General features: G+C 62.1%; 48 protein-coding genes (1 of these 48 running past the window's edge). 15 read left to right on the top strand and 33 right to left on the bottom strand.

Going from position 1 to position 47,770, the window contains the following annotated elements:
* Positions 1-311: 311 nt before the first annotated feature.
* Genes BFW87_RS20730 through BFW87_RS20715 form a run of 4 tightly spaced genes read right to left on the bottom strand, consistent with a single transcriptional unit; the run spans position 312 to position 9,051 of the window.
* The gene (locus BFW87_RS20730; RefSeq protein WP_078741577.1) at positions 312-1,721 is read right to left on the bottom strand and encodes an efflux transporter outer membrane subunit; all 1,410 of its coding nucleotides are present in this window, start codon (positions 1,719-1,721) and stop codon (positions 312-314) included.
* Positions 1,718-4,843: an efflux RND transporter permease subunit gene (locus BFW87_RS20725; protein ID WP_078741576.1), complete on the bottom strand. Its 3,126-nt coding sequence runs from the start codon at positions 4,841-4,843 to the stop codon at positions 1,718-1,720. Before BFW87_RS20725 ends, BFW87_RS20730 begins: the two co-directional genes overlap by 4 nt.
* Before the next feature lie 4 nt (positions 4,844-4,847).
* Positions 4,848-7,910, bottom strand: a complete 3,063-nt coding sequence (locus tag BFW87_RS20720; protein WP_078741574.1) for an efflux RND transporter permease subunit — start codon at positions 7,908-7,910, stop codon at positions 4,848-4,850.
* Between the two features lie 13 nt (positions 7,911-7,923).
* Positions 7,924-9,051, bottom strand: a complete 1,128-nt coding sequence (locus BFW87_RS20715) for an efflux RND transporter periplasmic adaptor subunit (protein WP_078741573.1) — start codon at positions 9,049-9,051, stop codon at positions 7,924-7,926.
* 240 nt (positions 9,052-9,291) lie between these two features.
* Here BFW87_RS20715 and BFW87_RS20710 point away from each other — a divergent pair, with 240 nt between their 5' ends.
* Positions 9,292-9,897, top strand: a complete 606-nt coding sequence (locus BFW87_RS20710) for a TetR/AcrR family transcriptional regulator (RefSeq protein ID WP_078741572.1) — start codon at positions 9,292-9,294, stop codon at positions 9,895-9,897.
* A gap of 166 nt (positions 9,898-10,063) precedes the next feature.
* Positions 10,064-10,522, top strand: a complete 459-nt coding sequence (locus BFW87_RS20705; protein WP_078741570.1) for an REP-associated tyrosine transposase — start codon at positions 10,064-10,066, stop codon at positions 10,520-10,522.
* A 126-nt stretch (positions 10,523-10,648) separates the two neighbouring features.
* Here the strand turns inward: BFW87_RS20705 and BFW87_RS20700 are convergent, their stop codons facing one another.
* Entirely contained in the window at positions 10,649-11,089 is a 441-nt protein-coding gene (locus BFW87_RS20700; protein ID WP_078741569.1) for a GlcG/HbpS family heme-binding protein, read from the bottom strand.
* Positions 11,090-11,345: 256 nt separating this feature from the next.
* Here BFW87_RS20700 and gcl point away from each other — a divergent pair, with 256 nt between their 5' ends.
* The 8 genes from gcl to BFW87_RS20660 all read left to right on the top strand — a co-directional run bounded on the left by gcl (position 11,346) and on the right by BFW87_RS20660 (position 20,793).
* Positions 11,346-13,121 (top strand): glyoxylate carboligase, encoded by a 1,776-nt coding sequence (gene gcl, locus BFW87_RS20695; RefSeq protein WP_078741568.1) that lies wholly within the window; start codon positions 11,346-11,348, stop codon positions 13,119-13,121.
* Positions 13,122-13,131: 10 nt separating this feature from the next.
* Complete coding sequence (hyi, locus tag BFW87_RS20690; RefSeq protein WP_078741566.1) at positions 13,132-13,914, top strand: hydroxypyruvate isomerase; 783 nt, start codon at positions 13,132-13,134, stop codon at positions 13,912-13,914.
* Between the two features lie 173 nt (positions 13,915-14,087).
* A complete protein-coding gene (locus BFW87_RS20685; RefSeq protein WP_078741565.1) occupies positions 14,088-14,978 on the top strand; it encodes a 2-hydroxy-3-oxopropionate reductase in 891 nt (296 codons plus the stop codon).
* Between the two features lie 169 nt (positions 14,979-15,147).
* Positions 15,148-16,428, top strand: a complete 1,281-nt coding sequence (locus tag BFW87_RS20680; RefSeq protein ID WP_078741564.1) for a glycerate kinase type-2 family protein — start codon at positions 15,148-15,150, stop codon at positions 16,426-16,428.
* Positions 16,418-17,833 (top strand): pyruvate kinase, encoded by a 1,416-nt coding sequence (gene pyk / locus BFW87_RS20675; RefSeq protein WP_078741563.1) that lies wholly within the window; start codon positions 16,418-16,420, stop codon positions 17,831-17,833. The genes BFW87_RS20680 and pyk overlap by 11 nt, the downstream gene beginning before the upstream one ends.
* Positions 17,834-17,954: 121 nt before the next feature.
* Complete coding sequence (locus BFW87_RS20670; RefSeq protein ID WP_078741562.1) at positions 17,955-18,827, top strand: urea transporter; 873 nt, start codon at positions 17,955-17,957, stop codon at positions 18,825-18,827.
* Between the two features lie 31 nt (positions 18,828-18,858).
* Positions 18,859-19,683: an ion transporter gene (locus BFW87_RS20665; RefSeq protein ID WP_078741561.1), complete on the top strand. Its 825-nt coding sequence runs from the start codon at positions 18,859-18,861 to the stop codon at positions 19,681-19,683.
* 105 nt (positions 19,684-19,788) lie between these two features.
* A complete protein-coding gene (locus tag BFW87_RS20660; RefSeq protein ID WP_078741560.1) occupies positions 19,789-20,793 on the top strand; it encodes a sulfate ABC transporter substrate-binding protein in 1,005 nt (334 codons plus the stop codon).
* A 130-nt stretch (positions 20,794-20,923) separates the two neighbouring features.
* On the opposite strand, the gene BFW87_RS20655 is transcribed toward BFW87_RS20660, so the two are convergent.
* Complete coding sequence (locus BFW87_RS20655) at positions 20,924-21,538, bottom strand: DUF5666 domain-containing protein (protein ID WP_078741559.1); 615 nt, start codon at positions 21,536-21,538, stop codon at positions 20,924-20,926.
* A 178-nt stretch (positions 21,539-21,716) separates the two neighbouring features.
* Here BFW87_RS20655 and BFW87_RS20650 point away from each other — a divergent pair, with 178 nt between their 5' ends.
* Entirely contained in the window at positions 21,717-22,913 is a 1,197-nt protein-coding gene (locus BFW87_RS20650) for an MFS transporter (protein ID WP_078741557.1), read from the top strand.
* A gap of 123 nt (positions 22,914-23,036) precedes the next feature.
* Here BFW87_RS20650 and BFW87_RS20645 read toward each other — a convergent pair whose 3' ends face one another.
* The 15 genes from BFW87_RS20645 to phnC form a co-directional block, all read right to left on the bottom strand.
* Positions 23,037-23,441 carry a type II toxin-antitoxin system HicB family antitoxin gene (locus BFW87_RS20645; protein ID WP_078741553.1) on the bottom strand — a complete coding sequence of 135 codons (405 nt, stop codon included), beginning with the start codon at positions 23,439-23,441 and terminating at the stop codon, positions 23,037-23,039.
* 11 nt (positions 23,442-23,452) lie between these two features.
* Positions 23,453-23,641, bottom strand: coding sequence for a type II toxin-antitoxin system HicA family toxin (locus tag BFW87_RS20640; protein ID WP_078741552.1), 189 nt, complete (start codon positions 23,639-23,641; stop codon positions 23,453-23,455).
* Positions 23,642-23,893: 252 nt separating this feature from the next.
* The gene (gene phnP, locus BFW87_RS20635) at positions 23,894-24,643 is read right to left on the bottom strand and encodes a phosphonate metabolism protein PhnP (protein WP_078741551.1); all 750 of its coding nucleotides are present in this window, start codon (positions 24,641-24,643) and stop codon (positions 23,894-23,896) included.
* A complete protein-coding gene (gene phnN / locus BFW87_RS20630) occupies positions 24,634-25,206 on the bottom strand; it encodes a phosphonate metabolism protein/1,5-bisphosphokinase (PRPP-forming) PhnN (protein ID WP_078741549.1) in 573 nt (190 codons plus the stop codon). The genes phnP and phnN overlap by 10 nt, the downstream gene beginning before the upstream one ends.
* Complete coding sequence (locus tag BFW87_RS20625; protein ID WP_078741548.1) at positions 25,206-26,351, bottom strand: alpha-D-ribose 1-methylphosphonate 5-triphosphate diphosphatase; 1,146 nt, start codon at positions 26,349-26,351, stop codon at positions 25,206-25,208. The genes phnN and BFW87_RS20625 overlap by 1 nt, the downstream gene beginning before the upstream one ends.
* A complete protein-coding gene (gene phnL, locus BFW87_RS20620; protein ID WP_078741547.1) occupies positions 26,341-27,063 on the bottom strand; it encodes a phosphonate C-P lyase system protein PhnL in 723 nt (240 codons plus the stop codon). The genes BFW87_RS20625 and phnL overlap by 11 nt, the downstream gene beginning before the upstream one ends.
* Positions 27,060-27,869: a phosphonate C-P lyase system protein PhnK gene (phnK, locus tag BFW87_RS20615; RefSeq protein ID WP_176159794.1), complete on the bottom strand. Its 810-nt coding sequence runs from the start codon at positions 27,867-27,869 to the stop codon at positions 27,060-27,062. Before phnK ends, phnL begins: the two co-directional genes overlap by 4 nt.
* On the bottom strand, positions 27,830-28,696 hold the full coding sequence (locus BFW87_RS20610; RefSeq protein ID WP_078741545.1) for an alpha-D-ribose 1-methylphosphonate 5-phosphate C-P-lyase PhnJ: 867 nt from the start codon (positions 28,694-28,696) through the stop codon (positions 27,830-27,832). Before BFW87_RS20610 ends, phnK begins: the two co-directional genes overlap by 40 nt.
* The gene (locus BFW87_RS20605; RefSeq protein ID WP_078741544.1) at positions 28,689-29,765 is read right to left on the bottom strand and encodes a carbon-phosphorus lyase complex subunit PhnI; all 1,077 of its coding nucleotides are present in this window, start codon (positions 29,763-29,765) and stop codon (positions 28,689-28,691) included. The genes BFW87_RS20610 and BFW87_RS20605 overlap by 8 nt, the downstream gene beginning before the upstream one ends.
* Positions 29,765-30,355, bottom strand: coding sequence for a phosphonate C-P lyase system protein PhnH (gene phnH / locus BFW87_RS20600; protein WP_078741543.1), 591 nt, complete (start codon positions 30,353-30,355; stop codon positions 29,765-29,767). Before phnH ends, BFW87_RS20605 begins: the two co-directional genes overlap by 1 nt.
* Positions 30,355-30,792 (bottom strand): phosphonate C-P lyase system protein PhnG, encoded by a 438-nt coding sequence (phnG, locus tag BFW87_RS20595; protein ID WP_078741542.1) that lies wholly within the window; start codon positions 30,790-30,792, stop codon positions 30,355-30,357. The genes phnH and phnG overlap by 1 nt, the downstream gene beginning before the upstream one ends.
* Before the next feature lie 12 nt (positions 30,793-30,804).
* Positions 30,805-31,509: a phosphonate metabolism transcriptional regulator PhnF gene (gene phnF, locus BFW87_RS20590; protein WP_176159790.1), complete on the bottom strand. Its 705-nt coding sequence runs from the start codon at positions 31,507-31,509 to the stop codon at positions 30,805-30,807.
* A gap of 36 nt (positions 31,510-31,545) precedes the next feature.
* On the bottom strand, positions 31,546-32,328 hold the full coding sequence (gene phnE, locus BFW87_RS20585) for a phosphonate ABC transporter, permease protein PhnE (RefSeq protein ID WP_078741540.1): 783 nt from the start codon (positions 32,326-32,328) through the stop codon (positions 31,546-31,548).
* Positions 32,329-32,475: 147 nt separating this feature from the next.
* A complete protein-coding gene (gene phnD, locus BFW87_RS20580; protein ID WP_078741539.1) occupies positions 32,476-33,477 on the bottom strand; it encodes a phosphonate ABC transporter substrate-binding protein in 1,002 nt (333 codons plus the stop codon).
* A gap of 32 nt (positions 33,478-33,509) precedes the next feature.
* On the bottom strand, positions 33,510-34,343 hold the full coding sequence (gene phnC, locus BFW87_RS20575) for a phosphonate ABC transporter ATP-binding protein (protein WP_078741538.1): 834 nt from the start codon (positions 34,341-34,343) through the stop codon (positions 33,510-33,512).
* A 244-nt stretch (positions 34,344-34,587) separates the two neighbouring features.
* Between phnC and BFW87_RS20570 the strand changes: the two genes are divergently transcribed.
* Positions 34,588-35,271 (top strand): DUF695 domain-containing protein, encoded by a 684-nt coding sequence (locus BFW87_RS20570; protein WP_254865919.1) that lies wholly within the window; start codon positions 34,588-34,590, stop codon positions 35,269-35,271.
* 197 nt (positions 35,272-35,468) lie between these two features.
* Here BFW87_RS20570 and BFW87_RS20565 read toward each other — a convergent pair whose 3' ends face one another.
* Complete coding sequence (locus BFW87_RS20565; protein WP_078741537.1) at positions 35,469-36,050, bottom strand: histidine phosphatase family protein; 582 nt, start codon at positions 36,048-36,050, stop codon at positions 35,469-35,471.
* 498 nt (positions 36,051-36,548) lie between these two features.
* Between BFW87_RS20565 and BFW87_RS20560 the strand changes: the two genes are divergently transcribed.
* On the top strand, positions 36,549-36,824 hold the full coding sequence (locus BFW87_RS20560; protein ID WP_078741536.1) for a DUF6124 family protein: 276 nt from the start codon (positions 36,549-36,551) through the stop codon (positions 36,822-36,824).
* A 415-nt stretch (positions 36,825-37,239) separates the two neighbouring features.
* On the opposite strand, the gene BFW87_RS20555 is transcribed toward BFW87_RS20560, so the two are convergent.
* The 10 genes from BFW87_RS20555 to ccmA form a co-directional block, all read right to left on the bottom strand.
* Positions 37,240-37,632 (bottom strand): hypothetical protein, encoded by a 393-nt coding sequence (locus tag BFW87_RS20555; protein WP_078741535.1) that lies wholly within the window; start codon positions 37,630-37,632, stop codon positions 37,240-37,242.
* 16 nt (positions 37,633-37,648) lie between these two features.
* Positions 37,649-38,836, bottom strand: coding sequence for a c-type cytochrome biogenesis protein CcmI (gene ccmI / locus BFW87_RS20550; RefSeq protein ID WP_078741534.1), 1,188 nt, complete (start codon positions 38,834-38,836; stop codon positions 37,649-37,651).
* Complete coding sequence (locus BFW87_RS20545; RefSeq protein ID WP_056857146.1) at positions 38,829-39,302, bottom strand: cytochrome c-type biogenesis protein; 474 nt, start codon at positions 39,300-39,302, stop codon at positions 38,829-38,831. The genes ccmI and BFW87_RS20545 overlap by 8 nt, the downstream gene beginning before the upstream one ends.
* Positions 39,299-39,835, bottom strand: a complete 537-nt coding sequence (locus tag BFW87_RS20540; protein WP_078741533.1) for a DsbE family thiol:disulfide interchange protein — start codon at positions 39,833-39,835, stop codon at positions 39,299-39,301. The genes BFW87_RS20545 and BFW87_RS20540 overlap by 4 nt, the downstream gene beginning before the upstream one ends.
* Positions 39,832-41,820, bottom strand: a complete 1,989-nt coding sequence (locus BFW87_RS20535) for a heme lyase CcmF/NrfE family subunit (protein ID WP_078741532.1) — start codon at positions 41,818-41,820, stop codon at positions 39,832-39,834. Before BFW87_RS20535 ends, BFW87_RS20540 begins: the two co-directional genes overlap by 4 nt.
* A gap of 3 nt (positions 41,821-41,823) precedes the next feature.
* Positions 41,824-42,279: a cytochrome c maturation protein CcmE gene (ccmE, locus tag BFW87_RS20530; RefSeq protein WP_078741531.1), complete on the bottom strand. Its 456-nt coding sequence runs from the start codon at positions 42,277-42,279 to the stop codon at positions 41,824-41,826.
* Positions 42,276-42,452 (bottom strand): heme exporter protein CcmD, encoded by a 177-nt coding sequence (ccmD, locus tag BFW87_RS20525; RefSeq protein WP_078741530.1) that lies wholly within the window; start codon positions 42,450-42,452, stop codon positions 42,276-42,278. The genes ccmE and ccmD overlap by 4 nt, the downstream gene beginning before the upstream one ends.
* Entirely contained in the window at positions 42,449-43,204 is a 756-nt protein-coding gene (locus tag BFW87_RS20520) for a heme ABC transporter permease (protein ID WP_078741529.1), read from the bottom strand. The genes ccmD and BFW87_RS20520 overlap by 4 nt, the downstream gene beginning before the upstream one ends.
* Positions 43,205-43,292: 88 nt before the next feature.
* Complete coding sequence (gene ccmB / locus BFW87_RS20515; protein ID WP_078741591.1) at positions 43,293-43,961, bottom strand: heme exporter protein CcmB; 669 nt, start codon at positions 43,959-43,961, stop codon at positions 43,293-43,295.
* On the bottom strand, positions 43,958-44,593 hold the full coding sequence (ccmA, locus tag BFW87_RS20510) for a cytochrome c biogenesis heme-transporting ATPase CcmA (RefSeq protein ID WP_078741528.1): 636 nt from the start codon (positions 44,591-44,593) through the stop codon (positions 43,958-43,960). The genes ccmB and ccmA overlap by 4 nt, the downstream gene beginning before the upstream one ends.
* A 200-nt stretch (positions 44,594-44,793) precedes the next feature.
* Between ccmA and fliK the strand changes: the two genes are divergently transcribed.
* Both fliK and BFW87_RS20500 read left to right on the top strand, forming a co-directional pair.
* Positions 44,794-46,371 (top strand): flagellar hook-length control protein FliK, encoded by a 1,578-nt coding sequence (gene fliK, locus BFW87_RS20505; protein WP_078741527.1) that lies wholly within the window; start codon positions 44,794-44,796, stop codon positions 46,369-46,371.
* Positions 46,368-46,697, top strand: a complete 330-nt coding sequence (locus BFW87_RS20500; protein WP_078741526.1) for an EscU/YscU/HrcU family type III secretion system export apparatus switch protein — start codon at positions 46,368-46,370, stop codon at positions 46,695-46,697. Before fliK ends, BFW87_RS20500 begins: the two co-directional genes overlap by 4 nt.
* A gap of 137 nt (positions 46,698-46,834) precedes the next feature.
* Here BFW87_RS20500 and BFW87_RS20495 read toward each other — a convergent pair whose 3' ends face one another.
* On the bottom strand, positions 46,835-47,770 hold the 3' portion of the coding sequence (locus BFW87_RS20495) for a molybdopterin molybdotransferase MoeA (protein ID WP_078741590.1). 252 nt of this gene lie beyond the right edge of the window; 936 of the gene's 1,188 nt are visible here — the last part of the coding sequence; its start codon lies beyond the right edge, outside the window; its stop codon occupies positions 46,835-46,837.

The following is a 47,770-nucleotide window of genomic DNA, read 5'->3' as shown; positions in this document are numbered from 1 at the left end:
TCCGTGGGCCGCCGCAATGGGCCATCCTTGGCCCAGTGCGGCTAACCCGGCGTCCTGCCGGGTTGCCCACGGATTCAAGCCTGCGTGCGGGCACACCGAGCGTGAGCGAGGTGCCGAGTGGTGGGGCGAAGCGTTTTTGGTTACTTTTGGCGCTCTTCCAAAAGTGACCCGCTGTAAGAGCGGAACCAATACCAGCCGTTACCGCAGCAATGGATATGTACTCCGAACAAATACCCCAGCCAACTGACACACCGCCATCGCAGGCAAGCCAGCTCCCACATTTGAATCCCAGGGGGCATCATTGAAGCCCGTCAGGGCTTCCAGCCGCCGCCCAGGCTCTGAACCAACGCCACACTCCCCTGACTCAACTGCCCCTGCGTATCCCGCAAATTCTGCTCAGCTTGCAACAACACCAACTGCTGCGTCAGCACCGCCTCCCGACTCACCGTGCCCGCACGCAACTGCGCCTCCTGGCTGCCAAACAACTGCTGATTACGCGCAAACACCTGCCCAAACGCATCAGCCTGCGTCTGCAGATGATTGATCGCCGACAAGTTGTCCTCCACATTCTGCAACGCACCGAGCACCGTGCCGCGATAGTTGGCCGCAATCTGGTCATAGCTGGCCTCAGCCTGCTTGACCGCCGCTTCCCGCGCGCCACCATCAAAAATCGTCTCAGCCAGCGCAGGCCCAAGGGTCCAGATCCGATTGGGCAACGAAAACAACCCACCCAACGCACTGCCTCGATAACCCGCCGACGCCGTAAGATCCAGCGTCGGAAAAAACGCCGCCTGCGCCACACCGATTTTGGCATTCGCCGCCGCCGCCGAACGCTCAGCCGCCACCACATCCGGCCGCCGTTGCAGCAACGTAGACGGCAACGACAACGGCGGACGCGGCACCACGAACGCAAAGTCAGTGCGTGGCGCCACACTGAATTCACTCGGCGCCACCCCCACCAGCACCGCCAGCGCATGCTCATACTGCTCGCGGTCACGCAGCGACGTCTGCAAGTCAGCAATCGAGGTGGTCAGTTGGTCCTGCGCCACCAGCAACTGGTCATTGGTCGCAACGCCTTGAGTGAACTGCGCCTGAATCATGTCGAGCAATTGCTGATTGATCGTCTGCTGCTGTTGCAACAACCGCACGTCGATATCCATCTGCCGCAGCGCCAGGTAATTACTCGCCACACTGGAACTGATCGACAAACGCACCCCGGCCAGCAACGCATCCGATTGCTGCGCCGAGGCCTGGCTCGACTCTATCCCCCGGCGCACCAGCCCCCATAAATCCGGCTCCCAACTGGCCGTCAGGGTCGCGCTCACGCTGTTCTTCACACCAGTCGACGCCGTGGTGACGGAACTGCTGCTGCCATCACCACCCTCCCCCCGCGAACCCGACAACCCCACGCCCACCGTCGGCCACAACCCGGCACGGCTTGACGCCACCTGCGCCTGCGCCAAGCGATACGCCGCCTCGGCGGCAATGATCGACTGGTTGGCCCTGGCTGAACGCGCCACCAAATCGTTCAACACCGGGTCCTGATAGGCCAGCCACCACTGGCTGTCGAGCGCACCCTGAGGGTTGGACGCCGCACGCTGCCACTGCGCGCCTTCCTTGAACGACTGCGGCAGTTCCATGGCGGGCTTTTGATAATCCGGCCCGACCATGCAACCGCCGAGCATCAGGCTGACCACCAGCACGCTAACTCTGAATTTCATGACCTTGCTTCCTTGTGCCGGCCCAGGCGTTGCGACGCCCGGTCGAGCCAGAGGTAAATCACCGGGGTGGTGTAAAGCGTCAGCACCTGGCTGAGCAGCAACCCGCCAATAATCGAAATGCCCAACGGTCGGCGCAGTTCCGAGCCATAGCCCGTGCCGAGCACCAGCGGCAACGCGCCGAGGATCGCCGCCAGCGTGGTCATCATGATCGGCCGGAAGCGGATCAGGCACGCGCGGCGGATCGCTTCCTTGGCCGTGAGGCCAAACTCGCGGCGCTCAGTGATCGCGAAGTCGATCATCATGATCGCGTTCTTCTTCACGATACCGATCAACAGAATCACCCCCACCAGCGCGATGATCGACAGCTCGGTGCCAGTCAGCAGCAAGGCGATCAGGGCGCCGACACCCGCCGAAGGCAAGGTGGACAGGATCGTCAGCGGGTGCATCAGGTTTTCATAAAGAATGCCCAACACGATGTACACCGAGAGCAACGCGGCAACAATCAGCAACGGCTCGCTGGCCACTGAAGACTGGAACACCTGCGCCGTCCCGGCAAACTGCCCGGTGACGCTGGCCGGCATGCGCAACTGCTTCACCGCGTCATCCACCAGCTCCGTCGCCTGGCCGATGGACGTGCCGGGCGCGAGGTTGAACGAGACGGTCACCGCCGGAAACGTGCTTTGGTGGCTGATGGAAATAGCCGTGCGCGCCACCGCGTTATCCGCCAGCGCAGACAACGGCACCAACGGCGCCGGGCTGGCCAGATTCGGCACGGCGGTGGTGCCTCTGGCCGACACCGCCTGGCTGCCGCTCGGCACATAAATGCCCTTGAGCGCCGACGGGTCAGTCCAGTATTCGGGGGCGATTTCCATCACCACGTGGTACTGGTTGGCGGCGCGATACAGCGTCGACACCTGGCGCTGGCCAAAGGCGTCGTAAAGCGTCTGGTCCACCGCCGACATGCCCACACCGAGCCGCGCCGCCGTGTCGCGGTTGATGTGCACATTGGCCAGCAGGCTGTTGTCTTGCTGGTCGGTATTCAGGTCGGTCAATTGCGGCAGCTTGTGCAGCACGGCCACCACCTTCGGCACCCATTCATCCAATGACGATTGGTCGTCGGCAGTCAGGGTGTACTGGTACTGCGCGCCACTTTGCCGGCCGCCCACGGTGATGTCCTGAGCCGATTGCAGGAACAACTTGGTCCCCGGCAAATCGCCAAGTGTGCGGCGAATCTGCGCGATCACTTCGGTGGCGCCGTCCTTGCGCTCGCCCAAAGGCTTGAGCAGCACAAACATCTGCGCACTGTTGACCGCCCCGCCACCACCGCCCCCGCCGCCGACAAACCCCGCAGCCGTTTCCACGTTGGGGTTTTTCATGACTTTGCGATTGATCTCGGTGAAGTCCTTTTGCATCGCACCGTAAGAAATACTTTGCGCCGCAATGATGCTGCCCTGCAGGCGCCCGGTGTCTTCCTGCGGGAAAAACCCCTTGGGCACCAGCACGTACAACACCCCCGCCAGCACGATCACCAGCACTGTCACCAGGCCCATCAGAATCGAGTGATCAATGACCCAGCCCAACGTACGGTCATAGAAGCGATGAAAGCGCGAATCCGGGTGTTCGTTGCCTTCGTGGGTCTCCTTTGGCGCACGCAATAACACGCTGGCAAGCATCGGCGTGACGGTCAGCGAGATCACCATCGAGATCACGATGGCCACTGACAACGACACCGAAAACTCGCGAAACAGCCGCCCGACAATCCCGCCCATCAGCAGCAACGGAATGAACACCGCCACCAGCGACACGCTGATGGTCATGACCGTGAACCCGACTTCCTGCGCCCCGGCCATCGCGGCTTCAATCCGCGTCTTGCCGCGCTCCAGGTGACGCATGATGTTTTCCACCACCACGATGGCGTCGTCCACCACAAAGCCGGTGGAAATGGTCAGCGCCATCAGCGACAGATTGTTCAGGCTGTAGCCGAGGAAATACATCGCGCCAAAGGTGCCGAGCAACGACAACGGCACCACGATGGCTGGTACCAGCGTGCTGCGCCAGTCGCGGAAGAAACCGAAGGTCACCAGCGTCACCAGCAGGATCGACGCCAGCAACGTCACTTCCACGTCGTGCAACGACGCGCGGATGGTGGTGGTGCGGTCCATCAGCAGGTCCAGCTTGATCGACGCGGGAATCGAGCTTTGCAGGAACGGCAGCGAGGCTTTGACCGCGTCCACCGTGTCGATCACATTGGCGCCGGGCTGCTTGAACACCACCAGCAGCACCGCCGGCTTGCCGTTGGACAGGCCGAAGTTGCGCAGGTCCTGCACGTCTTCGCGCACGTAGCCGAGGTCGGAAATATGGATCAGGTCGCCGTTATGCGCCTTGACCACCAGCGGCCCGTACTCGTGGCTGTCGAGCAGTTGGTCATTGGCGCCGATGCCGTACGAGCGGTCGCCCACCGCCACGTTGCCCTTGGGCAGGTTGGCGTTGGAGGCGCCGATCACCTGGCGCACCTGTTCCAGGCTGACGCCGTATTGATTTAGCCGGTCCGGGTTCAGTTCTATACGAACGGCTGGCAGCGCGCCGCCGCCCACGGTCACGTCGCCGACGCCGGTGGTTTGCAGCAACCGCTGCTCGAGCACCGTCGAGGCCGCGTCGTACATCTGGCCCGGCGTGGCACTGTCGGAGGTCAGGCTGATGATCAGGATTGGCGAGTCGGCCGGGTTGACCTTGCGGTACGTCGGGTTGCCGGACAGGTCGCTGGGCAAGTTGCTGCGCGCGGCGTTGATCGCCGCCTGCACGTCCCGCGCGGCGCCGTCGATGTCGCGGCTCAAATCGAACTGCATGGTGATGCGCGTCGAGCCGAGGCTGCTGGCGGAGGTCATTTGCGTGACCCCGGCGATCTGCCCGAACTGGCGCTCCAGCGGCGTGGCCACGGAGCTGGCGACGGTGGTCGGGTCGGCGCCGGGTAAAGACGCGCTGACGCTGATGGTCGGGAAATCCACTTCCGGCAGCGGCGCCACCGGCAACAGGTTGAACGCCAGCACGCCAAACAGGGCCAGCCCGGCCGCCAGCAGCGTGGTGGCAATGGGGCGGCGGATAAACGGCGCGCTGAGGTTCATCGCATCAATCCACGGCAACCAGGCGACGGCTGAAACGCTCGCCAAGGCCGTGCATGGCGAGGAAGATCACCGGCGTGGAAAACAGCGTGAGCAACTGGCTCAGCAACAGCCCGCCAATGATCGCGATGCCCAGCGGGTGGCGCAGCTCCGAGCCGATGCCCGTGCCCAGCGCCAACGGCACTGCACCGAACAGCGAGGCCATACTCGTCATCAAAATCGGCCGGAAGCGCAGCTCTGCGGCTTGGCGAATCGCCTCAACCGGGCTCAAGCCGCCTTCGCGTAATAGCTCAAGGGCAAAGTCGACCATCATGATGCCGTTTTTCATGACGATGCCGATCAGCAGCACAATGCCGATCAAGCCGATGATGTCGAACTGCGTACCTGTGACCAGCAAGGCCAGCAACGCGCCGAGGGCCGCCGACAACAGCGTCGAGAGGATCGTCACCGGGTGCACGAAGCTCTCGTACAGAATCCCCAGCATCAGGTACACCACCACAATCGCCGCCAGCACCAGAAACACCTGGTTCGACAACGACGCCTGGAAGGTCGCCGCCGCGCCTTCGAGGTTGGCCTGCACCGACAGCGGCAGGCCGACTTTGGCTTCAATATCCTGCAGACGGGTCACTGCGGCGCCAAGGGTCTGGCCGGGCGCGAGGTTGAATGACACATCGGCGTAGGGAAATTGCCCCAAGCGGTTGATAGTCACCGGCGCGCGCACCACTTCCATCGTCGCCATGCTCGACAACGGCGCCACGCCGCCGCCGGGAATGTCCACGTACAAACCGGTGAGCAAATCCGGCAAGTTGCGCGGCGGGTGGTCGGTGGCGATCACCACGTGGTACTGGTTCAGCTGGGTGTAAATGGTCGAGACCTGACGCTGGCCGAAGGCGTCGTAGAGCACGTCGTCGATGGCCTGCGGGGTGATCCCCAAGCGCGAGGCCGTAGCACGGTCAAAGGTCAGTTTGATCTGGTTGCCGAACTGCATGGCCTGGCTTTGCACGTCGGTGAACATCGGGTCTTTCTTGATCGCGGCGAGCAGTTTGGTGGTCCATTGCTCCAGCTCGTCCGGGTCGGTGGCTTGCAGGCCGAGGCGGTAGCTGGTGGTGGATACGGTGGCGTCCAGCGTCAGGTCCTGAACTGAATGCAGGTACAGGCGGATGCCGGCGTCGTCGGCATTCGCGTCGGCCAGGCGGCGGATCACTTCGGTGCTGCTGTCACGTTCGCCACGCGGCTTGAGGTTGATCAGCAAATTGCCCTGGTTGATGGTCGGGTTGGTCTGGTCGATACCGACAAACGACGACAGGCTCTGCACCGCCGGGTCCTTGAGAATGCGCGCCGCCAGGCGCTGTTGCTCGACCTGCATCTGCTGGAACGAGACGGTTGGCGAGGCCTGGGAAATACCCTGAATCAGGCCGGTGTCCTGATCCGGGAAAAAGCCCTTGGGCATGATCACCAGCGTGAACAAGGTCAGCGCGGCGGTGAGCACCACCGAGATCAACGTGAGGGTGCGGTGTGCCAACACCCAATCCAGGCCACGCACGTAATGACCATTGATACGGTCGAAGAAATCCGCGCGGCGCTCCTCGTGTTTGGACTTGAGCATGCGCGCGCACATCATCGGCGTCAGCGTTAGAGATATCACCGCCGAAATCACGATGGTCACCGCCACGGTCATGGCAAATTCGCGGAACAGCCGCCCGACCACATCGCCCATGAACAGCAGCGGGATCATCACCGCGATCAGCGCGATGGACAGCGAAATAATCGTGAAACCGATCTGCTCCGCACCCTTGAGCGCGGCTTGCAACGGCGTGTCACCCGCCTCCAGGTAACGGGTGATGTTTTCGATCATGACGATGGCGTCATCCACCACAAAACCGATGGCGATGGTCAGCGCCATCAGCGTCAGGTTGTTCAGGGAAAAGCCCAGCGCATAGGCGACGGCCAGGGTGCCGATCAGCGTCAGCGGAATGGTCACCGCCGGAATAATCGTGGCGGGCACGTTGCGCAGGAAGGCGAAAATCACGATCACCACCAGCAGGATCGCCAAGCCCAGTTCGTACTGCACATCGGTGACCGAGGCGCGGATGGTCTGGGTGCGGTCGGTCAGCACCGCCACCTTCAGGGTGCCCGGCAAACTGGCGCGCAATTTGGGCAGCAGTTGCTGCACGCGGTCGACCACTTCGATCACGTTGGCGCCGGGTTGGCGCTGGATATTCAGCACGATCGACGGTGTGTCATTGGTCCATGCGGCTTGCCGTGGATTTTCCGGGCCCTGGGTCGACGTGGCGATTTGCGACAGGCGAATCGGCGCGCCATTTTTATAGGCGATCACCAGGTCGCGGTATTCCTCGGCCGACTGCAGTTGGTCGTTGGCGCCGATGGAATACGCCTGGAACTTGCCGTCGATATTGCCCTTGGCCTGGTTGACGTTGGCGGTGCCCAAGGACGTGCGCAGGTCATCCAGGGAAAGACCGAGGTTGTTCAATGCCGAAGCGTTGGCCTCGACCCGCACCGCCGGGCGCTGGCCGCCGCTGATGGTCACCAGACCAACGCCGGTAATTTGCGAAATTTTCTGCGCCAGCCGTGTGTCCGCCAGGTCTTCAACCTTGGTCAGCGGCAGCACGTCGGAGGTCAGCGACAGGGTCAGCACCGGCGCATCCGCCGGGTTGACCTTGCTGTACACCGGCGGGTACGGCAGGTTCGCCGGCAGGAACGTGCCCGCCGCGTTGATCGCCGCCTGCACTTCCTGTTCGGCCACGTCCAGGGACAGCGACAGGTCAAATTGCAGGGTCACCACCGAGGCGCCGTCGGAGCTGGTGGAGTTCATCGACTTGAGCCCCGGCATCTCGCCGAGCTGGCGTTCCAGCGGTGCGGTGATCGAGGAACTGACCACGTCCGGGCTGGCGCCGGGGTACTGGGTGAATACCTGGATGGTCGGGTAGTCCACCTCGGGCAGCGCCGACACCGACAGCAAGTGATACCCCAGCAAACCGAGCAACAGCACCGCGACCATCATCAGCGTGGTGGCAACGGGGCGTTCGATAAAGGGCCGCGAAATATTCATGCTCGGCAGCCCCTCACTCGGCGATAACCTTCACGGGCGAGCCATCGTCCAGTTTGTCGGCGCCCTCGGTAATCACTTGCTCACGGGCCTTGAGCCCATTGTCGAGCACCGCCGAGACATCCCCGGTGGACGGGCCGGTGTTGATCGTGCGCAGGCTGGCCTTGCTGCCGTTGACCACGAACACAAAGTCACCCTTGCTGCCGTGCTGGATCGCGCGGGTGGGCACCACGGCGACCTGGCTCAAGGTGTCGGCCTTCAAGCGCGCGTTGACGAACTGGTTGGGGAACAGCGCGTTGCCCGAATCATCGAACTGCGCCTTGACCTTGATGGTGCCGGTGCTGGTGTCCACCTGATTGTCCAGAGCCAGCAGGCTGCCGGTGGCCAGCAGGGATTTCTTGTTGCGGTCGTAAGCCAGCACGGTGACGGTGCCACGGGCCAGGGCCTGATTGATTGCGCCGAGGTCATCCTCAGGCACCGCAAACACCACGGTGGCCGGGTTCATCTGGGTGATCACCACAATCCCGGTGGTGCTGGCCGTGGTGACGTAATTGCCAGGGTCGACCAGGCGCAAACCAACCACGCCATCCACCGGCGAGGTGATGGTGCAGTAGCTCAGCTGTACTTCGAGGTTTTGCACATTGCCTTGGTCGGCGGCGACGGTACCCTGTTGTTGCTGGACGACGGAGGCTTGTGTGTCGAGCGTTTGCTGGCTGGTGGAGCCAGCCTTGACCAAGTCGCGGTAGCGGGCCAAGTCACGCTGGGCGTTGCTCAACACCGCCTGATCGTGAGCGAGTGTGCCTTTGGCAACCGCCAGTTGCGCCTTGAGCGCACGGTCATCGATGCGGGCGATGACCTGGCCTTTGCTGACGTGCTGGCCTTCCTTGAACTCCACGCTGCTGAGAATGCCATCGACCTGGCTCACCACCGTCACGCTGCGAGTCGGAGTGACCGTGCCGAGGGCATCGATGTACACCGGCACATCCTGCAAGGCCACCGGGACCACGGCCACCGGCTCGCCGAGAGAAGGAGGCCGGCCCTTGTGGGCGCCGCTGTAAAAGAAGTGCATGCCCAAAACAATCACCAGCGCCAGCAACAACAGGCCAACGACCCAGGCGAACGTACGTCGTCTGCTTTTCTCCACGGTTTCTCACTCGAACGCCGAATACAGGACAAAACGACCGGCGTTATCACCGTGCCGCTGACCTGAACTCTAGCAGCGCGCCCCGTGCAAGCCTGTACAACTGTGAATGCATTCAGCATCAAGACAGAAAATGTCAGTGTAACGCCCGTGATACAAGGGCTGCGCCCGTATTCTTGAGCGCTGCGTCAAGCCGGTGCTACCATGCCCGACCGCCAGTCTTGGCAAGGAAGTTCCTGGTTTATGAGCACCATTCGCGAGCGCAACAAACAAATGATCCTGCGGGCGGCCAGCGAGGAGTTTGCCGACAAGGGCTTCGCCGCGACCAAAACCAGCGACATCGCCGCCAAGGCCGGGCTGCCCAAGCCCAATGTTTATTACTACTTCAAGTCCAAGGACAACCTCTACCGCGAGGTGCTCGAAAGCATAATCGAGCCGATCCTGGCCGCTTCCACGCCGTTCAACCCGGATGGCGAGCCATCGGTCGTCTTGAGCAATTACATCCGCTCGAAAATCCGCATCTCCCGCGACCTGCCGTTTGCCTCCAAAGTGTTCGCCAGCGAAATCATGCACGGCGCGCCGCACCTCAGCGCAGAGCAGGTTGAGCAGCTGAATGCCCAGGCCAAGCACAACATCGATTGCATCCAAAGCTGGGTGGATCGCGGGTTGATCGCGGCCATTGACCCCAATCATTTGATGTTCAGCATCTGGGCGGCGACGCAGACGTACGCGGATTTTGACTGGCAGATTTCCGCGGTGACCGGGAAGGCGAAGCTGGATGAGGCGGATTATGAAGCGGCGGCGGTGACGATTATTCGGTTGGTGTTGAAGGGGTGTGAGCCGGACTGATAGACCGGGGTGCCAGACACACATTGTATGAACACCGCAGAACCCATGTGGGAGCGGGCTTGCTCGCGAAAGCGCCCTCCCAGACACATCCTGCCAAAAGCCTGCCGATCAGCATCAGCCACAGAGATCTAGCCTCTCAGAACCCCATCTGAACAGAGGCCATGGAATGCCTGATTTAGCCACATCACACAGCCTGCGCATCGGGCGATTCAGTGAGCCGAGCCGCACCTACCTGATCACCACCAACACCCATGAACGTGTACCGATATTCAGTGATTTTCATCTGGGCCGCCTGGTGGTCTGGCAATTCAGACTTGCCCAGTATCAGGGGCGGGCTAACTCACTGGCCTGGGTAGTGATGCCTGACCATTTCCACTGGCTGATCGAACTGCAAAAGGGTTCGCTGGGTGATTTGATGTGTCAGGTGAAATCCAAGAGCACTCGAACTGTGAATGGCGCGACTGGTCGCAAGGGCCGGTTATGGCAAACCAGTTTTCATGATCGTGCGCTGCGCAAAGAGGATGATCTGGTGAAAATGGCCAGGTATGTGGTGGCCAATCCACTGCGCGCCAAGCTGGTCGAGCGGATTGGCGACTATCCGTTGTGGGATGCGATTTGGGTTTAGAGCTGAAACCGAGTTGCCGCCTTCGCGAGCAAGCCCGCTCCCACATTTGACCGCGTTTCAACTTTGGAATGCAGTCAAATGTGGGAGCGGGCTTGCTCGCGAAGAGGCCAGTACGATCACCTCACATCAAGCCGACCCCCCCGCATCCGCCAACAACCCCACCCCCTCAATCGCCGTAATCGCGCACTGCTCATCAATATCCGACGTGTCCCCGCTGATCCCGATCGCCCCGAGCACCACACCCTCTCCATTGCGAATCAACACACCGCCCGGTGCCGGCACCACGCTGCCCTGCCCCAGGCTGTTCAATGCGGCGATAAACGCCGGGCGCTGTTGCGCGTCCAGCGCGAGCAAACGTGAACCCTTGCCCAGTGCAATCGCGCCCCAGGCCTTGCCGATGGCGATTTGCGGGCGCAGCAGGCTGGCGCCGTCTTCCCGCTGCAAGGTGATCAGGTGGCCGCCGCTGTCGAGCACGGCGATGGTCAGCGGCGCGGCCGAAATCGTGCGCCCTGCGCTGAGGGCCTGGCTGGCCAGTTGGGTGGCGAGTTTCAAGGTTAAAGCGCTCATGGTGCCGTCCTTATCTTGTTATGGGTAAAGCGGTTGAGGTCTGCAGGATCAGATGCTCGATCAAACAAATAGAACACAATGACATTTGTTTTTGTATACAATATTTTCGCACAAAGGCTCCACACGTCGAAAAAAGCGCTTCCGACGAACGTAAAGGCAGGTTTATAAAATCCGTTGACCTGCGCCGCTCGCCGTGAATACACTTTGACCAGACACCACTTGTATACAATTACAAAACGCAAGAGGCACCAAAACCATGAGCAAAATGAGAGCAATCGAAGCCGCAGTCCTGGTGATGCGCCGTGAAGGGGTCGACACCGCCTTCGGTATCCCGGGCGCCGCGATCAACCCGCTGTATTCGGCCTTGCAGAAGGTCGGTGGCATCGATCACGTCCTTGCTCGCCACGTTGAAGGCGCCTCGCACATGGCCGAGGGCTATACCCGCACCAAGGCCGGCAACATCGGCGTGTGCATCGGTACTTCCGGCCCGGCGGGCACCGACATGGTCACCGGCCTGTACAGCGCCTGGGCCGACTCGATCCCGATCCTGTGCATCACCGGCCAGGCACCACGGGCCCGGATGCACAAGGAAGACTTCCAGGCCGTGGACATCACCAGCATCGTCAAGCCGGTGACCAAGTGGGCGACCATGGTGATGGAGCCCGGCCAAGTGCCGTATGCGTTCCAGAAAGCCTTTTATGAAATGCGCTCCGGCCGCCCTGGCCCGGTGCTGATCGACCTGCCGTTCGACGTGCAAATGGCCGAGATCGAATTCGACATCGACGCCTACCAGCCGCTGCCGCTGGCCAAGCCTTTGGCCACGCGCATCCAGGTTGAAAAAGCCCTGGCCCTGCTGGACCAGGCTGAACGCCCGCTGCTGGTGAGCGGTGGTGGCGTAATCAACGCCGATGCCAGCGAGCTGCTGGTGGAATTTGCTGAACTGACCGGTATTCCGGTGATCCCGACCCTGATGGGCTGGGGCACCATCCCCGACGATCACCCGCAAATGGTCGGCATGGTCGGCCTGCAAACCTCCCACCGTTATGGCAACGCGACGCTGCTCAAGTCGGACGTGGTGCTGGGCATCGGTAACCGCTGGGCCAACCGCCACACCGGTTCGGTGGACGTGTACACCGAAGGCCGCAAGTTCATCCACGTCGACATCGAGCCGACGCAGATTGGCCGCGTGTTCACCCCGGACCTGGGCATCGTGTCCGACGCCGGCTCCGCACTGACGATGTTCATTGAAGTGGCCCGCGAGTGGAAAGCCGCCGGCAAGCTCAAGGACCGCAGCGCCTGGCTCAATGACTGCCAGCAGCGCAAGGCGACCCTGCACCGCAAGACCCACTTCGACAACGTACCGGTCAAGCCGCAGCGCGTGTACGAAGAGATGAACCAGGTGTTTGGCAAAGACACCTGCTACGTCAGCACCATCGGCCTGTCGCAGATTGCCGGCGCACAGTTCCTGCATGTGTACAAGCCACGTCACTGGATCAACTGCGGCCAGGCAGGCCCCTTGGGCTGGACCATTCCGGCAGCACTCGGCGTGGTCAAGGCCGACCCGACGCGCAAAGTGGTGGCGCTGTCCGGCGACTACGACTTCCAGTTCATGATCGAAGAGCTGGCCGTGGGCGCGCAATTCAAGCTGCCGTACATCCACGTCGTGGTGAACAACTCCTACCTGGGCTTGATCCGCCAGGCCCAGCGCGGGTTTGAGATGGATTACTGCGTGCAGCTGTCTTTCGACAACCTCAATGCGCCGGAACTCAACGGCTATGGCGTGGACCACGTCGCCGTCGCCGAAGGCCTGGGTTGCAAGGCCCTGCGTGTGTTCGAGCCAAGCCAGATCGCACCCGCCCTGCGTCGCGCCGAGGAATTGATCGAAGAATTCAAGGTTCCGGTGATCGTTGAGATTATTCTGGAGCGCGTGACCAATATTTCCATGGGCACCGAGATCAACGCCGTCAACGAATTCGAAGATCTGGCACTGGTCGGCAACGATGCGCCGACCGCCATTTCCCTGCTCGATTAAGGAGAACCCTATGCCGCGCTTTGCTGCCAACCTGTCCATGCTGTTTACCGAGCAGGACTTTCTCGCCCGTTTCAAAGCGGCCGCCGATGCGGGCTTTCAAGGCGTGGAATACCTGTTCCCATACGAATTCAGCTCCGCCGACATCAGGGCGCATCTGGACGCCAACGGCCTGACTCAAGTGCTGTTCAACCTGCCGGCCGGTGACTGGGCCAAGGGCGAGCGCGGCCTGGCTTGCCACCCGGACCGGGTTGAGGAATTCCGCGCCGGGGTCAAGCTGGCCATCGCTTACGCCGAGGTGCTGGGCAACACCCAGATCAACTGCCTGGCGGGGATTCGTCCCGCCGGTGTGGATGACGAAACAGTGGAAAAAACCTTCGTCGCCAACCTCAAGTACGCCGCCGAGAAGTTGCAGGCGGCGGGCATCAAGCTGGTGATGGAGATGATCAACACCCGCGACATCCCGGGCTTCTACCTGAACAACACCGCGCAAGCTTTGTCGATTCGCGAGCAGGTGGGCAGCGCCAACCTGTTCCTGCAATACGACATCTACCACATGCAAATCATGGAAGGCGACCTGGCCCGCACCATGGCTGCGCACCTGGGTGAGATCAATCACATCCAGCTGGCGGACAATCCGGGGCGCAATGAGCCGGGCACTGGCGAGATTAACTATCGGTTCCTGTTCGAGCATCTGGACCGCATTGGTTATAAGGGTTGGGTCGGCTGTGAGTACAAGCCGTTGACCACCACTGAAGCGGGCTTGGGTTGGCTCAAAACCCATAACGCGATCTAACAGACACAACACAAAACCCAATGTGGGAGGGGGCTTGCTCCCGATGGTCTGTCATTCAACATCTGTGTCGACTGATACACCACTATCGGGAGCAAGCCCCTCCCACATTTGGATCTCCTGTGTCTTGGCGGGCCTCGCCAGGCTTGCACACCTAATAACAAGAGGAATTTCTCATGGCTAAAATCGGCTTTATCGGCACCGGCATCATGGGCGAACCCATGGCCGCGAACCTGCAGAAAGCAGGTCACCAACTGTTTCTCTCCGAACACCACGGCAAGGCTCCACAAGCCCTGATCGACGCGGGCGCAGTGGCCCTGGCCAACCCGCAGCAAGTGGCGCAGGAAGCTGAATTCATCATCGTGATGGTGCCGGACACTCCGCAGGTCGAGGACGTGCTGTTCCGCAAGGACGGCGTAGCCGCTGGCCTGTCGCCGAACAAAGTAGTGATCGACATGAGCTCGATCTCGCCCACCGCCACCAAGGCGTTCGCGGCGAAGATCAACGAAACCGGCGCGCAGTACCTCGACGCGCCGGTGTCCGGCGGTGAAGTCGGTGCCAAGGCCGGCACCTTGAGCATCATGATCGGTGGCGAGCCGCAGACCTTTGAACGCGCCCTGCCGCTGTTCCAGAGCATGGGCAAGAACATCACCCTGGTCGGCGGCAATGGCGATGGCCAAACCGCCAAGGTCGCCAACCAGATCATCGTCGCGCTGAACATCCAGGCGGTGGCCGAAGCGCTGTTGTTCGCCTCGAAAAACGGCGCCGACCCGGCCAAGGTGCGTGAAGCGCTGATGGGCGGTTTTGCGTCGTCGAAGATCCTGGAAGTGCACGGCGAACGCATGATCAAGGGCACCTTTGATCCGGGCTTCCGCATCAACCTGCACCAGAAGGATTTGAACCTGGCGCTGGCCGGGGCCAAGGAGCTGGGGATCAACCTGCCGAACACCGCCGGTACCCAGCAAGTGTTCAGCACCTGCACCGCGCTTGGCGGCGGCAACTGGGACCACTCGGCGCTGATCAAGGGCCTTGAGCATATGGCGAATTTTTCGATTCGCGATAAGTAACCCCTATTTGAAATGCAGGCCCGTGTGGGAGCTGGCTTGCCTGCGATAGCAATCTTTCAGTTAAACATTCATTGCCTGATACACCGCTATCGCAGGCAAGCCAGCTCCCACAGGTTGGCCCCTATTCCAAGTCTCAACTCTAATAACAAGAACCCCCGGGAGCCCGCTTATGTCGGTCGATCCGCAACACCTGCTTCGCGAGCTGTTTGCCACAGCCATCGACGCCGCCCACCCCCGGCTCGTCCTTGAACCCTACCTGCCCGCCGACCGCAGCGGCCGCGTGATCGTGATCGGCGCCGGCAAAGCCGCGGCCGCCATGGCCCTCGTCGTGGAAAACTGCTGGCAAGGCGAAGTCAGCGGCCTGGTCGTGACCCGCTACGGCCACGGCGCACCCTGCAAAAAAATCGAAGTGGTCGAAGCTGCCCACCCGGTGCCCGATGCCGCCGGCCTCGCTGTAGCCAAACGCGTACTTGAGCTGATCAGCAACCTGGGCGAAGACGACCGCGTGATCTTCCTGCTCTCCGGCGGTGGCTCCGCCTTGCTGGCCCTGCCCGCTGAAGGCATCACCCTGGCCGACAAGCAGACCATCAATAAAGCCCTGCTCAAATCCGGCGCAACCATTGGCGAGATGAACTGCGTGCGCAAGCACCTCTCGGCCATCAAGGGCGGCCGCCTGGCGAAAGCGGCGTGGCCAGCGACCGTCTACACCTACGCGATTTCCGATGTGCCGGGCGACCAGGCCACGGTGATTGCCTCCGGCCCCACCGTCGGCGACCCGAGCACGTCGCAACAAGCGCTGGCGATCCTCAAGCGCTACAACATCGACGCCCCCGCCTCGGTGCGCAGCTGGTTGCAGAACCCGGCCTCGGAAACCGTCAAGCCCGGCGACCCGATCCTGTCTCGCAGCCACTTCCAATTGATCGCTCGCCCGCAGCAATCCCTCGAAGCCGTGGCGGTGAAAGTGCGTCAGGCCGGGTTCAGCCCGCTGATCCTCGGTGACCTTGAAGGCGAAGCGCGGGACGTGGCCAAGGTGCACGCCGGTATCGCGCGGCAAATCGTGCAACACGGCCAGCCACTGGCGGCGCCGTGCGTGATCCTCTCCGGCGGCGAAACCACCGTGACCGTGCGCGGCAATGGCCGTGGCGGGCGCAACGCCGAGTTCCTGCTGAGCCTCACCGACAGCCTCAAGGGCCTGCCCGGCGTGTACGCGCTGGCCGGTGACACCGACGGCATCGACGGCTCTGAAGACAATGCTGGCGCGATCATGACCCCGTGCAGTTATTCGCGCGCCGAAGCCCTCGGCCTGTCGGCCAGCGACGAGCTGGACAACAACAATGGTTACGGCTACTTCGCCGCCCTCGACGGGCTGATCGTCACCGAGCCGACGCGCACCAACGTCAACGACTTCCGCGCCATCCTGATCCTTGAGAGCTCCGCACATGACGCCTGACAAGAAAGTCAAAATACTCGCCACGCTAGGCCCGGCCACCGACGGCATTGATGACATCCGCGAACTGGTAGAAGCCGGGGTGAACATCTTCCGCCTCAACTTCAGCCACGGTGACCACGCCGATCACGCCCAGCGTTATCAGTGGATCCGCCAGGTCGAGCGCCAGCTGAATTACCCGCTGGGCATCCTCATGGACCTGCAAGGGCCGAAGCTGCGCGTCGGCACATTTGCCGAGGGCAAAGTGCAACTGGTGCGCGGCCAAGCGTTGCGCCTGGACCTCGACCCCACGCCGGGCGACCAGTGCCGCGTCAACCTGCCCCACCCGGAAATCATCGCGGCGCTCGAGCCGGGCATGGACCTGCTGCTGGACGACGGCAAACTGCGCCTGCGCGTGATCACCAAGCACGCCAATGCCATCGACACCACCGTACTGAATGGCGGCGAATTATCCGACCGCAAAGGTGTGAACGTCCCACAAGCCTTGTTGGAACTCAGCCCTTTGACCGCCAAGGATCGCCGCGACCTGAGCTTCGGCCTGGAGCTGGGCGTGGACTGGGTGGCGCTGTCCTTTGTGCAGCGTCCGGAAGACATCCGCGAAGCCCGCGAGCTGATCGGCGACAAGGCGTTTTTGATGGCCAAGATTGAAAAGCCGTCTGCCGTGCAGCGCCTGCAAGAAATCGCCGAGTTGAGTGACGCCATCATGGTGGCCAGAGGGGATCTGGGGGTGGAAGTGCCGGCCGAGAGCGTGCCGCAAATCCAGAAAGACATCATCAGCACCTGTCGTCAGCTGGGTAAGCCGGTGGTGGTTGCCACGCAGATGCTCGAATCCATGCGTTTCTCTCCGGCGCCGACCCGCGCCGAAGTCACGGATGTGGCCAACGCAGTCGCCGAAGGTGCGGATGCGGTAATGCTGTCCGCCGAAACCGCCTCGGGCGAGTACCCGCTGGAAGCCGTGCAGATGATGAGCAAGATCATCCGCCAAGTGGAAAACGGCCCGGATTACCAGACGCAACTGGACGTCAGCCGGCCCAAAGCGGATGCCACCGTGTCGGACGCCATCAGCTGCGCGATCCGCCGCATCAGCAGCATCCTGCCGGTGGCGGTGCTGGTGAACTACAGCGAGTCGGGCAGCTCCAGCCTGCGCGCGGCGCGAGAGCGGCCGGTGGCGCCGATCCTCAACCTCACGCCAAACCTGTCCACGGCGCGGCGCTTGAGCGTGGCGTGGGGTGTGCATTCGGTGGTCAATGACCGACTGCGGCAGGTGGATGAGGTGTGTTCCACGGCGCTGGAGATTGCCCAGGCTCAGGGCATGGCGCAGCGCGGGGATACGTTGGTGATTACCGCGGGGGTGCCGTTTGGGCAGCCGGGGTCCACGAACTCGTTGCGTATTGAGACGTTGATTTAGCGCCTGCTCGGGCCTCATCGCGGGCAAGCCCGCTCCCACATTTTGATGTGTGAATACATTTAAGTGTGGGAGCTGGCTTGCCTGCGATTGGGGGCAACTCGGTATCACTGACTCACACAAAATGAACAACCAGACCTGCCCCGACTGGGCCGAAGCCCTGCTCAACGGCTTCAGCCAGATCTTCCTCCAGCGCCATCCTCTGTGTGGCCTGCTGTGCCTGCTGGCCATCCTGATCGGCGCCCCGGCATTGCTCGGCGGCGCGCTGCTGGGCGGCGTCGCCGGTTTGCTCACGGCCCAGCGCCGGGGTTATCCCAAAGCCGAGCGCCAGTCCGGGCTTTACAGCTATAACGGCGTACTGCTGGGTTTGTTGATCAGCCAGCATTTCGCCTGGTCGGCCCTGTTACCGCCGCTGATTCTCGCGTGCGGCGGCCTGAGCGCGATCCTCACGCGCCAATGGCTGAAACACGCCACCCAGCCCGATGACTTGCCCGCCTACACCGCGCCTTTTGTCGGCCTCGGCTGGTTGCTGATGGGAACTGTGCCCGAGAGCACCTTTGCCCTGACTGAGCCCGATACGCTGTCCGTACTCGTTGCACCTTTTACCGGCCTTGCGCAGATCATGCTGCTGGACCAGCCGGTGGCGGGCGCCTTGATTGCGCTGGGCCTGTCGATCGCCAACCGTCGCGCCGCCTTATGGGCATTGATCGGCGCCAGCGCGGGCGTGCTGATTGCCCTGCTGCTGGACGAGCCCGCCAGCGCCCTGCTCGGCCTGCACAGTTACAACCCGGCACTCGCCGCGTTGGCGCTGAGCCAGGCGCGCCGTCAACCCTGGTTGCCGCTGCTCGGCATCCTGTTGGCGATCATCCTCACCCCCGGTTTTGCCGCGCTGCACCTGCCCGCGCTGACGGCGCCGTTTATCCTCGCCTGCTGGCTGGTGCGCGCCAGCGGGCGCATGTTCAAAGCCCGCGTGGACAGCCGGTTCGAATCCCCCTAGGCTCTCTCGATATTCGATTCGGGCGGGCTTTATGGACAGCAACAACGACTGGCGTCAGCGGCTCTACGTCATGGTTTTTCAGAGTGACACGGTCGCCGGGCGGCGCTTTGACGGCATCCTGTTGCTGATCATCCTCGCCAGCCTTGTGATCGTGATGCTCGACAGCATCGACCAGATCCACCAGAACTACGCCGATGTGCTGGCCTATATCGAGTGGGGCTTCACCCTCATTTTCCTGATTGAATACGGGCTGCGGCTGTACTGCTCGCCCAAGCCGTTGCGTTATGCCTTCAGCTTTTATGGGCTGGTGGACTTGCTCGCGATCGTGCCCGGCATCCTCGCCCTGTATTACAGCGACGCGCAGTACTTGCTGATCATCCGCATCATCCGCATGCTGCGGATTTTCCGCGTGCTCAAGCTCAGCCCGTACCTCAAGCAGGCCAACTACCTGATGGCCGCGCTGCGCGGCAGCAAGCAGAAGATCGTGGTGTTCCTGGTCAGCGTGTGCACGCTGGTGACGGTGTTCGGCACCTTGATGTACGTGATCGAAGGCCCGGAACACGGTTTTACCAGCATTCCCAAGGGCATCTATTGGGCCATCGTGACCCTGACCACCGTGGGCTTCGGCGATATCGTGCCGAAGACGCCGCTGGGCCAAGTGATTTCGTCGCTGGTGATGATCACCGGTTACTCGATCATCGCCGTGCCCACCGGGATTTTCACCGCCGAACTGGCGACGGCCATGCGCGGTGAGCAACTGCAGCACGACTGCCCAGTGTGCAAGAAAGACAGCCATGAGCCGAACGCGGCGTTTTGCTCGCGGTGTGGCAATAACCTTTTCCGTAAACTGGAATAAGCACAGAGCGTTTTAATCTTTAAACGTCTATGCGGTGCCCGTTATAGTCGATGGCAAATTGCCCCCACTCAACCGTTAAACTTCTCGAACAACAAGGAATGAGCAGTGAAAAAACTCGTTAGCGCCTCTCTTCTGGCCGCCGGCCTTGCCCTGGCGGGCGCCGTACAGGCTGCCCCCGTCACACTGCTCAACGTCTCCTACGACGTGATGCGCGATTTCTACAAGGACTACAACGCCGCCTTCCAGAAGCACTGGGAAGCCGAGCACCCGAACGACAAGCTGACCTTGCAGATGTCTTTCGGCGGTTCCAGCAAACAAGCGCGTTCGGTGATCGACGGCCTGCCGGCTGACGTGATCACCATGAACATGGCCACCGACATCAACGCCCTGGCGGACAACGGCAAACTGGTGCCGGACAACTGGGTCACCCGCCTGCCAAACAACAGTGCGCCGTTCACCTCCGCCACGGTGTTTATCGTGCGCAAGGGCAACCCCAAGGCCCTGAAAGACTGGCCGGACCTGCTCAAAGACGGCGTGCAAGTGATCGTGCCCAACCCTAAAACCTCGGGCAACGGCCGTTACACCTACCTGTCGGCCTGGGGCTATGTACTGAAAAACGGCGGCGATGAAGACAAGGCGAAGAAATTCGTCGGTGAGCTGTTCAAACACGCACCCGTGCTGGACACCGGCGGCCGTGCTGCCACCACCACGTTCATGACCAACCAGATCGGCGACGTACTGGTGACCTTTGAAAACGAAGCGGAAATGATCGCCCGTGAATTCGGCCGTGATCAGTTCGAATTGATTTACCCAAGCGTCTCGGCTGAAGCTGAGCCGCCGGTGTCGGTGGTCGACAAGGTGGTCGAGAAGAAAGGCACCCGTGTGGCTGCCGAGGATTACCTGAAGTACCTGTGGTCGCCGGAAGGCCAGGAAATCGCCGCCAACAACTACCTGCGTCCGCGTGACCCGAAGGTGCTGGCCAAGTACACCGACCGCTTCCCGAAAGTCGACTTCCTGTCGGTGGAGAAGACCTTTGGTGACTGGCGCACCGTGCAGAAAACCCACTTCAATGATGGCGGGATTTTTGATCAGATCTACAGCGGGCAGTAACTGAACAAACGCGGTAAAAACTGTGGGAGGGGGCTTGCTCCCGATAACGGTGGATCAGTCAATTAATGAGTTAGCTGATACACCGCAATCGGGAGCAAGCCCCCTCCCACACTTGCCTCTGTGTCTGGCTTTACATCGGCGGTGTGACGCCATCCTTGCCAGCCGAGATGGCCTGCGCCGTCACCGTCCCATCCGCGCCTTGCGCCGCAAACAACACCACCTTCGTGCCCACCTTGAGCAAGCTGCGATCCCCCGGCTCCAGGTTCACAATCGGTACATCATCCGGCACCACAATCTTCTGCTCGCCACCTTTGTATTTGACGGTCAAGGTGCGCCCGTTGCTGACCACCAGGTCGCCAACGGTGCCGTTGGTCATGCTGCTGCCTTCCTTGAGATCGAACGCGCGATGCCCGTCGCCCGTGCCGGCCATGGCCGGGGGGAACACGTGGACTTCCAGCGCGGTCAGGGTGCCATCAGCATTCGGCATCGCCGCGGAGCCGATGTAGCTGCCGGGTTTGATCTCGTCGATCTTGGCCAGGGTCACGGCGCGCACTTGGGTGTCTTTGGTCAGGTGCACGGTGACGTCTTCGCCACTGTTGACCTTGACGTGGATCGCGTCACCGTCGACCGCCGTGATGGCGCCGCGCACGCCGACGCGCGGGGCCTCAGCAGCATTGGCCAAGCCCATCGCCATGGCGGCGGCAAGGGTTGAAGCCAGGATCATCTTGTTCAGCGTAATTTTCATGAAAGTGGATTTCCTGTTTCGGCAGTTGTGGCTGAATGTATCATTGCCGTTCGACCCCAACGTTAACGATTCAGTCATTAATTTGCGGCATGAGTGATATCACTGCCAGCGCTCTACTCCGGCCACGGCGTTGTCTTTACTCTGCCACGCCCTCCTCCTTCGCTTTAACGAGAACGCCATGACCGCTACTCCACCCGCTACGAGCACCATGACCCGAGGCATGGTGATGCTGTTTGCGTTCTGTTGCGGCGCAATTGTTGCCAACATTTACTATGCCCAGCCGATCATCGAACTGATCGCACCGGACATCGGCCTCACACCAGCGATGGCCAGCCTGATTGTGTCCCTGACCCAGATCGGCTATGCCCTGGGCCTGTTTTTCCTGGTACCGCTGGGCGACCTGCTGGAAAACCGCAAGCTGATGATCACCACCACCGTGGTCGCCATTGCCAGCCTGCTCGGCGCAGCGTTCACCCAGCAACCGAACCTGTTTCTGCTGGTGTCGCTGTTGATCGGTTTCAGTTCCGTCTCTGTACAGATTCTGATCCCGCTGGCCGCGCACCTGGCACCGGCCGAGTCCCGTGGCCGCGTGGTTGGCAGCATCATGGGCGGCCTGCTGCTGGGGATTCTGCTGGCACGGCCGGTGTCCAGCGTGGTGGCCGACCACTTCGGCTGGCGCGCGATGTTCATGGCGGCGGCTGCGCTGATGGCGTTTATCAGCGTGGTATTGCTGGTCACCATCCCCAAGCGTCAGCCGGATCACAGCGCCAGCTACGGCCAACTGCTGCGTTCCCTCGGCACCTTGTTGCGCAAGCAACCGGTACTGCGCCAGCGCGCGTTCTATCAGGGTTGCATGTTTGCCACCTTCAGCCTGTTCTGGACTGCCGCCCCACTGGAGCTGGCGCGTAACCATGGCCTAAGCCAAAGCCAGATCGCATTGTTTGCGCTGGTGGGTGCCCTGGGCGCCATCGCCGCGCCCATTGCCGGCCGCCTCGCCGATGCTGGCCACACGCACCGCGCTTCGCTGCTGGCGATGCTGTTTGGCGCGTTGAGCTTTCTGCCAGCCTTGGTGCACCCGCTGTACAGCGTGATCGGCCTGGCGGTGACCGGCGTGATTCTGGACTTCTGCGTGCAGATGAACATGGTCCTCGGCCAACGCGCCATCTACGCCCTCGACGCCAACAGCCGCAGCCGCCTGAACGCGCTGTACATGACCAGCATCTTCATCGGCGGTGCGTTCGGCTCGGCAATTGCCAGCAGCGTGTACGAACACGGCGGCTGGCTGGGCGTGATGCTGGTGGGCAGCGCGTTCCCACTGGTGGCGTTGTTGCGCTTCCTGAGTGCTTCGCGCCAGGCAGCACCGGCAGTGGCATAAACCTTTACTTGTTGGCGCTGGCTCTTGTGGGAGCTGGCTTGCCTGCGATAGCGGTGGGTCAGCCAATGATTCAGCCACTGACAGACCGCTATCGCAGGCAAGCCAGCTCCCACATGGATCGCCTTACGAACGCACCAACTTCTCCAACGCCGCATCCGCCAGAAATGACGAGCGGCTTTTGACCTTATGCTCGCGCACATAGCGGTCGATGCGCTGGATGACATAACCGGGCAAGGTCACGTTGACCTTCTCGGTCTTGCCCAGATAGGGCGAGATATCCAACTCCAACATGCCCCAGCCCATCCCCGCGTAGTCCTCATGGGCGTGGTGATTGGCGACTGACGTTGGCATCGGAATCGGCCCGCCTTCTGCCGCAATCTCCTGCAACATGATGTGCGCCACTTCCACGGCGGCGTTGTACGACTCTTCAAAACTGTCCCCGGCGGTGACGGCGCCCGGAATGTCAGGGATCTGAATGCCGGTGGCGGTAAAGTCATCGCCCCATTCGATACAGATTGGGTATTGCATGAATACTCTCCTTAAAACTCAAACAAGCCGGCGCGTTTCTTGATGCTTCGAACGGTGCCCAACGGCAGGTCCTTCTTGGGATGGGGCACCGGGATCGTGTACGGATTGTAACGGTGAGTGAAAATATGATGACTGCCCGTCACCCGATCCAGCACCCAACCCGCCTCTTGCAGCTCCTTGATCAATAACCTGCTTTGCACCCCAGCCTCCTTGGCTTGGTCTGAATAAAAGTAACCCTAGAGTTATATTTACTCAAGCACAGAATGCGTGACTCTGATCGGCGGTTGTTTTGCGGGATGTTGAACCAACACACCTGAGAACGAAGGAGAACCCAGTGTGGGAGCTGGCTTGTGTGGGAGCTGGCTTGCCTGCGATGCAAACAACTCGGTCTATCAGGCACACCAGGGTGAAGCTATCGCAGGCAAGCCAGCTCCCACATGGGTTTGTGGGGGTTAGATGATTCGGCCGTCCCAGCCGACGGTGACGTGGCTGGGCAACTCGCGCCGATGCTGCAACAACCACGCATCCAGCGTGTGCCCAACATGAGTCAGCACGCCCAACTGCGCGCCCACGTCCTCAATGCTCTGCACCGCCAGCGTCAGGTCATTGTGATTGCGCGGTGCCTGCGGTTGCGGCGGCATGGAGCAGTCGAGCACCAGCACATCCACCGGTTCGCGCTGCAACCAGGCGAGGGTGTCCGGTGGCAGGCCAACCGTGTCGGTGAGGTAGGCAATGCGCCGCCCTTCCCCCTCGAACAGGTAACCCAACGTCAGTTTGGAATGCTGCAACGGCAACGCGGTAACGCTCAGCTCGCCAAACTGCCGCGTCTCAAACTCGGCAAATGGCTGGCTGAAATCAAGAATGCCGGGATGTTTGTAGAGGTCGGACAAATCCTCCGGGTCCGCCGGGCCGTGCACCGGAATCACCAGCCCCTGGCCCCAGCGCAGGTGCAGCAAACCCTGGGCGTGATCGGCGTGATAGTGGGTCTGGAAAATCCCGTTGAAACTGCGCGGCGGGAAGCGTTCGGTGAGGTCGGGCAAGCCGCTGTCGATCAGCCAGCGCTGGTCGCCGCATTCGATCAACGCGCTGCACGGGCGGCGGCGCAGGTGTTCGTCGCTGCGGGCCAGGGCGCAGGCGGGGCATTCACAGCCATACACCGGGACTTGCCGCGCGTCGCCGGTGCCGAGCAAGGTCAGGCGCATACCGAATGCCCGTGGTCGAGGCAGCACAGCAGGCGCTCGACGGTGTGTTCCAGCGGGCCGGAGTTGTCCAGCACGAACAAGCCCGAACCATTGCCCGCGATCAGCTCGGCGGTGAAGCGTGCATTGCGCGCCAGACGCTTGTCGATATCCGCCAGCGACTCACGCCCGCGCGCAATCAGGCGCTGACGCAGCACGGCCTGATCCACCGTCAGCAACAGCGCCAACGACGTCGGGTAACGCTCACGGGTCTTCGCCAGGTGCGCGCGAGAGCCATTAACCAGCACGTCTTCACCCGCCGCCAGCCAGTCGTCGATCTCACGCGGGATGCCGTAGGAGAGCCCATTGGCATGCCAATTGAGAGCAAACGCGCCCTCGGCCTCCATCGCCGCAAACTGTTCCGGGCTCACCCCTTGCGCCGCCTCGCCCACGGCTTCCGCCGAGCGGGTGATGACGCGGCGCACTATCCGGCAGCCGCACTCGGCCAAGCGTGGGCGGGCGGCATCCAGCAGGCTGTCCTTGCCCGAACCGGAAGGCCCGATGAGATAGATCAACCTGCCTGCCATCAAAACACCCTCTTCGCCTGTCGCCAGACTTGTTGCACCACAGGAAGCCCTTCGCAACTGCGGGCCTGTACCAAATCCGCGCGCAGGCCAACGGCAATTTCGCCGCGATCATGCAGGCCCGCGGCTTGCGCCGGTGCCAGGCTGATCATCTTGACCGCCCGCGACAGGTCCCCGCCGTCCTGCTGGTCGGCCAGCACGAAGGCCGCCTGCAACAGGCTGGCCGGGTAGTAGTCGCTGGACAGTATATCCAGCAATCCGTCAGCGGCCAGGCCGGCGGCGGCCACATTACCCGAGTGCGACCCGCCACGCACCACGTTCGGCGCGCCCATCAACACTTTCATGCCCAGTTCCTGACAGCCGCGCGCCGCTTCCACGGTGGTGGGGAATTCGGCGATGGTCATGCCGTAACGCGCCGACTCTTCAACATGCGCCAGGGTCGCGTCGTCATGGCTGGCCACCGACAACCCGCGCTCCACGCAATGCGCCACGATGGCTGAGCGGTAGCGGTCGCTGTACTCCCTGGAGTTGGCCATTTGCAGCACGATAAACGCGTCCATGGTTTCGTCGTTCAGGTGGTACTTGCCCATGTAGTACTCACGGTACTTGGATTCGAGCACGAACTGGCGCTGGCCCGGCGAGTGGTCCATCACTGAGACCAGGCGTACCAACGGGTTTTCCACCAAGTCGCGGAACACGCTGAGGGTGTCTGGGTGGCACAGCTCGCAGCGCAGGTGCAAGTGGTGCTCGGCGCGGGTCAAGCCGGCGTCTTCTGCCGAAGCGATAGCATCGAGCATCGCCGGCAGCTTTTTCATGCGGTTGCCGTTGGGGTTCACATCGCCGATGGACACGGCGTCGAACACCGTGGTGATCCCCGCCGCGATGATCTGCGAATCGTGGCTGAGCACCGCCGAAATCGACGGCCAGTCCACGCCAGGGCGCGGGGTCATGTGTTTTTCCAGGTTGTCGGTGTGCAATTCCACCAGGCCCGGCAGCAGGAAATCACCGCCTAGATCCTGAGCCTGGGGCAACTGGCTGCGACCTTCGGCGAGATCGACAATCTTGCCATCGCGCAGCACCACCGAACCGAGGAACATGCGATCCGCCGTGACTATCCGGGCATTACTGAGGATCTGTTCAGCGGGCATGGGCGTATTCCTCTTGAGCGACGGGCGATGGGGTCATGTCGAAATGGCGGTCGGCGACGGCTTCACGGGCGGCGCGGTCGTGGAAGATGCCAATCAAAGCAGCGCCGGCGGCTTTGGCTTCGTTCATCAGTTCCAGCACCACTTGGCGGTTGTTGTCATCGAGGGAGGCAGTGGGTTCATCGAGCAACATCACCGGCCACTCGACCATGAAGCCGCGAGCGATGTTGACGCGCTGTTGCTCGCCGCCGGAAAAGGTGCCGGGCGCCAGTTGCCACAAGCGTTGCGGGATGTTCAGGCGGGTCAGCAGATGCTCGGCGCGTGATTGCGCATTGGCCCTGGACCAGCCACGGGCCAGCGCGGGCTCCATCACCACATCCAGGCAGGCCACACGCGGGATGACGCGCAGGAATTGGCTGACATAACCCAGGGTCTGTTGGCGCACCTGCAAAATGTCGCGCGGCTCGGCGCCGACCAGCTCCAGCCATTCGCCCGCATGCTGCACACGAATGCTGCCGCCCGCTGGCAGGTAGTTGCCGTACAGCGTGCGCAGCAACGTACTTTTACCTGCGCCGGACTGGCCGTGCAGCACCAGGCATTCGCCAGCCTGCACGCTGAATTCCACGCCGCGCAGCACATTGAGCACCACACCGTTCTGCTGGTGCAGGGTGAAGGTTTTTGAGAGGTCACGGACCTCGATCAAGGCATTCGTCATGGCTGCAGTACCGAAGACACCAGCAGTTGAGAGTAAGGGTGCTGTGGATCGTCGAGGATCTGGTCCGTCAGCCCGGTTTCCACCACGTGCGAGCGGCGCATCACCATCAGGCGGTCGGCCAGCAAGCGCGCGACGGCCAGGTCGTGGGTGACGATGACGACCGCCAAATCCAGCTCACGCACCAACCCGCGCAACAGGTCAAGCAAGCGCGCTTGCACCGACACATCAAGGCCACCGGTGGGCTCGTCCATAAACACAAGCCGTGGGCTGGAGACCAGATTCCGCGCGATTTGCAGACGCTGCTGCATGCCGCCCGAGAAGGTGCGCGGCAAGTCGTCGATGCGCTGCGGGTCAATTTCCACCTGCCCCAGCCAGTCGAGACCGGCGCCGCGCAGTTGCTCATAGTTGCGCACGCCCTGAGCCATCAAGCGCTCGCCGATATTCGCCCCGGCCGACACGCCCATGCGTAAACCGTCACGCGGGTTCTGCTCGACAAAGCCCCACTCGGTGCGCAGCAAGGTGCGGCGTTCGGCTTCGCTGGCGCTGTACAAATCCAGCCATTCGCCGTCCTTGCTGCGGTAGCCGATGCTGCCGGCTTGCGGTGGCAAACGCCCGCTCAACAGCGAGAGCAAGGTGGATTTACCCGAGCCGGACTCGCCGACAATGCCCAGCACTTCGCCAGGGTAAAGATCGAAGCTGACGCCCTGGCAACCCTTCTCCGGGCCATACAGCAGGGACAGGTCACGCACTTGCAATAACGGCTGGCTCACTGGTTGTTCTCCTTCACCCGTTGGGCGCAGTACCAGGTGTCGGAACACACGAAACTCTGGGTTCCCGCATCGTCGAGAATCAGCTCATCGAGGAACGATTCATGGCTGCCGCAGATGGCGCAGTTGTGTTCCCACTTCTGCACTTCGAACGGGTGGTCTTCAAAGTCCAGGCTGTGGACCTGGGTGTAGGGCGGCACCGCGTACAGGCGTTTTTCGCGACCGGCGCCGAACAGCATCAACGCCGGGCTCATGTCGAGTTTGGGGTTGTCGAATTTGGGGATCGGCGACGGGTCCATCACGTAGCGTTCGTCGACCATCACCGGGTAGGCATACGCCGTGGCGATATGGCCGAAGGTGGCGATGTCTTCGTAGAGTTTTACGTGCATCACCCCGTAATCATTCAGGGCGTGCATGGTGCGCGTCTCGGTTTCCGACGGTTCGATAAACCGCAGCGGCTCAGGGATAGGCACCTGGTAGACCATGATCTGGCCCGCTTGCAGTGGCGTTTCCGGGACGCGGTGGCGGGTCTGGATCACCGTGGCGTCCGGCGTGGCTTCGGTGGTGGCGACGCCCGCGGTGCGTGCGAAAAAGCGCCGGATGGAAACGGCGTTGGTGGTGTCATCCGCGCCCTGGTCGATGACCTTGAGCACGTCGTCATCCCCCAAAATCGCGGCGGTCAATTGCATGCCGCCGGTGCCCCAGCCGTACGGCAACGGCATCTCGCGGCCACCAAATGGCACTTGATAGCCGGGGATCGCCACGGCCTTGAGCAAGGCGCGGCGGATCATGCGTTTGGTCTGTTCGTCGAGGTAGGCGAAGTTGTACGCCGGGTCGCGCAGAGCCGGTTGGGTCAAGTCATTCATGGCGGGTGCCCTCGGCCGGTTGGCGCAGTTTGCGGATCAGTTCCAGTTCGGCCTGGAAGTCCACGTAGTGAGGCAATTTGAGGTGCGAAACAAAGCCCGCTGCCTCGACGTTGTCGCAGTGGGCCAACACGAATTCCTCGCGCTGGGCCGGCGAGACGACTTCTTCGTTGTATTCCTCGGCGCGCAACGAGCGGTCCACCAGCGCCATACCCATGGCCTTGCGCTCGGCGTGCCCGAATGCCAAGCCATAGCCACGCGTGAACTGCGCAAGCTCAGTGGCCGAGCCGACGAACTGGTTGACCATCTCGCACTCGGTGACTTCGATGCTGCCCAGGCAAATCGGAAAGCCCAGCTCTTCAGGGTCGATCCACACTTCCACGTCGCCGATGCGAATCTCACCGGCAAACGGGTGGTTGCGGCCGTAGCCGCGCTGGGTCGAATAACCCAGCGCCAACAGGAAACCTTCGTCGCCACGGGCCAGCGCTTGCAGGCGCTCGGCGCGGCTGGCGGGGTATTCCAGCGGGTCGCGGGTGATGTCGGCGATGCTCGCGTTGTCGTCGGCTTCGTTCTTAATCAGGCCTTCCTTGGCGAGCAAACCGAGCACACGCGGGCAGGCTTCGATGCGTGCGTCGGGCGTGGTCTGCGGGCCGGGGTATTCACCTTCGGCGAGCAGGGAAAAATCCAGCAGGCGGTGGGTGTAGTCGAAGGTCGGGCCGAGCAACTGGCCGCCGGGCAAGTCCTTGAAGGTGGCGGACAGGCGCCGGCTCAGGGACATCTGCGACGTATCAATCGGCAGGCTCGGGCTGAAGCGCGGCAACGTGGTGCGGTAGGCGCGCAGCAGGAAAATCGCTTCGACCAAATCCCCCGCCGCTTGCTTGATCGCCAGCGCAGCGAGTTCTTCATCGAACAGCGAGCCTTCGGTCATCACCCGCGCCACGGCCAGCGGCAGTTGCTCGCGGATTTGCGTCACGCTCAGCTCAGGAACGGCGGTATCGCCCCGGCGTTTTTTCGCCAGCAGGCGGTGGGCATTGTCGATGGCCTGTTCGCCACCTTTGACGGCTACGTACATCAGGCACGCTCCTGTGCGACACGGCTGCTGCGCGGCAGGCCGATCAAGTGATTGCCGGCGGTGAACAACAGGTCCAGGCCACGCGGGAAGGCTTCGCGGCGCTGGCGCTCCAGCCAGAACGCTTGCGGCACCGGCAGGTGCACCTGGCGCTGGGTCTTGATGCCCGGGCCGCGCCAGAGCAGGCCGCGGCCGGCTTCCAGGTCGGTGAGTTGCACGAGCAAGGTGCAAGACTGGTCGGGGTAGCGGTCGTTGCCGTGGTCGAAGCCGCTGAGGTCGAGCAGGTCCTGTTCGCCGAGCAGCGCGAACACGGCGTCTTCACGCCGGGCGGTCAGCGGGCAGCCGCAATGGAACGCCAGGTTGGCGCGGATCAGCGGCGTGTCGAAGCTCGGCGCCAGCCACAGCGGTGTGTCCATATCGAGCATGGCCAGGCACAAGGCGTAGGTGGCAGGTGCGAGGCCGTCCAGGCGCGGGGCGGACGGCAGGTGCTGGATCAAACCCGGTTCGGCGAGGGCCTTGAGGGCCGCGCGAAAACCGCGTTGGGCGTCCAGCACCGGGTCGACAAACGCCGGTTGCAACAGGTGCGCATTCATCAGTTTTCTCCTCGAACCAGGGTGAAGAACTCGACCTTGGTGGCGGCGGTGTCGGCTTCTTTTTGCGCGCGGCGGGCGGCCTGGGCATTGGCCAGCGCTGTGATCAAATCGCTGAGCCACAGGCTCGGCTGGGTGCCTTGCAGGTGGGCGTCGGCCAGGGCGGCCAGCTCGGCGTGCAACTTGTCGCGCCCGGCCAGGTAGCTGTAGCCGGTGCGCCCGTCGGCCAGGCGCACCACGCAGCGGGTCACGCTCATTTCGCCGACGTTGAACGGCGCGCCGTTGCCGCCCATGCGGCCACGCACCAGGGTCATGCCGATTTCCGGGGCGCGGATCAGTTGGTAGTCGGCGTCTTTCAACGCGGCCTCGTGCGGGTGCAATTCACTGAGCTGGGCGCGGGCGAGCACGCCGATCCAGTGTTGACGCGGGGACAAGCTCATTGAGGACTCCATTCAAGTCACCACTTGGTACTGGAAGCGATCCGAACGGCTGGTGGACTGCGCCAGCTCCACGGGGCGGCCGTCGCGATCGCAGGAAAGGGTAAAAACGGTGAGGGCCGGCAAGTGCCGAGGCATCATCAGCAGCGCGGCTTCATCACGGTTGGGCAGGCGCGCACCGATCAGGCTTTGGGTGCGGGTCAGCGGTAGCTCACGTTCACGCAGGTACTGGCGCAACGAACCGCCGGTGTAGTCGGCCAGCAACGGCGCGCGGCTGGCGCAGTAGCGATGGCGGATCAGGCTGACGGGCTGGTGGTCGAGCTTGCGCAGGGTTTGCAGTTCGATCATCGGCGCCATTTCGGCGATGCCCAAATGCTCGGCTTCGTCGCGGCTGGCGTAGCAGTAGCGGCGCTTGAGCAACACCGCCTGCACGCCGACGCCCTGGGCCGACAGCGATTGGCTGTAGGAGGTCTCGGCGCCCATCGAGTAAATCAGCGGGCGGTCGAGCACCTGGGTGCCCTTGCCCTGGCGGCGCAACAGGCTGCCTTCAAACACCAGCTCGTCGATGGCGCGGCGCAAGGTGTGGCGGTTCACGCCGAAGCGCTCGGCCATGTGCACCTCGCCGGGCAGGAAGTCGCCGGCGCTGTAACTGCTCAGTTCGCGGCGCAAAATATCCGCGAGTTCGCGGTACACCGGCTCATCTTGTCTAGACAACTGCATGCTTAAAAAAAGCGCCCCGCGGGCACCCCTCCGGCGTCAGATGAACTGCTTGCGCAGGCGTTGGGACAGCACGTCGATACAGCTCACCACCACGATGATCACCAGCAGCACCGCGCAGGTTTGTACGAACTGGAAGGCGCGGATGTTTTCCCAGAGGATCACGCCGATACCACCTGCGCCGACCATGCCGACCACTGTTGCGGAGCGCACGTTGGCTTCGAAGCGGTAGAGCGCGTAGCTCACCCACAGCGGCATTACTTGGGGGATCACGCCGTAGATCACTTCCTGCAAGGCACTCGCGCCGGTGGCCCGCACGCCTTCTACCGGGCCCGGGTCAATGGCTTCGACGGCTTCGGCAAACAGCTTGGCGAGCACGCCGGTGGTGCTGATCCACAGGGCCAGTACACCGGCAAAAGGACCGAGGCCGACGGCGACCACGAACAGCATGGCGAACACCATTTCATTGATGGAACGGAACGCATCCATCACACGGCGCAGCGGTTGGTGCACCCACCACGGGGTGATGTTTTCAGAGCAGAGGATGCCCAGCGGCACCGAGCAGACGATGGCCAACACCGTGCCCCAGAGGGCGATTTGCACGGTGACGATCATCTCGGTGAGGTAGGAGCGCCATTCGTGGAAGTCCGGCGGGAAGAAGTCAGCGGCGAAGGTCGCCATGTTTCCGGAATCGCGGTACAGCGCCAGCGGGTTCATTTCAGCACCGCGCCAGGCCCAGGCCAGTACGAGCAGGAACAGACCCCAGCCGAGGTATTGCGGCAAGCTGCGTTTGCCGACGGCTTCAGCGTGCAAGGTTGTCATTGGATCGCCTCAATCTAAGTGTGGGAGCTGGCTTTTGTGGGAGCGGGCTTGCTCGCGAATGCGGTGTGTCATTCAACGCATTCGGCGACTGATTCACCGCATTCGCGAGCAAGCCCGCTCCCACATTGGCCCGGTTCCTACAGGGGGTTAGCCGTTTGCTGCGGTCTTTTTGTCCAGTTCGCTGATGCGCTGTTGCAGCTTCGCCAGGTCGGCGTCGATGTCAGCCAGTTTCTTGGCCTTGTCGGCGGCTTCCAGGTGGTCATCCGCGCTGATGGTGGTGCGCTGCTTGAACAGTTCCAGCTGGCGGATCGGCAACAGTTGGTCGTCGTTCGAGGTCAGGAACTTGCCCAGCTGCATGTTCTTCAGCACCGCTTTCTCTTCATCGGTGTTGCCGTAGTTGGCGAAGAAATCACGGATCTTGGTCTTCTCGCTGTCGCTCAGCGCCTTGCTCCACACCATCGGGTCGGCAGGGATCAGCGGCGATTTCCAGATCACTTTGAGCATCGCGGCCTTGTCCGGCTGGGTCACTGCCAGACGGTCCCAGCTTTCGGTGTTGAAGGTCGCCACGTCCAACTGCCCTTTGGCCACGCTCAAGGCATTCACTTCATGGCTGGAGTTGAGGGTGCGTTTGAACGCGGTGGCGGCGTCGACGTGGTTCTTGGCGAACACGTAATAGCCCGGAACCAGGTAGCCCGAGGTGGAGTTCGGGTCACCGTTACCGAAGGTCAGGTTCTTGGCGTTCTTGAGCATGTCGTCGACGTTGTTGATCGGGCTGTCTTTGCGCACGATCAGCACGCTCCAGTAACCGGCGGCGCCGTTGGCGGCGGCGGTCTGGGCAAAGATCTCGCCGTTGGAACGGTCTACTGCTTCCATTGCAGCCTTGTTGCCCAGCCAGGCCACGTCGACCTTGTTGAAGCGCATGCCCTGGATCAAACCGGCATAGTCAGAGGCGAAAGTGGCGTTGATGGTCAGGCCGGTCTTCTTGTGCATGTCATCCAGAAACGGCTGCCAGATGCTCTTGAGGTTCTGCGAAGACTCGGTGGACATGATGCCGAAGTTGATGGCTTTGTCGGCAGCCTGGGCATTGCCCATCGCGACGCTGGCCAGCAACACCGCAGACAAAAACACTTGGCCGATACGGTTCAACATGGAAAGGTTTCCTGTGGGTCGTGAGTGGGGTTTCAAGCGCGCGCCAGGGCCAGCCGAGGGGTGGCTTCGGCATGGCGGGTCTGGTCGGAAAACATCAGGCTGGTGTCGACATCGGCACCGTACAAATCATTGAGGAACTGGCTGCTCATGGCGCTGCCCTGCCCGTCGAAGTGAATGCGGCCACCTTTAAGGGCCACGGCTCGCGGGCAATAACGCATGGCGTAATCGACTTGATGCAGGGTCACCACCACGGTCTTGCCGTCGCGGCGGTTGATGTCGGCGAGGATCTCCATGACCTTGCGCGCCGACTCAGGGTCGAGGGAGGCGATGGGTTCGTCGGCGAGGATGACTTCGGCGCGCTGGGTCAGCGCCCGGGCAATCGCCACACGCTGCTGCTGGCCGCCGGACAATGTGGAGGCGCGCTGCCCGGCCAGGTCAGCCAAACCCACACGGGCCAGGGATTCCAGGGCAAAGGCCTTTTCCTCGGCATTGAACAACCCGAGGTTGCCACGCCAGCGCGGCATGCGGCCCAGGCAACCGAGCAATACGTTGTCGATCACGCTCAGGCGGTTGACCAGGTTGAACTGCTGGAAGATGTAGCCGATGTCTGCACGCAAACGCCGCACCTTGCCATTCAACCGTCCACTGGCCTGCACCTCCCGGCCCAGCACCTTGACACTGCCGCCGTTGCTCTTGTCGCAACAGGCCAGGCCCGCCAAATGGCGCAACAACGTGGACTTGCCCGACCCGGAAGCGCCAATCAGCGCGACCATCTCACCGGCAGCAATGGTGAGTTCGAGGTCGACCAGTGCGGATTTCTTCGCAAAGGTCTTGTTCAAGTGATCGACATGAATAGCGTGAGTCATGGGCTTCTCTGTCTGGTTTGAACAGCCTTGGGAGGGCTGCGTTTGAGTTCAAACGACAGTAGGCGCGGGAGGTGTCAGTGCTATTACTTGCACATGACTGGCGGGCGGCGGTTTGATGAAGGTTTTGTGAAAGGTTGGAGGTGGGTAGCCAGTGGTCTGCGGCGAAGACGTCTGGCACAATCGGCGCCATTAATTAGCCAGCATCCGCCCTCACAGGGCAGGCTCAAGCGTTTAGGGATGAACAGTGAAAGACAAGCACCGTAACAAGCAACTGCTCACGTGGCTCGCGCTGGCAAGCGTACTGACCGCAGGCTGCGCAAGGCACCCTGCTGCGCCCGTGGTCGAGCGCAACCCTTGCCTGGATGAAGGCCCGGTGCACAGCGTGGCGTTTGACAGGTGTGTGGCTGATCGGGCGGCGGACCGAGCGGAAGCCCTCAGGCGCCTGCTGGACGATGCCAACCCCAACCCTCGCCAGCAAGCGTTGGCCGAGCCTGGCCCTGACGACTACCAGGACGCCGACTTTCCAGACACGCCCAACCCCATGCTTTACCAGGGTGCGCGCTCTGTCACGGCCGCTGAACGACGGGCACTGCCCTACAAGATCAGAATCACCTGGAAGTACACCGCCAAAACCCTCAGGCCAGCGCCGCGAGACCTCTCCCGGATGGAACAGATGCGCAGCCTGATCGTGCCGGCCGTGCAGGAACAAGGGCTGGCGAAATGGCTGTGCACGGTGACGGGTGGGCAGCAGGTGCAGTGGATTTTCTATGCCAAAAGCGAGGAAACCTTCATGGCCGGGGTGAATGCCGCGCTGGCCAAGAGCGGCCCCTACCCGCTGGCGTTCACGACCCATAAAGAGCTCGCGCCGAGTGGTGAAATGGGCGGGGCTGAAACGATCCGCATCACGCCCAAAACCTGTATGGAATAATGATCGTGGACACAGCTTGCACGGTCGTTGTGGCGAGCAGGCTTGCCCTGCGTTGGGCTGCGCAGCAGCCCCAATAAGGCGGCCGCGATAGAGTCAGACAGAACGCGTCGGCAGGGTTTGGGGCTGCTTCGCAGCCCAACGCGGGGCAAGCCCGCTCGCCACACACAGCCCGCTCGCCACAGAGTTGTACGTAGCAATTAAATTGGGGCAGTCGCTGGAAACGCCATGACGTTGAAATCGTCCAAAACCAGCATCTCTCCATTCGAAAGCTGCCAGTTAAAGAAGTCCGAAAAGTCTCCTCTGGCTAGAGCGCGAATCACCTTCGCCACAAATCCATGCGCGACCAGCAGTACAACACGCTCTGGATAGAGCGCTGCCAGTTCCACCAAACCTTGATGTACACGGGCAACCACATCTGCAATCGACTCACCGCCCGTTGGCCCAACCGCCCATTGGCGCGTTATGTTCTGCGCCCAGAGCTGCGGGTGCATTGCCCTTGCCTCAGCCTGTGTCAGCCCTTCGAACACACCGACGTCACGCTCGCGAAATTCGCCCATTGTTAATAGCTCAAGATTCAACTCACCGTTAAGAATTTGCGCGGTTTGCTGGGCTCTTAGGCGCGGAGAGACAATTAACACCTCAATGCCGCTGGGCAGTTTCTTGCTGAGAGACGCAGCCTGTTCCCTACCCAGCTCGGTCAGTTCCGGGTCGAGCGCGCCGAGGTAGCGGCGCTCAGCGTTTGCCCAGGTTTCGCCGTGACGAACAACGTAGAGGTTCATGAGGGTTCATCTCATTGAAGGGAGAAAGGGATAGTAGCAACTGTCGTGCATCGCCAGCCTCGACTTGACGCGTCCCGATGCCAGACTTTCCCTACACCTCATTCTTTATCCAATGTTCACTATGTCGCCCGAGCCGCACGCAGGAGGGCTTGTCCCTGTCGGGTTTCCATTCCCCGGTCGACCAACCTGCGTACGGCTCACCTTTTTTCAGGCTTCTTTGTGGCGGCTGTGCATGGGAGGCTTAGGCCTGCCGGGTTTCTATGACCGGTCTACCACCCTGTGTGCAGTCGCCTCCTTACGCCGTGTGGCTGTGATCATCAACTAGACGTGGAGATATGCCCTACATAGTTTTCGGGTTGCGTCTGATCAAACCTCACCGCTAACCTTCGCAAGTCGCTGCAAAATCAGCGGCCGGGTGTGGAAGCCCGAAATGATCCAGGCGCACAAGCGCCCATTGCCTTTAGTGGACGCTTTTTTCATAACTCACGGAGCATCCGTATGAAAAAAGTTACGCCTGACACACTGTTATCCACCTCGGATAACACGCCACAAACACCACCCGAAGTGATCTTCACCGTCCGCCCCGGCCTCAGTACTGAAGTTGCCTTGAGCAACGCCAGCGAGATGCTTGAGTCGGCCACTGTCTGTGCGTACGACTGCGCTGAACATCTGGGTGGCTCAGGCCGCAAGCAGGTGCTGGCGGTGGTGCAGATGATTGAGATTGCGCAGTTGTTGGTGAATGAAGCGCTCAATCGGGAATGTCCCATAGCTTGATGGCACGGTGATCCCCTGTGGGAGCTGGCTTGCCTGCGATGGCGGTGGGTCAGCTGGCAGATAGTTGGCTGACACAATGCTATCGCAGGCAAGCCAGCTCCCACAGTTGATCTTCATTGGATGGAGGAATGGGGTTCCACGGCCATGATGATCGTTCCAACGCTCTGCGTGGGAATGCCGCCTGGGACGCTCTGCGTCCCTCAGGTTTGAGTCTTGCGCCAAGGTGACGCGGAGCGTCACGGGATGCATTCCCACGCGGAGCGTGGGAACGATCAAAAGGCGGTGTGTCAGTCACTGTATTAGCCAGCTGAACCACCGCATTCGCGAGCAAGCCCGCTCCCACATTTGAGCTTCAGTGGATGCAAGAATGCATTTCACGGGTATGAAAAAGGCGACCTATAAAGGTCGCCTTTTTTTATTGTGCGTATTGCTTGCTCAAGCCCGGCGGAACGCCTTGCACGTTGGTTTCTTCCCACGGCCCGTTCGGGCTGATCGAGCGGCTCCAGCCGTTGCTCCAGCGGTAGTACGTGCGCTGGCGGTAGAAGGTGTCGGGCTGTTCTTCCAGCACATACACCTGCATTTTGCCGTCCCAATGGCTGACGGCGCCCGGTGGCGGGGCGAAGGTGGGCGAGGAGCTTGGCACGGGTTTCGGCGGCGTGACCGGGCCGGAAGGTTTGGTGCTTGGCTGGGTCGACGGGCCGGACGACGGGATGGTCGGGCCGGTGGGCCCGGGAGGTGGCCGGTGGACCGCACAAGCGCTCAAGCCGAGTACCAGGCTGAGCAGGGTGATGCGTGCAAATGCGGTCATGGGCGTTTTCCTCGATTTACTTATCCGGACTGTCGATGGTCAGCTGCTGCAGGGCAGTGGTGGTGCTGGCCAACGGTTGGCTGCGGCCGATCCACTCGCCAGTGGTCGGCTGACCGGCCCGGGATATGCGCGCAACCAGTTGGACTTCGGGGAAGTTCGACAGTTTCAACTGCGGCATCATCGCGTCGGCATCGCCCAGTTCAACGGTGATCGGCAGCTCGGCGACGGTGACGCGCTTGGCGGCCAGCGGTGCCGGTGGGCCGTTCACGGCGCGGGCGAAGATGAACACGCTGTCGGTGGGCAGGGCTTTGGCTTTTACGTCGGGCGCCAGGTCCACACGCACTTTCATCGCGGTTTTCTGAGGCGCGACAGTACCGCCACTTTCCTTGAGCTTCTCGGCGGCACGGTCGATGCCGCCTTGCAGCGCGGCGCGGGAGTTGTCGTCCGGTGGCAGTTGGGCCAGCAGGCGGTTCCAGTAGTCGATCGCTTCCTGGTAACGCTGCCCTTCAAACGCGGCGATACCCAGCAAGCCGAGGCTGGTGACTTCCTTCGGATCGAGCTTCAACGCTTCGTCCGTCAGCGCCTGCACTTTGGGCGACCACTGTTTATCGTCGGCAAAGTACTGCGCCTGCGCCCACTGGCCGAGCAGTTCCGGCTGGCGACCGGCCAGGGCCACGGTGCGCTCGAAGATTTTCGCCGCATCGGCGGAACGGTCTTGAGCCATGTAGGCGCGACCGAGGAAGTACAGGCCTTCGGGCGAATCCGGCTGCGCGGCGGCGGCACGTTCCAGGCGGCGGGTCATGTCTTCGATGGACACCGGCGGCTGAGAGAATTCGCGCGTCAGTTCGACCTTGTCGCTGGCGCCGTAATGCAGGTACAGCGCAACGCCCAGGACCGGCACCAGAAACGCCGCCAACAATGGCAATGGCTTGCCCAGACGCGACTCGCGGGGCTTTTCCACACCTTCGGTGTCGGCGAGCAATTCGCGCGCGGCTTCGGCGCGGCCGGTGTCGAGTTGCGCGTTATTCAGCACGCCTTCGTCCTGCTGAACTTGCAGCTCGGCGACGCGTTCCTGATACAGCGCCACGTTCAGCGCGGTGCGGTCCTCTTCACGCTGGGCACGGCGGCCGCGCAACATAGGGATCAACAGGAAACTCAGGGCAATCAGGAGCAGCAACCCTGCTGCGAGCCAAAAATCAATCATCAGTCTTGGTGTCCAGCAATTGGTCGAGGCGTTTGCGCTCGTCAGGGGATAGCGCGTCGGAACCATCAGTCGGTGCGGCGCGGCGGCGGCGCACGATCACGGCCATCACCACCACACCCGCCAGCAACAGCCCGGCGGGGCCGAACCAAAGCAGCGCGGTTTTGCCGGTGAGAGCCGGTTTGTAGCGCACGAAATCACCGTAGCGGTCGACCATGAAGTCGATGATCTGCTGGTTGTCCTTGCCCTCCCCCAGCATGCGGAAGATCTCCTTGCGCAGGTCGGCAGCGATCGGCGCGTTGGAGTCGGCGATGTCCTGGTTCTGGCACTTGGGGCAGCGCAGTTCCTTGGTCAGCTCGCGAAAACGCTCACGGTCACCCTCTTTGGCGAATTCGTACGTATCGATGGCGGCGTGGGCCACACCGACCAAACCCAGCGCCAGCACCGCAGCGGCTAACAAACGCTTCATGGTTTGGTCTCATCGACCAAGGCCTGGTATTTGGCGGCGAGTTGTTCGCGCCAGACCACTTCGTCGATCACGCCGACGTACTTGTCGCGGATCACGCCCTTGGCGTCGATGAAGAAGGTTTCCGGGGCGCCGTACACGCCGAGGTTCAGGCCGAGGTTGCCGTCTTCGTCGCGAATATCCAGCTGATACGGGTTGTGGAACTCCGCCAGCCATTTCAGCGCGGCGGCGTTGTCGTCCTTGTAGTTGATGCCGTAGATCACCACGCCTTTCTCGGCCAGCTTGTTCAGCACCGGGTGTTCAACGCGGCAGGAAATGCACCAGGTGCCCCACACGTTGACCAGTGCCGGTTTGCCCAACAGGTCGGCCTGGGTCAGGGTTTTGTCGCCCTGCACCGTCGGCAACGAGAACGCCGGGAATTGCTTGCCGATCATCGCCGACGGCAACTCGGCCGGGTCCAGGTACAAGCCGCGATACAAGAACACCGCCACCACCAAAAACATCGCCAGCGGTACAACCATCAACCAACGCTTCATACCGGCGCCCCTTGCAGGCCGAGGGCTTCACGCACCCGGCTCTTGACCTTGACCCGATAACGCCGGTCCAGCGCGGCGAGCAAACCACCAAAGCCTGTGAGCAGCCCGCCGAACCAGATCCAGCGCACAAACGGTTTCACATGCACGCGCACCGCCCAGGCGCCGTCGCCCAAGGGTTCACCCAGCGCCACATAGAGGTCGCGAGTGAAACCGGCGTCGATACCGGCTTCGGTCATCATCGAACTTTGCACGGTGTACAGGCGTTTTTCCGGGTGCAGCACGGCGATTTCCTTGCCGTTACGGACTACACGCACAGTGCCTTTGTCTGACGTGAAGTTCGGACCTTCGAAGTGCTTGGCGCCTTCGAAGATGAAGTGGTAACCGGCCAGGTCCATCGATTCGCCCGGCGCCAGGCGCAGGTCGCGCTCGGCGCTGTTCTGGCTGGACAGCACCACGCCGAGGGCGCACACGGCGATGCCGATATGCGCAATCTGCATGCCCCAATAGCTGCGAGTCAGGCTTGGCAAGCCTTTGATCAGGCCTTTGTGGCGGGTCTTGTCGAAGATGTCGCGCACGCCGGCCAGCAACACCCAGGCCGCGAGCAGGAAGGTCGCGAGGACTGCCCAGTTGAAGTCGCCGTAAGCGAACCCGGCGATCACCGCCAGGGCCACGCTGCCGAGCAGCACCGGCATCAGCATGCCGGCCAGCCATTTCACCGGGGTGTCTTTCCAGCGCACCAACATGCCGACGGCCATCACCACCATCAACAGGCCCATCAACGGGATAAACAACGCGTTGAAATACGGCGGGCCGACGGACAGCTTGGCGCCACTGAGGGCATCCAACGCTAGCGGATAAAGGGTGCCGAGCAAGATCATTGACGCGGCGACCACCAGCACCAGGTTGTTACCCAGCAACAGGGTTTCCCGCGACCACAGGTTGAAGCCGACCTGACTCTTGACCACTGGCGCGCGCAGGGCGAACAAGGTCAGGGAACCGCCGACCACAAACAGCAGGAAGATCAGGATAAACACGCCACGCTCCGGGTCGGAGGCGAACGCATGCACCGAGGTCAACACGCCCGAGCGCACGAGGAACGTACCGAGCAGGCTGAGGGAAAACGCCGCAATCGCCAGCAACACGGTCCAGCTTTTGAACACACCGCGTTTTTCGGTAACGGCCAGCGAGTGAATCAACGCGGTGCCGACCAGCCATGGCATGAACGAGGCGTTTTCCACCGGGTCCCAGAACCACCACCCACCCCAGCCGAGTTCGTAGTAAGCCCACCACGAACCCAAGGTGATGCCGATGCCGAGGAAGGCCCAGGCGACGATGGTCCACGGCCGCGACCAGCGTGCCCAGGCCGCATCGAGACGCCCGCCGAGCAACGCGGCAATGGCGAAGGCGAAGGCCACCGAGAAACCGACGTAACCCATGTAGAGCATCGGCGGGTGCACGATCAGGCCGATGTCTTGCAGCAAGGGGTTGAGGTCGTGCCCGTTCGCCGGGATCTGCGGCAGGATGCGGGTGAACGGGTTGGAGGTCATGATCAGGAACAGCAGGAAGCCGATGCTGATCATGCCCATCACCGCCAGCACCCGGGCCAGCATGACCTGCGGCAGTTGGCGCGAGAATACCGACACGGCGAAGGTCCAGCCGCCGAGGATCAACGCCCACAGCAGCAACGAGCCTTCGTGAGCGCCCCACACGGCGCTGAACTTGTAATACCACGGCAGCGCGCTGTTGGAGTTATTGGCGACGTAGGCGACGGAAAAGTCGTCGGTCATAAAGGCATACGTCAGGCAACCAAACGCGAACACCAGAAACGCAAACTGACCCCAAGCCGCCGGCTGCGCAAGGCTCATCCACAGGCGGTCACCGCGCCAGGCGCCGAGCAACGGGACCACGGCCTGAACGATGGCAAAGCACAGGGCGAGGATCATCGCCAACTGGCCCAACTCGGGAATAAACAGTGCTGAGGTCATGACTTAGCCCTCCTTGGCTGGGGTCGGGGCAGTTTGGCCGCTGTCTTTCAACGCCTTGGTGACTTCCGGCGGCATGTATTTTTCGTCGTGCTTGGCCAGCACTTCGTCAGCGACGACTACGCCGTCGGCGTTGAGCTTGCCCAGGGCGACGATGCCCTGGCCTTCGCGGAACAGGTCCGGGAGGATGCCGCGGTAGGTGATGGTCACGGCCTTGCTGAAGTCGGTGACGACGAAGGTCACGTCGAGGGAGTCGGACGAACGCTTCAGCGAGCCCTTCTCCACCATGCCGCCGGCACGGATGCGCGTGCCCACCGGGGCTTCGCCGTTGGCAATTTGCGTCGGGGTGTAGAACAGGTTGATGTTCTCCCGCAGGGCGCTCATCGCCAGGGCCACGGCAATACTCACCCCGGCCAGAATGGCCAGGATGATCAACAAACGCTTTCTACGCAGCGGATTCACTTATCGGTCTCCCGGCGCAAACGACGCGCCTCTTGTTGCAGGTAACGCTTGCGGGCCAGGATCGGCGCGGCGACGTTGAGGGCCAGCACTGCCAAACAGATGCCATAAGCCGTCCAGACATACAGGCCATGATGGCCCATGGCGAGAAAATCACTGAAAGACGCAAAGTTCATCCACGGGCTCCCAGGCAGGCGTGCACTTCGGCTTTGACCCAACTGGCGCGGGCTTCACGCTTGAGCACTTCAAGGCGCATGCGCATCAGCAGCACGGCGCCGAAGAAACAGTAGAATCCCAGCACCATCAGCAGCAGCGGCGCCCACATTTCCACGGGCATGGCCGGTTTTTCGGTGAGGGTGAACGTGGCGCCCTGGTGCAGGGTGTTCCACCACTCCACCGAGTATTTGATGATCGGGATGTTGATCACACCGACGATGGCCAGCACCGCGCAGGCCTTGGCGGCGCTGTCGCGGTTGCTGATGGCATTGCCCAGGGCGATCAGGCCGAAGTAGAGGAACAGCAGAATCAGCATGGAGGTGAGCCGCGCGTCCCACACCCACCATGAACCCCAGGTCGGTTTGCCCCAGATCGCGCCGGTGACCAGCGCCACGGCGGTCATCCAGGCTCCGATGGGCGCGGCGCATTGCAGGGCGACGTCGGCGATTTTCATCTTCCAGACCAGGCCGACCACGCCGCACACGGCCATCATCACGTAGCAGGACTGGGCCAGCATCGCGGTGGGCACGTGGATATAGATGATGCGAAAACTGTTGCCTTGCTGGTAGTCCGGCGGCGCGAAAGCCAGGCCCCAGACCAGGCCGATACCGATCAGCAAGATAGCGGCGATACTCAGCCACGGCAGCAGTTTGCCGCTGATGCCGTAAAACCATTTGGGCGAGCCGAGCTTGTGAAACCAGGTCCAGTTCATTGCTGTTTCCATCACGGTGGCTTCCTGTCTTGGCAGGAAGCTCTAAGGGTCTTTACTGGCTAAACATATAACGCTTAGCCAGACCTCATTATTCGCCGACGCTGATCTTCAGGCCAGCCGCTATAGCAAAGGGTGTCAGGGTTACCGCCAGGGCGGTCAGGCTGCCAAGCCACAGCAGGTAACCGGTCGCGGGCATGCCCATGAGCGCGGCCTGCAAGGCGCCGCTGCCCAGGATCAACACCGGGATATACAAAGGCAGAATCAGCAGGGCCAGCAACAGGCCACCCCGCTTCAAACCAACGGTCAACGCTGCGCCCACCGCCCCCAACAGGCTGAGCACCGGCGTACCGAGTAACAAGGACAAGAGCAACACGGGCAGGCACTCAAAGGGCAAGCCCAGCATCATCGCCAGCAGCGGCGAGAGCAAGACTAGCGCCAAGCCGGAAAAAACCCAGTGTGCCAGCACCTTGGCCAGTACCAGAAGTGGCAAAGGGTGCGACGAAAGGACCCACTGTTCGAGGGAGCCGTCTTCAAAATCACTGCGAAACAGCCCGTCCAGCGAGAGCAGAACCGATAAAAGCGCCGCGACCCACACCAGCCCCGGGGACAAGGTTTGCAACAGTTTAGTCTCGGGGCCGACCGCCAGCGGGAACAGCGCGATGACGATGGCGAAGAATACCAGCGGGTTGGCCAACTCGGCCGGACGACGGCACAACAGCCGCGCTTCGCGGGCGACCAACAGGGCGAAGACGCTCATGCCGACCACCGCCCTAAATCCAGGTCACGGTAACCGGTGGGCATACGTGCGAGGGTGTGGTGAGTGGTAAGGACGACTAAACCGCCCTTTTCACAGTGCCGGGCCAGGTGTTCTTCAAGTTGGGCGACGCCCTGTTTGTCGAGGGCGGTGAAGGGCTCGTCGAGGATCCACAGCGGCGGGCCGGGCAGATATAGACGCGCCAGGGCCACGCGGCGCTGTTGGCCGGCGGACAGGGTGTGGCAGGGAACGTCTTCAAAGCCCTTGAGGCCGACAGCGGCCATGGCTTGCCAGATGGCATCACGCGAAGCCGGTTGATGCAGAGCGCTTAGCCAGCTGAGGTTTTCTTCAGGGGTCAGCACGTCCTTGATGCCGGCGGCGTGGCCGATCCAGATCAGGTTGCGGGCCAACTCCGTACGTTGCTCGGTGAGAGGCTTGCCGTTGAGTCGAACTTCGCCGGCCGTTGGCTGCATCAACCCCGCCAGCAGGCGCAGCAAACTCGTTTTGCCGCTGCCGTTGGGGCCGCTGACTTGCACCATGTCGCCGCCCGTCAGCCGCAGTTCGAGGTGCTCGAACAGCAGGCGCAGGTCGCGTTCACAGGAGAGCGCTACGGCTTCAAGAAGAGGGCTGGTCAAAAGATCGCGGGCCTTTACGGTTCAAGTCGGCGGTGCAGCGGCCGTTATAGAGAAAAGCACAATAACGGCTTTGGCGACCGATTTTAGAGAGCTGGATCAAATAGTTGTGAGGTTTTTAGCGCTCTCTTTGCAGACGGGCGGCATTATACATGTGATGCCCTACTCTAAAGAGGGCAATTTCCCCCGAGACGACGCGCACGATGACCGGTGAGATCAACCTTCCTACGCTGCCTCCCGCCCCGGCACCCGGGCCTGCCCCGCTGCCACCGACCGGTGAGTTGCTTAAACTGCTGGAGCCGCAGACGGGCCTGATCGACCCGGGGAAAACCGTTAATGCCGAGGTCATCGCGCTTAAACAAGGCGGCGATGCCTTTCAGTTGTTGCTCAAGCTGACCCTCGAAGGCGGTCGCCAGACCCTGGTGCAAGCCAGCAGCGCCCAACCGTTGCCGCTGGGCAGTAATGTGGCGGTGAGCCAGACGCCCACCGGCAACCTGACCATCAGTTTGCAGCAAGCCTTGAGCGCCAACGTGGCCGCCCTCACCCGCATCGATACCACGCAAATGCCAGTGGGCACGCTGTTGCAAGCCAAGGTGCTGACCACCCAGATGCTGCCGCAGGGCACCACGCAGCCGGCGATCTACCGTTCGCTGGTGACCGTGCTGACTAACGCGCTGGCCGGTCAGACCCTGACCGTGGAAAGTCCGCAGCCACTGCGGGTCGGCAGCTTGCTCAGCGCCGTGGTGCAGAATGCGCAGACCCTGAATTTCGTGCCGTTGAGCGGTCGTCAGGATCAGCTGGCGGTCAGCCAGCAATTGGCCACTCAGCAAAGCCGCCAAGGCTCGCTGGACGCGGTGTTTACCGCCATCCAGAACCTGCCCGCAGACGACACAACCTCCGCTGACCTTCGCGCCGCCGCCGATCGGCTGCTTGCCGCCCTGCCCGACCTCGCCCAAGTGAGCAATCCCAAAGTGCTGGCACAGGTGATCCAGAACAGCGGCGCCTTTCTGGAAGCCAAATTACTCGCCGGACAAAACCCGCAGATACCGCCGCTGGATATGAAAGGCGCGTTGCTGCGTCTGGTCGCGGACTTGCTGCCCGCCCTGCCCACCGGCACCAACCTTAATGCGATCCTGGCCGCCAACACCCTCGCCCAGGTGCTGCCTAACTTTGTGCGTAACCCGTTGAGTACGCTTGGCCAGATCGGCGCTCGCCAGGCGCCTGCGGGCTTCCCGCTGCCGGACCGGCTGATGCAGCGCCTGGAAGGCGAAGGCGATCTGGAAAACCTCCTGCGCCTGGCCGCCGCCGCGATTTCCCGCCTGCAAAGCCATCAACTGTCGAGCCTGGAACAGACCGGCACCACTGCCGACGGGCGCCTGCAAACCACCTGGCAGCTGGAAATCCCCATGCGCACGTTGCAGGACATCGTGCCGCTGCAGGTCAAGTTCCAGCGTGAAGAACCGCCGCCGGACAAGGACCAGCCCGAACGCAAAACCCAGAAAGACCCCAAGCAGATGCTCTGGCGCGTCGAGTTGGCCTTCGACATGGAACCGCTGGGGCCGTTGCAGGTTCAGGCGCAGCTCACTCAGGGCAAACTGTCCAGCCAGTTGTGGGCAACGCGAGCGTTTACCGCCAGCCTGATCGAAAGCCACTTGGGCAACTTGCGCGAGCGGCTGGTGACCTCGGGCATCAATGTGGGCGACCTGGACTGCCACCTCGGCACCCCGCCGCGTGGCCCGCGAACCGGGCTGGAGCAACGCTGGGTGGATGAGACCGCATGAAGAACCAAACCCCGCCGCGCCAGGCGATTGCCCTCAAGTACGACGGCCAGCAAGCGCCCACCCTGACAGCCAAGGGCGACGATGCCCTGGCCGAAGCCATTTTGAAGCTGGCGCGGGAAAATGAAGTGCCGATTTATGAGAACGCGGAGCTGGTGAAGCTGCTGGCGCGGATGGAGTTGGGGGACAGTATCCCTGAAGAGTTGTACCGCACGGTGGCGGAGATTATTGCGTTTGCCTGGACGCTGAAGGGCAAGTTCCCGGTGGGGTACGACCCGAATGCAGCGCCGGTGGAGCGGGATGTGACGGAGCGTGGCGACGATTACTGAGCCCTACACATAACCCAATGTGGGAGCTGGCTTGCCTGCGATAGCATCTCCTCGGTGTACCTGATACACCGAGGTGCCTGCATCGCAGGCAAGCCAGCTCCCACATAAAGCCAGCTCCCACATTTAGAGCTCTATTGTCAGTTCAGGACTTCACTGAGCGGGATGAAGTTGACTCGGTCGCCAATATCCAGCGTCGTGCCCTCCAACACCTCCACAAACCCTTCCGCCCATGCCGCGCTGCGCAGCACGCCGGAGCTCTGGTTGCGGTAGATGATCGCCTTGCCCTGCTCAATTCGCCCACGCAAGTACTCGCGGCGGTTGCCCGCCTTGGGCCACACAAAACCTACCGGTACTTCAAAACGCAGCGGCTCCACATCCGCCACACCCTGGCGGCGCAACAAGTAAGGCCGGGCCAGCAACGCAAAGGTCACCAGCGTTGAAGCCGGGTTGCCGGGCAAACCGATCACCGGCACGCCACGGAAGTGGCCGAAGGTCAGCGGTTTGCCAGGCTTGATCGCCAGTTTCCACAAGGCCAGTTCGCCCTCTTCGCGCAGGGCGATACCGAGGAAGTCTGCCTCGCCCACCGACACGCCGCCGGTGGAGAGGATCAGGTCAACGTCGCCCAGATCCGCCAGCCGCGCACGGGTTTTTTCCAGGTCATCCGGCAAGATCCCCGCATCAATGACTTCACAGCCCATGCGCGCCAACCATGAGCACAGTACCCGGCGGTTGCTGTTGTAGATTTGCCCCGGGCCGAGCGGCAGGCCGGGTTCGATCAATTCGTCGCCCGTCGACAGCACCCCCACACGCACGCGGCGCACCACGCTCAGGCGGTCATGCCCCAGTGAGGCGGCAAGCCCGAGTTCGATCGGGCCCAGGCGGGTGCCGGCGTTCAATACCAACTCGCCGACGGTGGTTTCCTGGCCCTGCGGGCGGATGTTCTGGTGCACCTGCAACGGTTCGGTAAAACTCACGCGCTCATCAGCGTGAACCACGGCGTTTTCCTGCATTTCCACGCAATCCGCGCCTTCGGGGACTGGTGCGCCGGTAAAGATTCGCGCGCAGGTTCCCAC

It is taken from the genome of Pseudomonas fluorescens, from assembly GCF_002022275.1.
Classification (GTDB): Bacteria; Pseudomonadota; Gammaproteobacteria; order Pseudomonadales; family Pseudomonadaceae; genus Aquipseudomonas; species Aquipseudomonas fluorescens_AJ.
The sequence above is the reverse complement of the archived record's forward strand: the minus strand, read 5'-3'. Positions and strand labels throughout refer to the sequence as shown.

Coding starts and splice junctions, on each gene's coding strand:
- BFW87_RS20730 (WP_078741577.1), bottom strand. CDS start 1,721: ATGAAATTCAGAGTTAGCGTGCTGGTGGTCAGCCTGATGCTCGGCGGT.
- BFW87_RS20725 (WP_078741576.1), bottom strand. CDS start 4,843: ATGAACCTCAGCGCGCCGTTTATCCGCCGCCCCATTGCCACCACGCTG.
- BFW87_RS20720 (WP_078741574.1), bottom strand. CDS start 7,910: ATGAATATTTCGCGGCCCTTTATCGAACGCCCCGTTGCCACCACGCTG.
- BFW87_RS20710 (WP_078741572.1), top strand. CDS start 9,292: ATGAGCACCATTCGCGAGCGCAACAAACAAATGATCCTGCGGGCGGCC.
- BFW87_RS20705 (WP_078741570.1), top strand. CDS start 10,064: ATGCCTGATTTAGCCACATCACACAGCCTGCGCATCGGGCGATTCAGT.
- BFW87_RS20700 (WP_078741569.1), bottom strand. CDS start 11,089: ATGAGCGCTTTAACCTTGAAACTCGCCACCCAACTGGCCAGCCAGGCC.
- gcl (WP_078741568.1), top strand. CDS start 11,346: ATGAGCAAAATGAGAGCAATCGAAGCCGCAGTCCTGGTGATGCGCCGT.
- hyi (WP_078741566.1), top strand. CDS start 13,132: ATGCCGCGCTTTGCTGCCAACCTGTCCATGCTGTTTACCGAGCAGGAC.
- BFW87_RS20685 (WP_078741565.1), top strand. CDS start 14,088: ATGGCTAAAATCGGCTTTATCGGCACCGGCATCATGGGCGAACCCATG.
- BFW87_RS20680 (WP_078741564.1), top strand. CDS start 15,148: ATGTCGGTCGATCCGCAACACCTGCTTCGCGAGCTGTTTGCCACAGCC.
- pyk (WP_078741563.1), top strand. CDS start 16,418: ATGACGCCTGACAAGAAAGTCAAAATACTCGCCACGCTAGGCCCGGCC.
- BFW87_RS20670 (WP_078741562.1), top strand. CDS start 17,955: ATGAACAACCAGACCTGCCCCGACTGGGCCGAAGCCCTGCTCAACGGC.
- BFW87_RS20665 (WP_078741561.1), top strand. CDS start 18,859: ATGGACAGCAACAACGACTGGCGTCAGCGGCTCTACGTCATGGTTTTT.
- BFW87_RS20655 (WP_078741559.1), bottom strand. CDS start 21,538: ATGAAAATTACGCTGAACAAGATGATCCTGGCTTCAACCCTTGCCGCC.
- BFW87_RS20650 (WP_078741557.1), top strand. CDS start 21,717: ATGACCGCTACTCCACCCGCTACGAGCACCATGACCCGAGGCATGGTG.
- BFW87_RS20645 (WP_078741553.1), bottom strand. CDS start 23,441: ATGCAATACCCAATCTGTATCGAATGGGGCGATGACTTTACCGCCACC.
- phnP (WP_078741551.1), bottom strand. CDS start 24,643: ATGCGCCTGACCTTGCTCGGCACCGGCGACGCGCGGCAAGTCCCGGTG.
- phnN (WP_078741549.1), bottom strand. CDS start 25,206: ATGGCAGGCAGGTTGATCTATCTCATCGGGCCTTCCGGTTCGGGCAAG.
- BFW87_RS20625 (WP_078741548.1), bottom strand. CDS start 26,351: ATGCCCGCTGAACAGATCCTCAGTAATGCCCGGATAGTCACGGCGGAT.
- phnL (WP_078741547.1), bottom strand. CDS start 27,063: ATGACGAATGCCTTGATCGAGGTCCGTGACCTCTCAAAAACCTTCACC.
- BFW87_RS20610 (WP_078741545.1), bottom strand. CDS start 28,696: ATGAATGACTTGACCCAACCGGCTCTGCGCGACCCGGCGTACAACTTC.
- BFW87_RS20605 (WP_078741544.1), bottom strand. CDS start 29,765: ATGTACGTAGCCGTCAAAGGTGGCGAACAGGCCATCGACAATGCCCAC.
- phnH (WP_078741543.1), bottom strand. CDS start 30,355: ATGAATGCGCACCTGTTGCAACCGGCGTTTGTCGACCCGGTGCTGGAC.
- phnG (WP_078741542.1), bottom strand. CDS start 30,792: ATGAGCTTGTCCCCGCGTCAACACTGGATCGGCGTGCTCGCCCGCGCC.
- phnF (WP_176159790.1), bottom strand. CDS start 31,509: ATGCAGTTGTCTAGACAAGATGAGCCGGTGTACCGCGAACTCGCGGAT.
- phnE (WP_078741540.1), bottom strand. CDS start 32,328: ATGACAACCTTGCACGCTGAAGCCGTCGGCAAACGCAGCTTGCCGCAA.
- phnD (WP_078741539.1), bottom strand. CDS start 33,477: ATGTTGAACCGTATCGGCCAAGTGTTTTTGTCTGCGGTGTTGCTGGCC.
- phnC (WP_078741538.1), bottom strand. CDS start 34,343: ATGACTCACGCTATTCATGTCGATCACTTGAACAAGACCTTTGCGAAG.
- BFW87_RS20565 (WP_078741537.1), bottom strand. CDS start 36,050: ATGAACCTCTACGTTGTTCGTCACGGCGAAACCTGGGCAAACGCTGAG.
- BFW87_RS20560 (WP_078741536.1), top strand. CDS start 36,549: ATGAAAAAAGTTACGCCTGACACACTGTTATCCACCTCGGATAACACG.
- BFW87_RS20555 (WP_078741535.1), bottom strand. CDS start 37,632: ATGACCGCATTTGCACGCATCACCCTGCTCAGCCTGGTACTCGGCTTG.
- ccmI (WP_078741534.1), bottom strand. CDS start 38,836: ATGATTGATTTTTGGCTCGCAGCAGGGTTGCTGCTCCTGATTGCCCTG.
- BFW87_RS20545 (WP_056857146.1), bottom strand. CDS start 39,302: ATGAAGCGTTTGTTAGCCGCTGCGGTGCTGGCGCTGGGTTTGGTCGGT.
- BFW87_RS20540 (WP_078741533.1), bottom strand. CDS start 39,835: ATGAAGCGTTGGTTGATGGTTGTACCGCTGGCGATGTTTTTGGTGGTG.
- BFW87_RS20535 (WP_078741532.1), bottom strand. CDS start 41,820: ATGACCTCAGCACTGTTTATTCCCGAGTTGGGCCAGTTGGCGATGATC.
- ccmD (WP_078741530.1), bottom strand. CDS start 42,452: ATGAACTTTGCGTCTTTCAGTGATTTTCTCGCCATGGGCCATCATGGC.
- BFW87_RS20520 (WP_078741529.1), bottom strand. CDS start 43,204: ATGAACTGGACCTGGTTTCACAAGCTCGGCTCGCCCAAATGGTTTTAC.
- ccmB (WP_078741591.1), bottom strand. CDS start 43,961: ATGAGCGTCTTCGCCCTGTTGGTCGCCCGCGAAGCGCGGCTGTTGTGC.
- fliK (WP_078741527.1), top strand. CDS start 44,794: ATGACCGGTGAGATCAACCTTCCTACGCTGCCTCCCGCCCCGGCACCC.
- BFW87_RS20500 (WP_078741526.1), top strand. CDS start 46,368: ATGAAGAACCAAACCCCGCCGCGCCAGGCGATTGCCCTCAAGTACGAC.